This is a genomic window from Serratia sp. M24T3, from assembly GCF_000257645.1.
Taxonomy (GTDB): Bacteria; Pseudomonadota; Gammaproteobacteria; order Enterobacterales; family Enterobacteriaceae; genus Rouxiella.
Genome location: NZ_AJHJ01000011.1, coordinates 1 through 57,671, shown reverse-complemented (window position 1 = coordinate 57,671; position 57,671 = coordinate 1). Strand labels below are relative to the sequence as shown.

Annotated in this window: 51 protein-coding genes, 1 tRNA gene and 1 other RNA gene (1 of these 53 running past the window's edge); 34 read left to right on the top strand and 19 right to left on the bottom strand. The window is 51.5% G+C overall.

The window, feature by feature from the left end:
• The 6 genes from asnB to SPM24T3_RS25470 all read right to left on the bottom strand — a co-directional run.
• Window positions 1-134: the 5' end (the start) of an asparagine synthase B gene (asnB, locus tag SPM24T3_RS11230; RefSeq protein ID WP_009636873.1), read on the bottom strand. Its footprint begins 1,531 nt before the window's first position; only the first 134 of its 1,665 coding nucleotides appear in the window; the start codon lies at window positions 132-134; its stop codon lies off the left edge, out of view.
• A gap of 351 nt (window positions 135-485) precedes the next feature.
• Complete coding sequence (locus tag SPM24T3_RS11225; protein WP_009636872.1) at window positions 486-1,238, bottom strand: HAD-IIA family hydrolase; 753 nt, start codon at window positions 1,236-1,238, stop codon at window positions 486-488.
• Window positions 1,239-1,320: 82 nt separating this feature from the next.
• On the bottom strand, window positions 1,321-2,550 hold the full coding sequence (locus tag SPM24T3_RS11220; protein WP_009636871.1) for an N-acetylglucosamine repressor: 1,230 nt from the start codon (window positions 2,548-2,550) through the stop codon (window positions 1,321-1,323).
• 16 nt (window positions 2,551-2,566) lie between these two features.
• Complete coding sequence (gene nagA, locus SPM24T3_RS11215) at window positions 2,567-3,706, bottom strand: N-acetylglucosamine-6-phosphate deacetylase (protein WP_009636870.1); 1,140 nt, start codon at window positions 3,704-3,706, stop codon at window positions 2,567-2,569.
• A gap of 66 nt (window positions 3,707-3,772) precedes the next feature.
• The gene (gene nagB / locus SPM24T3_RS11210) at window positions 3,773-4,573 is read right to left on the bottom strand and encodes a glucosamine-6-phosphate deaminase (RefSeq protein WP_009636869.1); all 801 of its coding nucleotides are present in this window, start codon (window positions 4,571-4,573) and stop codon (window positions 3,773-3,775) included.
• Complete coding sequence (locus SPM24T3_RS25470) at window positions 4,551-4,760, bottom strand: hypothetical protein (RefSeq protein WP_157135290.1); 210 nt, start codon at window positions 4,758-4,760, stop codon at window positions 4,551-4,553. The genes nagB and SPM24T3_RS25470 overlap by 23 nt, the downstream gene beginning before the upstream one ends.
• A gap of 210 nt (window positions 4,761-4,970) precedes the next feature.
• Between SPM24T3_RS25470 and nagE the strand changes: the two genes are divergently transcribed.
• Both nagE and glnS read left to right on the top strand, forming a co-directional pair.
• Window positions 4,971-6,926, top strand: a complete 1,956-nt coding sequence (gene nagE / locus SPM24T3_RS11205) for a PTS N-acetyl glucosamine transporter subunit IIABC (protein ID WP_009636868.1) — start codon at window positions 4,971-4,973, stop codon at window positions 6,924-6,926.
• A gap of 203 nt (window positions 6,927-7,129) precedes the next feature.
• Window positions 7,130-8,800 carry a glutamine--tRNA ligase gene (gene glnS, locus SPM24T3_RS11200; RefSeq protein ID WP_009636867.1) on the top strand — a complete coding sequence of 557 codons (1,671 nt, stop codon included), beginning with the start codon at window positions 7,130-7,132 and terminating at the stop codon, window positions 8,798-8,800.
• Between the two features lie 156 nt (window positions 8,801-8,956).
• Here glnS and fur read toward each other — a convergent pair whose 3' ends face one another.
• The 4 genes from fur to ybfF form a co-directional block, all read right to left on the bottom strand.
• A complete protein-coding gene (fur, locus tag SPM24T3_RS11195) occupies window positions 8,957-9,403 on the bottom strand; it encodes a ferric iron uptake transcriptional regulator (protein ID WP_009636866.1) in 447 nt (148 codons plus the stop codon).
• Between the two features lie 258 nt (window positions 9,404-9,661).
• The gene (gene fldA / locus SPM24T3_RS11190; protein WP_009636865.1) at window positions 9,662-10,189 is read right to left on the bottom strand and encodes a flavodoxin FldA; all 528 of its coding nucleotides are present in this window, start codon (window positions 10,187-10,189) and stop codon (window positions 9,662-9,664) included.
• Window positions 10,190-10,430: 241 nt separating this feature from the next.
• Window positions 10,431-10,712 carry a LexA regulated protein gene (gene ybfE, locus SPM24T3_RS11185; protein ID WP_009636864.1) on the bottom strand — a complete coding sequence of 94 codons (282 nt, stop codon included), beginning with the start codon at window positions 10,710-10,712 and terminating at the stop codon, window positions 10,431-10,433.
• Window positions 10,713-11,006: 294 nt separating this feature from the next.
• The gene (gene ybfF, locus SPM24T3_RS11180; protein ID WP_009636863.1) at window positions 11,007-11,777 is read right to left on the bottom strand and encodes an esterase; all 771 of its coding nucleotides are present in this window, start codon (window positions 11,775-11,777) and stop codon (window positions 11,007-11,009) included.
• A 236-nt stretch (window positions 11,778-12,013) separates the two neighbouring features.
• Between ybfF and seqA the strand changes: the two genes are divergently transcribed.
• On the top strand, window positions 12,014-12,559 hold the full coding sequence (gene seqA, locus SPM24T3_RS11175; protein WP_009636862.1) for a replication initiation negative regulator SeqA: 546 nt from the start codon (window positions 12,014-12,016) through the stop codon (window positions 12,557-12,559).
• Between the two features lie 23 nt (window positions 12,560-12,582).
• A complete protein-coding gene (gene pgm, locus SPM24T3_RS11170; RefSeq protein ID WP_009636861.1) occupies window positions 12,583-14,226 on the top strand; it encodes a phosphoglucomutase (alpha-D-glucose-1,6-bisphosphate-dependent) in 1,644 nt (547 codons plus the stop codon).
• 147 nt (window positions 14,227-14,373) lie between these two features.
• On the opposite strand, the gene kdpE is transcribed toward pgm, so the two are convergent.
• Genes kdpE through SPM24T3_RS25465 form a run of 6 tightly spaced genes read right to left on the bottom strand, consistent with a single transcriptional unit; the run spans window position 14,374 to window position 22,336 of the window.
• Window positions 14,374-15,063, bottom strand: coding sequence for a two-component system response regulator KdpE (gene kdpE / locus SPM24T3_RS11165; protein ID WP_009636860.1), 690 nt, complete (start codon window positions 15,061-15,063; stop codon window positions 14,374-14,376).
• Complete coding sequence (kdpD, locus tag SPM24T3_RS11160) at window positions 15,064-17,802, bottom strand: two-component system sensor histidine kinase KdpD (protein WP_009636859.1); 2,739 nt, start codon at window positions 17,800-17,802, stop codon at window positions 15,064-15,066.
• 11 nt (window positions 17,803-17,813) lie between these two features.
• Entirely contained in the window at window positions 17,814-18,407 is a 594-nt protein-coding gene (gene kdpC / locus SPM24T3_RS11155) for a potassium-transporting ATPase subunit KdpC (protein ID WP_009636858.1), read from the bottom strand.
• A gap of 43 nt (window positions 18,408-18,450) precedes the next feature.
• Complete coding sequence (gene kdpB, locus SPM24T3_RS11150; protein ID WP_009636857.1) at window positions 18,451-20,517, bottom strand: potassium-transporting ATPase subunit KdpB; 2,067 nt, start codon at window positions 20,515-20,517, stop codon at window positions 18,451-18,453.
• Window positions 20,518-20,557: 40 nt separating this feature from the next.
• Window positions 20,558-22,246 carry a potassium-transporting ATPase subunit KdpA gene (gene kdpA / locus SPM24T3_RS11145; RefSeq protein WP_009636856.1) on the bottom strand — a complete coding sequence of 563 codons (1,689 nt, stop codon included), beginning with the start codon at window positions 22,244-22,246 and terminating at the stop codon, window positions 20,558-20,560.
• Window positions 22,247-22,336, bottom strand: coding sequence for a K(+)-transporting ATPase subunit F (locus SPM24T3_RS25465; protein ID WP_071988425.1), 90 nt, complete (start codon window positions 22,334-22,336; stop codon window positions 22,247-22,249).
• 387 nt (window positions 22,337-22,723) lie between these two features.
• Between SPM24T3_RS25465 and SPM24T3_RS11140 the strand changes: the two genes are divergently transcribed.
• From SPM24T3_RS11140 to SPM24T3_RS11120, 5 genes are all read left to right on the top strand, one after another.
• Window positions 22,724-22,930: a YbfA family protein gene (locus SPM24T3_RS11140; RefSeq protein ID WP_009636855.1), complete on the top strand. Its 207-nt coding sequence runs from the start codon at window positions 22,724-22,726 to the stop codon at window positions 22,928-22,930.
• Between the two features lie 191 nt (window positions 22,931-23,121).
• Window positions 23,122-24,075, top strand: coding sequence for a DUF523 and DUF1722 domain-containing protein (locus SPM24T3_RS11135; RefSeq protein WP_009636854.1), 954 nt, complete (start codon window positions 23,122-23,124; stop codon window positions 24,073-24,075).
• A gap of 33 nt (window positions 24,076-24,108) precedes the next feature.
• Entirely contained in the window at window positions 24,109-25,548 is a 1,440-nt protein-coding gene (gene phrB, locus SPM24T3_RS11130) for a deoxyribodipyrimidine photo-lyase (RefSeq protein ID WP_009636853.1), read from the top strand.
• Between the two features lie 44 nt (window positions 25,549-25,592).
• Complete coding sequence (locus SPM24T3_RS11125) at window positions 25,593-26,633, top strand: MBL fold metallo-hydrolase (protein WP_009636852.1); 1,041 nt, start codon at window positions 25,593-25,595, stop codon at window positions 26,631-26,633.
• Window positions 26,634-26,676: 43 nt separating this feature from the next.
• Complete coding sequence (locus tag SPM24T3_RS11120) at window positions 26,677-27,420, top strand: type 2 GTP cyclohydrolase I (RefSeq protein ID WP_009636851.1); 744 nt, start codon at window positions 26,677-26,679, stop codon at window positions 27,418-27,420.
• Window positions 27,421-27,422: 2 nt separating this feature from the next.
• Here SPM24T3_RS11120 and SPM24T3_RS11115 read toward each other — a convergent pair whose 3' ends face one another.
• Window positions 27,423-28,898 carry an MFS transporter gene (locus tag SPM24T3_RS11115; RefSeq protein ID WP_009636850.1) on the bottom strand — a complete coding sequence of 492 codons (1,476 nt, stop codon included), beginning with the start codon at window positions 28,896-28,898 and terminating at the stop codon, window positions 27,423-27,425.
• A gap of 242 nt (window positions 28,899-29,140) precedes the next feature.
• On the opposite strand from SPM24T3_RS11115, the gene pxpB reads away from it, so the two are divergent.
• From pxpB to nei, 5 genes are all read left to right on the top strand, one after another.
• On the top strand, window positions 29,141-29,797 hold the full coding sequence (pxpB, locus tag SPM24T3_RS11110) for a 5-oxoprolinase subunit PxpB (protein ID WP_009636849.1): 657 nt from the start codon (window positions 29,141-29,143) through the stop codon (window positions 29,795-29,797).
• Window positions 29,791-30,720, top strand: a complete 930-nt coding sequence (gene pxpC / locus SPM24T3_RS11105) for a 5-oxoprolinase subunit PxpC (protein ID WP_009636848.1) — start codon at window positions 29,791-29,793, stop codon at window positions 30,718-30,720. Before pxpB ends, pxpC begins: the two co-directional genes overlap by 7 nt.
• Window positions 30,710-31,447 carry a 5-oxoprolinase subunit PxpA gene (gene pxpA, locus SPM24T3_RS11100; RefSeq protein WP_009636847.1) on the top strand — a complete coding sequence of 246 codons (738 nt, stop codon included), beginning with the start codon at window positions 30,710-30,712 and terminating at the stop codon, window positions 31,445-31,447. Before pxpC ends, pxpA begins: the two co-directional genes overlap by 11 nt.
• A gap of 115 nt (window positions 31,448-31,562) precedes the next feature.
• On the top strand, window positions 31,563-32,213 hold the full coding sequence (gene pcp, locus SPM24T3_RS11095; protein WP_009636846.1) for a pyroglutamyl-peptidase I: 651 nt from the start codon (window positions 31,563-31,565) through the stop codon (window positions 32,211-32,213).
• A complete protein-coding gene (gene nei / locus SPM24T3_RS11090) occupies window positions 32,213-33,007 on the top strand; it encodes an endonuclease VIII (RefSeq protein WP_009636845.1) in 795 nt (264 codons plus the stop codon). Before pcp ends, nei begins: the two co-directional genes overlap by 1 nt.
• A 55-nt stretch (window positions 33,008-33,062) precedes the next feature.
• Here nei and SPM24T3_RS11085 read toward each other — a convergent pair whose 3' ends face one another.
• Complete coding sequence (locus SPM24T3_RS11085) at window positions 33,063-35,120, bottom strand: deubiquitinase SseL (protein ID WP_009636844.1); 2,058 nt, start codon at window positions 35,118-35,120, stop codon at window positions 33,063-33,065.
• A gap of 179 nt (window positions 35,121-35,299) precedes the next feature.
• The gene (locus SPM24T3_RS11080; RefSeq protein ID WP_009636843.1) at window positions 35,300-36,583 is read right to left on the bottom strand and encodes a citrate synthase; all 1,284 of its coding nucleotides are present in this window, start codon (window positions 36,581-36,583) and stop codon (window positions 35,300-35,302) included.
• 806 nt (window positions 36,584-37,389) lie between these two features.
• On the opposite strand from SPM24T3_RS11080, the gene sdhC reads away from it, so the two are divergent.
• The 20 genes from sdhC to SPM24T3_RS24655 all read left to right on the top strand — a co-directional run bounded on the left by sdhC (window position 37,390) and on the right by SPM24T3_RS24655 (window position 57,618).
• Window positions 37,390-37,779: a succinate dehydrogenase cytochrome b556 subunit gene (gene sdhC, locus SPM24T3_RS11075; RefSeq protein WP_009636842.1), complete on the top strand. Its 390-nt coding sequence runs from the start codon at window positions 37,390-37,392 to the stop codon at window positions 37,777-37,779.
• Window positions 37,780-37,786: 7 nt separating this feature from the next.
• Window positions 37,787-38,134 (top strand): succinate dehydrogenase membrane anchor subunit, encoded by a 348-nt coding sequence (gene sdhD, locus SPM24T3_RS11070; RefSeq protein WP_009636841.1) that lies wholly within the window; start codon window positions 37,787-37,789, stop codon window positions 38,132-38,134.
• Window positions 38,135-38,137: 3 nt separating this feature from the next.
• Window positions 38,138-39,904 (top strand): succinate dehydrogenase flavoprotein subunit, encoded by a 1,767-nt coding sequence (gene sdhA, locus SPM24T3_RS11065; protein ID WP_009636840.1) that lies wholly within the window; start codon window positions 38,138-38,140, stop codon window positions 39,902-39,904.
• 22 nt (window positions 39,905-39,926) lie between these two features.
• Window positions 39,927-40,643 (top strand): succinate dehydrogenase iron-sulfur subunit, encoded by a 717-nt coding sequence (locus SPM24T3_RS11060; RefSeq protein WP_009636839.1) that lies wholly within the window; start codon window positions 39,927-39,929, stop codon window positions 40,641-40,643.
• A 376-nt stretch (window positions 40,644-41,019) separates the two neighbouring features.
• On the top strand, window positions 41,020-43,827 hold the full coding sequence (gene sucA / locus SPM24T3_RS11055) for a 2-oxoglutarate dehydrogenase E1 component (protein ID WP_009636838.1): 2,808 nt from the start codon (window positions 41,020-41,022) through the stop codon (window positions 43,825-43,827).
• 97 nt (window positions 43,828-43,924) lie between these two features.
• Window positions 43,925-45,157: a 2-oxoglutarate dehydrogenase complex dihydrolipoyllysine-residue succinyltransferase gene (odhB, locus tag SPM24T3_RS11050; RefSeq protein ID WP_009636837.1), complete on the top strand. Its 1,233-nt coding sequence runs from the start codon at window positions 43,925-43,927 to the stop codon at window positions 45,155-45,157.
• Window positions 45,158-45,250: 93 nt separating this feature from the next.
• Window positions 45,251-46,417 (top strand): ADP-forming succinate--CoA ligase subunit beta, encoded by a 1,167-nt coding sequence (gene sucC / locus SPM24T3_RS11045; RefSeq protein ID WP_009636836.1) that lies wholly within the window; start codon window positions 45,251-45,253, stop codon window positions 46,415-46,417.
• The gene (sucD, locus tag SPM24T3_RS11040) at window positions 46,417-47,289 is read left to right on the top strand and encodes a succinate--CoA ligase subunit alpha (protein WP_009636835.1); all 873 of its coding nucleotides are present in this window, start codon (window positions 46,417-46,419) and stop codon (window positions 47,287-47,289) included. The genes sucC and sucD overlap by 1 nt, the downstream gene beginning before the upstream one ends.
• An 853-nt stretch (window positions 47,290-48,142) precedes the next feature.
• Window positions 48,143-49,711 carry a cytochrome ubiquinol oxidase subunit I gene (gene cydA, locus SPM24T3_RS11035; protein WP_009636834.1) on the top strand — a complete coding sequence of 523 codons (1,569 nt, stop codon included), beginning with the start codon at window positions 48,143-48,145 and terminating at the stop codon, window positions 49,709-49,711.
• 14 nt (window positions 49,712-49,725) lie between these two features.
• Window positions 49,726-50,865 carry a cytochrome d ubiquinol oxidase subunit II gene (cydB, locus tag SPM24T3_RS11030; RefSeq protein ID WP_009636833.1) on the top strand — a complete coding sequence of 380 codons (1,140 nt, stop codon included), beginning with the start codon at window positions 49,726-49,728 and terminating at the stop codon, window positions 50,863-50,865.
• A 27-nt stretch (window positions 50,866-50,892) separates the two neighbouring features.
• The gene (cydX, locus tag SPM24T3_RS24660; protein WP_009636832.1) at window positions 50,893-51,006 is read left to right on the top strand and encodes a cytochrome bd-I oxidase subunit CydX; all 114 of its coding nucleotides are present in this window, start codon (window positions 50,893-50,895) and stop codon (window positions 51,004-51,006) included.
• 234 nt (window positions 51,007-51,240) lie between these two features.
• Window positions 51,241-51,645: a tol-pal system-associated acyl-CoA thioesterase gene (gene ybgC / locus SPM24T3_RS11025; RefSeq protein WP_009636831.1), complete on the top strand. Its 405-nt coding sequence runs from the start codon at window positions 51,241-51,243 to the stop codon at window positions 51,643-51,645.
• Window positions 51,642-52,328, top strand: coding sequence for a Tol-Pal system protein TolQ (gene tolQ / locus SPM24T3_RS11020; RefSeq protein WP_009636830.1), 687 nt, complete (start codon window positions 51,642-51,644; stop codon window positions 52,326-52,328). Before ybgC ends, tolQ begins: the two co-directional genes overlap by 4 nt.
• A gap of 11 nt (window positions 52,329-52,339) precedes the next feature.
• A complete protein-coding gene (tolR, locus tag SPM24T3_RS11015) occupies window positions 52,340-52,768 on the top strand; it encodes a colicin uptake protein TolR (protein ID WP_009636829.1) in 429 nt (142 codons plus the stop codon).
• A gap of 141 nt (window positions 52,769-52,909) precedes the next feature.
• Complete coding sequence (gene tolA, locus SPM24T3_RS11010; RefSeq protein ID WP_009636828.1) at window positions 52,910-54,259, top strand: cell envelope integrity protein TolA; 1,350 nt, start codon at window positions 52,910-52,912, stop codon at window positions 54,257-54,259.
• Window positions 54,260-54,568: 309 nt separating this feature from the next.
• Window positions 54,569-55,861 carry a Tol-Pal system beta propeller repeat protein TolB gene (tolB, locus tag SPM24T3_RS11005; RefSeq protein ID WP_009636827.1) on the top strand — a complete coding sequence of 431 codons (1,293 nt, stop codon included), beginning with the start codon at window positions 54,569-54,571 and terminating at the stop codon, window positions 55,859-55,861.
• Between the two features lie 46 nt (window positions 55,862-55,907).
• Window positions 55,908-56,420, top strand: a complete 513-nt coding sequence (gene pal / locus SPM24T3_RS11000) for a peptidoglycan-associated lipoprotein Pal (RefSeq protein ID WP_009636826.1) — start codon at window positions 55,908-55,910, stop codon at window positions 56,418-56,420.
• Window positions 56,421-56,429: 9 nt separating this feature from the next.
• Window positions 56,430-57,215 (top strand): cell division protein CpoB, encoded by a 786-nt coding sequence (gene cpoB / locus SPM24T3_RS10995; protein WP_009636825.1) that lies wholly within the window; start codon window positions 56,430-56,432, stop codon window positions 57,213-57,215.
• A 186-nt stretch (window positions 57,216-57,401) separates the two neighbouring features.
• Window positions 57,402-57,477, top strand: a tRNA-Lys gene (locus SPM24T3_RS10990).
• Window positions 57,478-57,492: 15 nt separating this feature from the next.
• A non-coding RNA gene (locus SPM24T3_RS24655) (RtT sRNA) lies at window positions 57,493-57,618 on the top strand.
• Window positions 57,619-57,671: the final 53 nt, after the last annotated feature.

Genomic DNA, 57,671 nt, shown 5'->3' with positions numbered 1-57,671 from the left:
ATCGCTTTGTCGCTGGCATAAACGCCAGACCAGTCCGGACCACGGTGACGCATCAAGCGTGACAGCTCCAGCGCCTTTTTGCGCAGCTCGACGGAATCAGTCTTGATATCAAGCACACCAAATATAGAACACATATTACTCTCCCTAACGGCTTTTTCTCAGGCGGTGATGTTGTTTTGCATAACCAGTGTTTGTTTGTGCGGCGTTGCCGAATTCACATTATTTATCGGACTTCGCTGCGTCTCTGATAATGAAAATGCGTAAAAGCGCGATCCTTTGCAAGTAATTTAGTGATTGTTTGAAAAATAGTTGGTTGACCCTCTGCGTTTATTGACGGATTACCAGTTTATAGGGGTTAAAATTATTGAATCGTCAAAAAACGGCACTGCGCGAGGGGCTGCACTCAAAAGATGCAGCTAATTATTATGGAAAGAAAAAATGCCCGTTTTTGAGGCGGGCATTTTTCTCAAAGCACAAGGTTGAGATTAGATTACGTCGATATCGGCAACGGAAGGGTAAATCCAGGTCGGGCGGAACGGCATATTTTCTACGTCGTTTAACGTCGAAACCCCGGTCAACACCAGAATGGTTTCCAGTCCGGCCTGAAATCCGGCCAGAATATCGGTACGCAGGTTATCTCCGACGATCACTGTATCTTCGGAATGTGCCTGCATTTTGTTGAGCGCTGAGCGGATAATCCACGGGCTTGGCTTGCCGACCACGAATGGCTTGCGGCCAGTTATTTTTTCAATCGGTGCGCAGAGCGCGCCACAGGCGGGCACAAAACCGTGCCCGTGATAGTCGGGATTAGTGGCAATAAAGCGAGCGCCGTTGGCGACAAAATAGGCCGCTTTATGCATCATATCCCAGTTATATGACCGTGTTTCGCCGACGATCACGAAGTCAGGATTGATATCGGTAATGGTAAAACCGGCATTGTACAGTTCATGAATGAGTGCCCCCTCGCCGATCACATAGGCTTTTTTACCTTCCTGACGCTTGAGGAAATCTGCCGTGGCCATTGCCGAGGTAAAGAAAGCGCTTTCCGGCACCTCCAATCCTGCTGCCGCAAAGCGATTTGAGAGATCTTGAGCCGTTTGGGAAGGGTAGTTGGTAAGGATAACCAGCGGCATTTTCTGTTCCTGAATGCGGGCCAGAAACAGGTCCGCGCCCGGCACTGGCGTATTGTCATGCAGGAGTACGCCGTCGATATCGCAAATTACATTTTTAATAGCCATGATGATTTATCCGTCCTTGCATCGTTAATGCAATAGGCTAAACCCCGCTATCTGGCAGATGGCGGGGTAGCGAAGAGGTTGATTATTGGGCCGAATTTTCCAACAGGCGCTGTAGCAAGACGCCATTGAGCATGGCGCGTTTGACCAGCGCAAAAGCCCCAATGGCCGAGCGATGATTCAGCTCCGAGGTCACAATGGGCAGGTTACGGCGGAAATCTTTCAGTACCTGAGCATTGATGCAGCTTTGCAGCGCGGGCAACAGGATTTTATCTGCCTCGGTTATCTCGCCCGCAATCACGACTTTCTGTGGGTTAAACAGGTTAATAGCGATGGCGATGCTTTTACCCAGATGACGGCCCACAAATTCAATAACCTCGCAGGCCAGCTGATCGCCGCGATTGGCGGCCTTGCAAATGCTGCCGATGGTGCAGTCATCCAGCGTCAGCTTACTCGGATAGCCCTGTGTTAACAGGTTACGCACCCGATTTTCAATCGCCGAATTGGCCGCGATAGTTTCGAGACAGCCAAAGTTGCCGCAGTGGCAGCGTTCACCGAGGGGATCGACTTGAATATGGCCGATTTCACCGACGTTACCGTTGCTGCCGAGGAAAATCTGCCCGTTTACCAGAATACCGGCACCGGTTCCACGATGCAGACGAACCAAAATAGAGTCTTGGCAATCGCGTGTCGCACCAAAGTAGTGCTCTGCCAGCGCCAGACTGCGAATATCGTGGCCCACAAAGCTAGTCACCGCGAATTTAGCTTCGAGAATATCCACCAGTTTCCAGTTATGCACGCTGATATGCGGCATATAACGCACAATACCTTTAACCGGATCAACTAATCCTGGCAGGATCACCGAGATAGCAATCAGTTCACGGATCTTGCGCTGAGTTAATTCCATAAAATGGGTGATCGCGGCGATCAGCGCATTTTCCAACGTTTCCTGGGTGCGCTCCGGCAGAGGGTAATGCTGCTCGGACAGAACTTTGGCGCTCAAATCGTACAGCGTTAGCGTGGCGTCGTTACGGCCGAGGCGAACGGCCACGGTCTGGAAAGGGCGAGTTTCGGTAATGATTGAGATAGCGCGCCTGCCGCCGGTCGAGGCCTGTTGATCGACTTCTTTGATCAGGCCTCGCTCAAGCAGCTGGCGAGAGATTTTGGTTACGCTGGCGGGGGCTAGCTGGCTCAGTTCCGCGATTTGTATCCGTGAAATGGGGCCTTGCTGGTCAATTAGGCGATAAACGGCAGCGCCGTTTAACTGCTTAACCAGATCAACGTTACCGATTTGTGCCTGCCCGCCTGTGTTCATCCATTGCTCTCTGCTGTTACACCTCGTCACCGTTGACGAGCGTTTTTGTTATTTTGAAGTCGTGGGTAAAGGCTGTCAGATTAGCCACTTTACCTGCTTCAATGCTGCCCAGTGTGCTTTCTACACCGATTGCGCGAGCCGGATAAAGTGCCGCCATGCGCAGCGCTTCGTCTAACGGTATCCCTACATGTTCAACGCTGTTTTGCACGGCCTGGATCATCGTCAACGCAGAACCGCTCAGCGTGCCATTTTCATCCACACAAAGACCATCTCGATAGTATATTGTTTTACCAGCAAAAATGAACTCTTCAATGTCGGCACCTGCCGGCGCAGTGGCGTCGGTCACAAGAACCAGTTTTTCGCCCTTGAGTTTCTTGGCGTTGCGTATGCTAGGCCAGGCTACGTGAAGCCCATCGACAATAATGCCGGTGTAAACTTCCGGGGTATCGAAAATGGCCCCCATCAGGCCCGGCTGACGTCCTGAAATCGGTGGCATGGCATTATATAAGTGGGTGGCAAAGCTGATACCGGCAGCAAAACCGTCACGCGCCTGCTCATAGCTCGAGTTGGAGTGCCCCGCCGAAACAATAATTCCAGCCTCGGTGAGCTGACGAATAAAGTGGGCATCTACTTGTTCCGGGGCCAGCGTGATTTTGGTGATCACGTCTGCGTTGGCACAAATGTAATCGATCATCGCGGCGTCTGGTTTACGAATAAATGCCGGATTATGCGTGCCTTTTTTCTCGACGCTCAGATAAGGCCCTTCGAGATGCAGTCCCAGCGCCTGATGAGGATATTTCGCCAGATACTCGCGCATCACCTTGATGCCGTGCTTCATGTAGTCATCGCTACAGGTGATAAGCGTCGGTAAATAACTGGTACAGCCGGATTTTTCGTTGGCAGCCTGCATGATTTCCAGCGTTTTAACGGAAATCGCCTTGAGGGAATCATTAAACTGCACACCGCCGCAGCCATTAAGCTGAAGGTCAATAAAGCCGGGAGCCAAAATCGCACCTTGCAGGCTGCGGGTTTCGATGCCAGCAGGCAATTCTTCAATGGGGCAAACAGAGTGGATCAGCCCGTCGGCAATTACCACGGCGTGGTTATCGAGAATATCATGGCCGGTATAGATCCGACCCTCTACCAATGCAAACATCACTCCCTCCTTTTCCCTTGATTCTTGGCACTACAACTGCGTATTTATTTGTTCGGCATTGTTTAATTACAGGCCTTTCATGTTTTCCGTTTCTAGCTCGCGGAAATATTTAACCGTTTTTATTTTCAATTCCATGGTGGCGGGTTCGTCGCAAACGATGACCGCTTTGGCATGCAATTGCAGGCAGCTGATGGTCCACATGTGGTTAACATTGCCTTGCACGGCGGCTTCCAGCGCCTGCGCCTTGGCATGACCCGTCACTAGAATCATTACTTCTTCGGCATCCAGCAGCGTGCCTACGCCAACGGTCAGGGCAAATTTAGGAACCTGAGAAACGTCGTTATCAAAGAAACGTGAGTTAGCGATACGAGTATCGTGGGTCAGCGTTTTGATGCGCGTGCGAGAGGCCAGGGATGAAGCCGGTTCGTTGAAAGCAATGTGCCCGTCGTTGCCAACACCGCCCATGAACAGGTTGATTTTACCGTAAGACTTTATTTTTGCTTCGTATTGACGGCACTCTTCATCGACATCGGCGGCGTTGCCGTTTAACAGATTAATGTTTTCCTGCTTAATATCAACGTGATCGAAGAAATTTCGATACATGAATGTGTGGTAGCTCTCTGGGTGTTCTTGCGGCAACCCGACATATTCATCCATGTTAAAGGTTACCACGTTTTCAAAGCTGACTTGGCCTGCTTTATGCATAGCAACAAGATGTTTATACGCTTCCAGCGGCGTGCCACCTGTCGGCAAACCTAATACAAACGGACGTTCGGCGGTGGGCTTGAACGCATTGATACGTTGAACAATATGACGCGCCGCCCATTTACCAACTTCAGTGGGATTATTCAGGGGAATTAGTCTCATCACGCACCTCTAAGTTAAAATTGTTTGTATATTGTGAGTATCCACCGCTGCGGGCGCTGGATAAAGAATCAGTTGCTTCTGGCGTAATCGGTTGTGACTTTACACTTGCCTGATTAACACCGATGATCGGCATCACGCCGTCTGGATATTTTTTATAATAAAATAAGTTTCGGGTAATGACTAGCATTATGGCTTGTTAAGAGCCAATTTTGGTGATAATAATCACAAATAACGTGCTTTTAATTTGCGATACGAATTAATTTTTTTACACTGCGCGGTATGACTTTGCCGAGTCAGGTATCGAGCAGTTTTTAAGACAGGCAGTTTTTACGACAGGTAGTACAACATTCTAATTAAACTACTTTGGTGATTCGTCTACAGGCGAATAGGGGGATAAGTGAATATTCTTGGCTTCTTTCAACGTTTAGGCAGAGCGCTTCAGCTGCCGATAGCTGTACTACCCGTTGCAGCGCTGTTGCTGCGTTTTGGTCAACCTGACCTCCTCAATATGCCTTTTATCGCGCAGGCCGGTGGCGGGATTTTTGATAATCTGGCACTGATTTTCGCCATTGGCGTGGCTTCCAGCTGGTCTAAAGACAGCGCAGGGGCTGCGGCACTGGCAGGCGGCATTGGTTATTTCATTCTGACTAAAGCAATGATTACCATCAACCCGGCAATCAACATGGGCGTGCTGGCGGGGATTATCAGCGGGTTGGTCGGCGGGATGGTGTATAACCGTTGGTCCGATATCAAATTGCCGGACTTCCTGAGCTTCTTCGGCGGTAAACGCTTTGTTCCTATCGCGACCGGTTTTTTCTGTCTTATTTTGGCAGCAATTTTTGGTTACGTCTGGCCTCCGGTGCAGGACGCCATCCGCGCGGGCGGTGAGTGGATTGTCGGCGCTGGCGCATTTGGTGCCGGTATATTTGGTTTCGTTAACCGACTGCTGATCCCAACCGGTTTGCATCAGGTGCTCAATACCATTGCCTGGTTCCAGATTGGTGATTATACCAACGCAGCGGGAGCGGTATTCCACGGTGACATCAATCGCTTCTACGCGGGTGACGGCACGGCGGGCATGTTTATGTCCGGCTTCTTCCCGATCATGATGTTTGGTCTGCCGGGCGCGGCCTTCGCAATGTACTTTGCAGCGCCGAAAGAGCGTCGTCCGGTAGTCGGCGGTATGCTGCTGTCGGTGGCCCTTACCGCGTTCCTGACCGGCGTGACCGAGCCGCTGGAATTCCTGTTCATGTTCCTGGCACCGTTGCTGTATCTGGTTCACGCCATTTTGACCGGCATCAGCCTGTATATCGCCACGGCTCTTGGCATTCATGCCGGCTTCTCCTTCTCTGCGGGCGCGATTGACTACGCGTTGATGTACAACCTGCCTGCGGCCAGCAAAAATGTCTGGATGCTGCTGGTGCTCGGCGTGATCTTCTTCATTGTCTACTTTGTGCTGTTCAGCGTAATTATTCGCGCGTTCAATCTGAAAACCCCGGGGCGTGAAGATAACCTTGCCGATCAGGGTATTCAGGAAAGTAACAGCAATACTGAAGAGGGAATGAACCAACTCGCGTTGAATTACATTGGCGCATTGGGCGGTTCTGACAACCTTAAAGGTATCGACGCTTGTATTACCCGCCTGCGTCTTAACGTTAAAGACTCGTCGCTAGTCAACGATTCTTTGGCCAAGCGGCTTGGCGCGTCGGGCGTAATTCGTTTGAACAAGCAAACTGTGCAGGTGATTGTCGGTACTCGCGCAGAAAGTATTGCCGGAGCCATGCGCACCGTGCTGACTTCAGGACCGATTGCTGCAACGGCCACTCAGGCGCCAACGTCGGCAACAGTCACTGATTTTAAACCTCAGGCAGTGCCAAATGGCCCGAAAGTGACTCTGGAAACACTGATTTCTCCAATTACCGGTGAAGTCATTGTCTTGTCTGAAGTCCCGGATGAAGCCTTTGCCAGCGGCGCGGTGGGTGAGGGTCTGGCGATCCGTCCTACGGGTAAAACGGTGGTAGCTCCGGCTAACGGCGTAGTGGTGAAGATCTTCAACACTAATCACGCTTTCTGTCTGGAAACCGAAGCGGGTGCAGAAGTGGTGGTCCATATTGGTCTTGATACTGTCGCGCTCAACGGTCAGGGCTTTACTCGCCTGGTTGAAGAGGGCGCAACAGTCAGCGCAGGCCAGCCAGTTCTTGAGCTGGATCTGGACTATCTCAACGGCAATGCCCGTTCGATGATAAGCCCGGTCGTGGTCAGCAATATGGAAGACTTCTCTGGGTTGGCTCAGCTAGCGGGTGGCTCGGTAGTCGCGGGCGAAAGCAAACTGTTCGAGATCCAAACCAAATAAGCTGCCCCTTTTAGCGGGCCAAAAAGGCGGGAAGAGAGCGATCTCTTCCCGTTTTTATTTTTTTGCCGCTGTACTGGCTGATTTACGCTAAAAATAATTTTAATAAATCCAATTTTAACACTTAAGGGTTGTTTCCCGGCGTGGCTTGTTGGAACATATGCGGTTAGTCTTTCGAGCTTTCGTTCGCGTAGAGGAATTGAACAATGAGTGAGGCTGAAGCCCGCCCAACAAATTTTATCCGTCAGATTATTGATGAAGATCTGGCATCGGGAAAACACGCGACTATCGTGACCCGTTTCCCGCCTGAGCCAAATGGTTATCTGCACATTGGCCACGCAAAATCGATCTGCCTGAACTTTGGCATCGCACAAGACTATCAGGGCCAATGCAACCTGCGTTTTGATGACACCAATCCGGTAAAAGAAGATATCGAATTTGTAGAGTCGATCAAAAAAGACGTGCAATGGCTTGGCTTCGAGTGGAGCGGCGAGGTTCATTACTCTTCCGACTACTTCGACCAACTGCATCATTACGCGGTTGAACTGATCCAGAAAGGTCTGGCTTACGTTGACGAACTGTCTCCTGAGCAGATCCGTGAGTATCGCGGCAATCTGACTGCGCCGGGCAAAAATAGTCCGTATCGCGATCGCACCGTGGAAGAGAACCTCGAGCTGTTCGCCAAAATGCGCAACGGTGATTTTGCCGAAGGCACCGCCTGCCTGCGTGCGAAAATCGACATGGCTTCGCCGTTCTTCGTGATGCGTGATCCGGTGCTGTATCGCATTAAGTTTGCCGATCACCACCAAACCGGTACCAAGTGGTGCATCTATCCGATGTACGATTTCACCCATTGCATTTCCGATGCGCTGGAAGGGATCACCCACTCGCTGTGTACTCTGGAATTCCAGGACAACCGCCGTCTGTATGATTGGGTGCTCGATAACATCACTATTCCCTGTCATCCGCGTCAGTACGAATTTTCGCGCCTGAATCTCGAATACGCCATTATGTCCAAGCGCAAGCTGAGTCTGCTTGTGACCGAGAAGATTGTCGAAGGTTGGGATGACCCGCGTATGCCAACGGTTTCTGGCCTGCGCCGTCGTGGTTACACTTCAGCGTCAATTCGTGAGTTCTGCCGTCGTATTGGCGTGACCAAGCAGGATAACAACGTGGAAATGGCCGCGCTGGAATCTTGTATCCGTGACGATCTCAACGAAAACGCTCCGCGCGCGATGGCGGTGATCAATCCGGTTAAAGTGATCATTGAGAACTTTAGCGGCGATGCGGTTCAGTGGGTAAAAATGCCTAATCACCCGAACAAGCCAGAAATGGGTTCTCGTGAAGTGCCGTTTACCGCTGAAATCTTTATCGATCAGGCGGATTTCCGTGAGGAAGCCAACAAGCAATACAAACGCCTGGTGCTGGGCAAAGAAGTTCGCCTGCGCAACGCGTATGTCATTAAAGCCGAGCGTATCGAGAAAGATGCCGAAGGCAACGTGACGACGATTTTCTGTAGCTACGACATTGATACTCTGAGCAAAGATCCTGCCGATGGCCGTAAAGTCAAAGGTGTGATCCACTGGGTTTCTGCCAGTGAAGGAAAACCTGCCGAGTTCCGCCTGTACGATCGTCTGTTCAGCGTGGCTAACCCGGCACAGGCTGAAGACTTCCTGACCACCATTAACCCGGAATCTCTGGTTATCGCCAACGGTTTTGTAGAACCAAGCCTGGCGAATGCCGAAGCCGGTGTAAGCCTGCAGTTTGAGCGCGAAGGTTACTTCTGCGCCGACAGCACTTACTCCAGCGCCGAGCATTTGGTGTTTAACCGCACTGTTGGTCTGCGTGACAACTGGGAAAGCAAGCCAGTCGCTTGATAACTCGGTATCTCAAAAATAAATAACGCAGCTCATTGTGGCTGCGTTTTTTTATGGCACCCGTTGCCAAATTTCAGCCATAAAAAAACCGCCTTTCAGCGGTCATTTTATTTACGGGCTTTTCTATTATCCCTTAAAGAAAAGTCCGGGCTGGTATCAGCCTTTACCGTGCAGCGTTTCATCTTCTACGCAGTTGCCGTTTTCGCAATGTCCGTAAAGATAAAGGCTGTGGTTGGTCAATTTAATACCATGAGCTTTGGCAATATCACGCTGACGAGCTTCGATGTATTCATCACGGAATTCGATGACGCGTCCACAATCGAGGCAGATTAAATGATCATGGTGATGCTGCTGAGTCAGCTCAAATACTGACTTGCCACCTTCGAAATTGTGACGGGTAACAATGCCGGCGTCGTCAAATTGGTTCAGAACACGGTAAACCGTGGCAAGACCAATCTCTTCGCCCATATCAATCAGTTCTTTGTACAAATCTTCCGCACTGACGTGATGGCCTGCCGGAGCTTGCAACACTTCCAGAATTTTCAGGCGTGGAAGCGTGACTTTTAAGCCGGCTTTCTTCAGTGCGGTGTTGTTGTCAGTCATGCGGATTTAGTCCTGTCACTATGCTATTCACGTTAATGAAAACGGTGGGCTGTTCACAAACATCGTCCCAACCCAAAATGTTTATAACCAAAGAGGTCGACGCCCAAAAGAGGCGGAACGATAAAAACAGATGTAATAAGTGTACCTTGATCAGGCTGAAAGTTACAATTTTGTAGAAGTTAAATTGTTAATTTCAGTGATAGTTTGGCCCTTTCACGAATAACCTCAACGTTTCAGGGCCTTAGCCTTTGTGTGGGATTAACCGATAATCTCAGCGAGGCTTAATTCTTCAGAAATTTGCTTAACCCAGGCATCAACACGTTCGTTGGTCAGCTCTGGTTGACGGTCTTCGTCGATTGCCAGCCCGATAAAGTGCGTGTCATCAGCCATACCTTTCGAGGCTTCATAACCGTAACCTTCGGTTGGCCAGTGGCCGACAATTACCGCACCGCGAGGTTCGATGATATCGCGCACAGTACCCATCGCATCACAGAAGTATTCTGCGTAATCTTCCTGGTCGCCACAGCCGAACAGAGCAACCAGTTTGCCTTCAAAATCTATCTCTTCCAGCGTCGGGAAAAAGTCGTCCCAGTCACACTGTGCTTCACCGTAGTACCAGGTCGGGATGCCGAGCAGCAGAATATCGTATTTTTCCAGATCTTCTTTGCTGCTTTTGGCGATGTCCTGCACGTCAGCAACATCTTTACCCAACTGCTTCTGGATCATTTTTGCGATGTTTTCGGTGTTTCCGGTGTCGGAACCAAAGAAGATACCTACAACTGCCATAAGCTTATCTAACCTCTTGTTCTGCAATGGACTCTTTGAGTCTGCTTGTTCGTGGGCGTCGCGCGAGTCATTTGAATTTGGCCTATAGTTTATCGGGCAATTCTGGCAAGCGTTATCGCCTTTGTGTGTTCTGTTGCGGGTTTGGGTATAAATGCGGACTGACCGAAAACGTTTCAAGCGGATGGTGCAAGATGAACAACAGCAACGGCGGGCAACCCTTAAAGTTACCCGCCCGAATCGGTCAGCTTTCCTGATTGTTCAAATGAGACAGCAGCATCTGTTCAATCAGTTCGCTACGACTGATATTTTGTTGTTCCGCCAGCTTATTAAGCGCATCTACAGCTTCGGCATTAATTTTCAGCTCTACGCGACGTAAACCGTTGTTTTTGTCACGGCGAAGCTGATTACGCTTGTTAATCCTAAGCTGTTCATCGCGAGAAAGCGGATTTGTTTTTGGACGTCCCGGACGGCGATCGTCTGCGAACAGATCAAGCGTCGTGCGATCCAGTTGTTCTTTTGCCATAGGTAGCGGTACAACTAGGGAAGTTACATCGAAAAGCGACTCATGCCCTTTTCAGATGAAGTGGTTACACATTTCGGGTTAATAAACCCTAACCCAATTTACCTCCAGCGCCCGAGAATAACCAACTCGACGCAGGGGCAAAATTACAGCGCGCAATCATACCCTAGCGTATATCCCTCCACAACGCCTAACTGCCCCGAATAGAGGCTAAGTTATTATGATTAGCCCTTTTTTTGAACAGTTGAGTGTGCTTCGGCAAGAAATTTCCGCGCTTGCGCACTCATTGTTCATTAATCACGGCACATCAATGAAGCGATGAATTGCGCGCAACACCGCTTCGGGTTTTTCAGCGTGTACCCAATGACCACTTCCGGCGACCACATAGGCGCGCGCCTGAGGGAATTGACTGGCAATGGCGCTGCGATAGCTATCCTGCACGTAAGGGGATTCTCCGCCGCGAATAAACAGTGCCGGATGTGGCCAGGACGGCACGTTTTGCCAGCCAATGATGTTAGCGTATTCTGCCAGCAACACCGGGACGTTAAAGCGCCATTCACCCTGCGAAAAAGACTTCAACAGAAACTGAATCACGCCGTCTTCTGATATGTATTGCTGCATCAGTTGTGTCGCGCCCGCGCGGTCTTTAATACCGGCTTCGGTCACCGCATTCAGCGCGGCGAAAATCTCGTCATGACGACGAGTCTGATAATCAACGGGTGCCATATCGATGGCGATGAGCTTATCGATACGCTCTGGAGCCACGGCAGTCAGCGCCATTGCGGCCTTGGCGCCCATCGAGTGACCGATGACGATCACCTTGTCGAAGCTGACGTCATCCAGCGTTTCGAGCAAATCTTCAGCCATTTTTTGATAAGTCATTTCATCCGAGCGTTCTGAAAGCCCGTGATTACGCAAATCTACCTGTAGCACACTATGCTGTTGTTTCAGGTCGCGCGCCAACACGCCGAGATTATCCAGCGTGCCAAACAGGCCATGGACTAACAGTACCGGCAGGGCGGTAGAAGTGGAAGATTCAGCTTGTTGCATTCGATAATGTAATTTCATGACAAGGTCCGTGCAGACATTTATTACAGGTAAGGATCTCATTAGGTTATCATGAGTCGCGGAAGAATTTCTGTCAGAACCCTGTGCGTGATAAAGCAAAGCGCACGCTGAGGTTAACCAGGATATAAGGTTTTGTCTGCTTTTTGAATAATTGGGCGATTTCGCCTTTTTGTTCGCGCAGTTTAATTTGTATAATCCTTTGAATAAATTAAGTAGAAAAACAGTACTGGATAAAGATGAAAACGATTGAGGTTGATGAAGAGCTTTACCGCTATATCGCGAGCCACACGCAGCATATCGGTGAAAGTGCATCAGACATTATACGGCGGATGCTGAAATTTACTGCCGGCCAGGAAGTGCAGACTGCTGCAAAAACCAATGCCAGCGCAGCATCGGCAGAGAAACCAGCAGCGGTCGTTGCCAACACGCCTGCCAATCGCGTGCGTGCGGTGCGTGAACTCTTGCTGTCAGACGAATATGCAGAACAGACCAGAGCGGTTAACCGTTTTATGCTGATCCTCACCACGCTTTATACGCTTAATCCGAAAGAATTTGCGGTTGCGACCGAGTCTTTACATGGCCGTACACGGACTTATTTTGCCGGCGACCAACAAACGTTGCTGCAAAACGGAATCCATACCAAGCCAAAGCACGTTCCTGGAACCCCTTACTGGGTTATCACCAATACCAACACCGGTCGTAAACGCAGCATGATCGAACACATCATGCAATTGATGCAGTTCCCAGCCGAACTGACCGATAAAGTTTGCGGCACCCTTTAATACAGCATTAGGGAGAAATGCCAGTGGCTAACAACCCCCGTGCAGGGCAACCTGCTCAGCAAAGCGATTTGATTAACGTTGCACAACTTACGTCACAGTATTACGTGCTGCAACCCGATCCGGCCAACACTGCCCATGCAGTTAAATTTGGTACTTCTGGACATCGCGGTAGCGCCGGGCGTCACAGCTTCAACGAATCACACATTTTGGCGATTGCTCAGGCTATCGCGGAAGTGCGCAAGGAGCAGGGGACTACCGGTCCATGCTACGTAGGTAAAGACACCCACGCGTTGTCTGAGCCGGCATTTATTTCCGTGCTGGAAGTTCTGACTGCCAATGGCGTCGACGTTATTGTTCAGGAAAACAATGGCTTCACTCCTACGCCTGCGGTATCTCATGCCATTCTGACCCACAATAAAAAGGGCGGCGTGAAAGCTGACGGCATCGTTATTACTCCGTCGCACAATCCACCTGAAGACGGTGGCATTAAATATAACCCGACCAACGGCGGTCCGGCTGATACCGATCTGACCTCTGTCATTGAAAAACGCGCTAACGTGCTGATTGCCGACGGCCTGAAAGGCGTCAAGCGCCAGTCGCTGGATAAAGCCTGGCAGGGCGCTCATCTGAAAGAGCAAGATCTGGTGCAGGGTTATGTTGAAGATCTGGTCAACATTATCGATTTCCCGGCGATTCAGAAAGCCGGCCTGAAACTCGGTGTTGATCCGCTGGGTGGCTCAGGTATCGAATATTGGAAACGCATCGCCGAACATTACAAGCTGGATCTGACGCTGGTTAACGATTCTGTCGATCAGACTTTCCGCTTTATGCATCTCGACCACGACGGTGTGATCCGCATGGACTGCTCGTCTGAATTCGCGATGGGCGGCCTGCTGGCATTGAAAGACAAGTTTGACCTGGCCTTTGCCAATGACCCGGATTATGACCGCCACGGCATCGTTACGCCGAAAGGCCTGATGAATCCGAACCATTATCTGGCCGTTGCAATTAACTATCTGTTCCAGCATCGTCCACAGTGGGGCGCTGATGTTGCCGTGGGTAAAACGCTGGTTTCCAGCGCAATGATCGACCGCGTGGTGGCTGACCTTGGCCGTAAACTGGTTGAAGTTCCTGTTGGCTTCAAATGGTTCGTTGATGGTCTGTTTGACGGCAGCTTTGGTTTCGGCGGTGAAGAAAGCGCGGGGGCGTCGTTCCTGCGTTTCGACGGAACTCCGTGGTCAACCGATAAAGACGGCATCATCCTGTGCCTGCTGGCAGCCGAAATCACCGCCGTGACCGGCAAGAATCCGCAGCAGCACTACGATGAACTGGCCGCGCGCTTCGGTGCTCCGAGCTACAACCGTATTCAGGCTCCTGCGACTCACGCGCAGAAAGCTGCGTTATCCAAGCTTTCTCCTGAGCAGGTCAAAGCCGATACTTTGGCGGGTGACCCAATCACCGATCGTCTGACCAAGGCTCCGGGCAACGGCGCTTCTATTGGTGGACTGAAAGTGATGACCAAAAACGGTTGGTTTGCCGCACGTCCGTCAGGCACAGAAGAAGCTTACAAGATTTATTGTGAAAGCTTCCTGGGTGCCGAGCACCGTGAACAAATCGAAAAAGAAGCCGTGGAAATTGTCAGCAAAGTATTAGCCGACGCCAAATAAACCCTGCGGTTTGTTGAACTCTAAATAAGGCGCTGTTTATACAGCGCTTTTTTTATGACCTTTTTTGCCATTCTCCAGACTGCAAAAAAGGAATATCTAAATGCAAGAACGCTGGCAATTGAACGTAAACCCGCGGAACACTAAAGCTCAGGGCATAAAGCGATAACCGACTCCGGTTTCAGTGAGTAAATGGCGAGGGCGAGCGGCATCCAGCTCGAGCTTCTGCCGCAAATGGCCCATATAAATACGTAAATAATGGCTGTGCTCAACGTAGTTTGGACCCCAGACATGACTGAGTAACTGCCGCTGAGTAATGACTTTGCCGCTGTTTGCCAGCAATTCGGCCAGTAAACGGAATTCAATCGGCGTGAGGTGCAGATCTTCTCCGTTACGCTGCACGCGCCGGTTAATCAAATCAACGGTAACATCGGCAAAACAGACCTGCGGGCTTTCCTGCAGACCGCCTGCATGGCGGCGCAGAGAAACACGGACTCTGGCCAGCAGTTCACCGACGCCAAAAGGTTTAGTGAGAAAATCGTCTGCTCCGGCGTCGAGCGCGGCAATTTTGTCCTCTTCGCCGGTGCGGGCAGACAGGACAATAATCGGGATACTGCTCCAGTGACGCAAATCGCGGATGTAGTCCAACCCATCACCGTCCGGCAGGCCAAGATCGAGAATGACCAGATCTGGCTTACGGGTTCCGGCTTCAATCAGCCCACGCTGCAGCGTTTCGCTCTCGAAAACTTTCATGCCTTCCCCCTCCAGCGCGGTGCGAACAAAGCGACGGATCTCTTTCTCATCTTCGACAATCAGAATATTTACCGGGGTCAGGCTCATCTATGGGATGTCTTTTGGTGTGGGTTCTATGGATTCCAGTTCCATTGATTCCAGAACTGGCAGCTTCTCCAGCGGTAGCGTAAAGCAGAATTTCGCGCCGCCTTCCGGGTTATTTTCGGCCCAGATACGCCCGTCGTGTACCTCTATAATGGCATGACAAATTGCTAATCCCAAGCCAACACCGGGGATCGCCGATTCTTTATTACCGCGTGAAAATTTCTCGAATATTTGCCGCTCGCCACCGGCAATAATACCCGGACCGTTGTCTGCAACCGTGATTTCCAATACATCTTCGCTGGCTCGCGCCTTGACTGTGATCAGCGCCCGCACTCCGGCGTATTTATGCGCATTCTCCAGCAGATTGATAAAAACGCGTTCAATCAGGCTGGCATCACAGTTGACCAGTAACATCTCATCGGGCAGATCGACAATTATCTGGTGCGTGCTGAGCAGCAGCTCGAGCATGCGCAGTGCGCTGCCGATTATCTCCTCAACCGACTGCCATTCTTTGCGTAAATTAAATCCGCCGGACTGAATGCGCGCCATATCCAACAGGTTGTTGACCAGTCGGGTGGTGCTCAACACCTGCTGACGTATCTGATTGGCCTGTGGCGCGTAGGCGGAACCCTCGCTGGCCAAGTCCAGTGTCAAAATCTCTGCCTGACCGAAAAGCACGGTCAGCGGTGTGCGCAAATCGTGTGACAGCGCCGCCAGCAAGGAGTTTCGAAGCTGCTCGCGTTCGGTTTCCAGACGCGCGCTTTCGGCGCTGGCCGCCAGCTGCAAACGCTCCAGCGCATTGGCAATCAGTACGGTAAAGGTTTGCAGCAGGCGCTGTTGCTCCGGTACCAGCAACTGCCGCACGTTGGCCGGTTCTACTGCCAGCAGGCCCAGGGTTTTTCCCGAGGCGACCAGTGGCAGCAGCTGATAAGGCACGCCGGGCAGGGTATCGGTACCCGCTCCGGCGGGAGATTGTTTGTCAAAGCTCCAGCGGGCGATGGCCTGATCGACTGCAATCGCCTGACCAGAGGCTACCTCGCTTTGCTCAAGATCCAGCGTGCCTTCTTCGACCGCGTCGGGCCGCGGCAGCAAAACTGCCGTTTTGGCCTTCAGAGTCGTAGAAATAAAGTGACGGCTGGTCTGTGCTATCGCCTCCGGCGTCATTGCCTGACTCAATCCTTTGGACATTTCATAAAGATGCTGTGCACGTTTTTCGCGATGGCGGGCAATGCGCGCCTGATAGCGCACTCCGGCAGTCAAATTACCAATCAGCACTCCAACTGTCAGCATTACTGCGAAGGTCAGCAGATATTGCGCGTCGGTCACCGCAAACGAGCCGCGTGGCTGCACCAGAAACAGGTCAAAACTGGCGACATTAATCACTGCCGCGAATACCGACGGCCAACGCCCGTAGAACAGAGCAACAATCACTACGCCGAGCAAATAAACCATGATCAGGTTGGCGGGGTCAAAAAACGGCACCAGAAACTGCGAGATAAAAGTGATCAGCGCACACATTAATACCGCCACGGCGCAGCCCTGAAGCTGACGGCGAAATCGTTCACTGAAGGTTCGTGCATCGGACTCTTTGCGCAGACTTGCCGGGGCAGTTTCCTCGAGACTGACGATCAGCAGGTCAAGCTCGGGACCGATTTTCGCCAGCCGGTCAATCAATGTCGTGCGCCATTTAAAACGACGCTCTTTGCGACGACCAAGCACAATTTTGCCGAGATAATGTTCGCGGGCATAGCGCAGAATCGCCTGCTCTTCCTGCGGTTCGGATAGCGTAGCCGTTTCGGCTCCCAGCTCCTGCGCCAATTTCAGCGCACGCAAAATGGCCCGCCGCTGGCCTTCAGGCAGGCGATGCAGCCGCGGGGTTTCGACGTAAACCGCATGCCACGCGCAGCCCAGCCGCGCAGCCAGTCTGGCCGCCACGCGCACCAGTTTTTCACTGCCGCTGTCGTGGCCGATACACAGCAGCAGCGCGTCACGGGTGTGCCAAATACGCTCGCGTCCCTGTGTGTCGCGGAACTCGCGCATCTGCTCATCGACGCGATCGGCGGTGCGGCGCAGGGAAAGCTCACGCAGGGCGATAAGATTGCCCTTGCGGAAGAAGTGTTCAATCGCCCGTTCAGCCTGGCCGGGAATATAGACTTTGCCCTCTTTCAGGCGCTGGCGCAGATCGTCGGGGGGAAGGTCAACCAGTACCACTTCATCGGCCTGATCGAAAATATGGTCCGGCACAGTTTCACGGATAATGATGCCGGTCACGCCGCTAACCACGTCATTGAGGCTTTCAAGATGCTGAACGTTAACGGTGGTGAAAACGTCAATCCCTGCGTCGAGCAGCTCTTCAATGTCCTGCCAGCGTTTGGGATGGCGCGAACCGGTGGCGTTGCTGTGCGCCAATTCGTCCATCAGGATAAGGGCGGGATGGCGCGCCAGCGCGGCGTCGAGATCGAACTCAAGCAGCTGGCGGCCACGGTGGGGAATGCGCTTGGGGGGAAGCAAGTCGAGGCCGGGCAACATTGCCTGTGTTTCTTTGCGGCCGTGGGTTTCGACTACCCCGACCACCACGTCTAATCCGGTGGCGCGCAGTCGTTGCGCCTCCTGTAGCATGGCGTAGGTTTTCCCTACGCCAGCACAGGCGCCAAAGAAGATTTTCAACTGGCCGCGCGGCTTTTCATTGGCCAGGGCCAACAGGCTGTCAGGGTTGGGCCGCTGCGTCTCTTCGTCTACCATACTGTCTCTTCTTATTGAGTAGTTAACGCATCCAAAGCCAGATTCAACTGCAGCACATTTACTACCGATTGTCCGGTAAATGCCGCCAGCGGTGTTGAAGTATTTGCTGCAATAAGTTGTACCACTTGGTCGCGAGTCAGATTTCTGGCCGTTGCCACGCGCTGTGCCTGCCAAAGTGCGGCATCAACAGAAATATGCGGGTCAAGTCCGCTGGCTGAGGCCGTCACCAAATCAACGGGCACCTGCGGCGAGCTGGCTGGGTTGGCCTTACGCAGTGCCGCCACGCGATCGGCCACTGCTTTATCAAGCGCCGGATTGCTGACCGCAAGATTGCTCCCCGAGGATGCCATCGCATTATAGGCGCTATCCGAGGTGGCGGAAGGTCGCCCCCAAAAATAATCCATGCGGGTAAACGATTGACCAATCAGGGCTGAACCCACCGGCTTGCCGGCAGTGTAAATCAGTGAACCCTGTGCCGGTGCGCGAAACAGCAGCGCCGACAAACCGGTGGTCAATAGCGGATACGCCACACCGGTTATCAGTGTAAACAGCACCAGCAATACCAGCGAAGGGCGGAAATAATGGTGACGAATAGCGATACTCATTGATGTATTCCTTTCTTCCAACTACTCATAAATGATGCGGCAATCAGGCCAGATGCAGCACGGTAAGGATCAGGTCAATAGCCTTGATGCCCACGAAAGGCACCAGCAGCCCGCCGACCCCATAAATCCACAGATTACGACGCAGCAGTGCGGCGGCGCTCATGGGTTTGTAGCTCACCCCGCGCAGCGCCAGCGGGATCAGAAACACGATCACCAACGCGTTAAAAATAACCGCCGACATAATGGCCGACGACGGCGAATGCAGATGCATCACGTTCAGCGCGTTGAGTTGCGGATAGGTCGCCGCAAACGCTGCCGGAATGATGGCAAAGTACTTCGCCACGTCATTGGCAATACTGAAAGTGGTCAGCGAACCTCGCGTCATCAGCATCTGTTTCCCGATGTGAACGACTTCAATCAGCTTGGTCGGGTTAGAGTCCAAATCGACCATGTTCCCGGCTTCTTTAGCGGCCTGGGTTCCCGAATTCATCGCCACCGCCACGTCAGCCTGTGCCAGTGCCGGAGCATCGTTGGTGCCATCACCGGTCATTGCGACCAGACGCCCTTCGGACTGATACTGGCGAATCAAGGCCAGTTTGGCTTCCGGTGTCGCTTCTGCCAGAAAGTCATCAACGCCCGCTTCGGCGGCAATCGCGGCGGCGGTCAAACGGTTATCCCCGGTGATCATCACCGTTTTGATGCCCATCTTGCGCAGCTCGGAGAAGCGTTCTTTAATGCCCCCTTTAACGATGTCTTTCAGTTCAACTACGCCAAGCACGCGCGCGCCTTCAGCAACTACCAGCGGAGTACCGCCTTTTCGAGCGACGGTTTCAACCAGGCCTTCTACCGCCGGCGGGAAGTGCCCCTGATTGGTTTCTACGTGACGGCGAATCGCATCCACAGCACCTTTTCGAATAATCCGCTCGCCAATGTTGACGCCACTCATACGCGTTTGCGCCGAGAAGGCGATAAAAGTGGCGTTCAGCGATTTGATGTCGCGTTCGCGCAGGTTAAAGCGTTGTTTTGCCAATACTACGATGCTGCGTCCTTCCGGCGTTTCATCGGCCAGTGAGGACAGCTGTGCCGCATCGGCAAGTTCTTGCTCACTGACCCCGGGAGCCGGTAAAAACTGTGCCGCCTGGCGGTTACCCAGCGTGATGGTGCCGGTTTTATCCAGCAGCAAGACATCGACGTCGCCAGCCGCTTCGACCGCGCGGCCGCTGGTGGCGATCACGTTGGCCTCTAACATACGGCTCATTCCCGCCACGCCGATGGCCGATAACAGGCCGCCGATGGTGGTCGGGATCAGGCACACCAGCAGTGCGACCAGCACGGTCACGGTGACTGGCGTTCCGGCATGGCTGGCGTCAACGCTGAACAGCGAGAACGGATACAGCGTGGCGGTGGCGAGCACAAACACCAGCGTCAGAGCGACCAGCAAGATAGTCAGCGCCACCTCGTTTGGTGTTTTGCGGCGTTTCGCGCCTTCTACCATGGCGATCATTCTGTCGAGGAAAGTTTCACCAGGGTTGACGGTACATTCAACGATCAGCCAGTCGGACAGTACGCGGGTCCCGCCGGTAACTGATGAAAAGTCACCGCCCGATTCACGGATAACCGGAGCAGATTCGCCGGTTATGGCGCTTTCATCTACCGAGGCTCCGCCTTCCAGCACCTCACCGTCGCAAGGCACAGTGTCACCCGCTTCGATCAGCACAAAGTCACCCTTGCGCAGGCTGTCTGCCGCAACTTTGATAGGCGGTGATTCGTAGCGCGCCTCATAAAGTTTTTTCGCCCAGCTCGTTTTCTGTACGCCTTTCAGGCTCTCGGCCTGTGCCTTGCTGCGACCCTCTGCCAATGCCTCGGCAAAGTTGGCAAACAGCACGGTAAACCACAGCCACAGGGAAACGCTGCCGGTGAATCCGGCGCTGCCCTCGGTTTTACCCAGCAAAATCGCCAGCCAGATAAGCGTGGTGAGAATACTGCCTAGATACACCACGAACATCACCGGATTTCGCCACTGAACGCGCGGACTCAGCTTTTTCACCGCGTCGAAAATGGCGGTGCGAATTAACCGGGGTTCAAACAAGGCACGTGTTTTGCGAGTCATCGTCTTCTCTCTTTACCATCTGTTGTGCAAGGTGCCTGGGTTACTTCGCCAGCCACACCTGTAAATGTTCAGCCACTGGACCCAGCGCCAGCGCCGGAATAAAGGTCAGCGCGCCGACCAGCAGGATGGTGCCGATCAGCAGGCCGATAAACAGCGGTCCTGAGGTCGGTAACGTCCCGTTGCCTGCGGGTTGGCGTTTTTTCGCTACCAGCGAACCGCAGATAGCCAATACCGGCAAAATCACGCCGAAGCGGCCGAAGAACATGGTGACCGCCAGCGTCAGGTTATAGAAAGGCGTGTTAACGCTCAGTCCGGCAAAGGCGCTCCCGTTGTTATTCGCCGCTGATGAGTAGGCATACAGCACCTCGGTGAATCCGTGTGCGCCGGGATTGGCAATCCCTGTTAATCCGGCCGGGCTGATAAGGGCCAGCGCAGTGCCGAGAAGAACCAGCGTCGGCGTAACCAGGATCGCCAGCGCGGTCATTTTCATATCGAAGACGTCGATTTTTTTACCGAGATATTCCGGCGTGCGGCCAATCATCAACCCGGCAATAAACACTGTCAGTAATACAAACAGCAGCATGCCGTAAAGGCCTGAGCCGACGCCGCCGAATATCACTTCGCCAATCTGCATCAGCCACAGTGGGATCATGCCACCCAGCGGGGTAAATGAGTCGAGCATCGCGTTGACCGCACCGCATGAGGCGGCGGTGGTGATCACGCTGAACATGCTGGATGCCAGGATGCCGAAGCGCGCCTCTTTGCCTTCCATATTAATGTTGCTGGCAGCACCCAGGGCTGACAGGTGCGGGTTGCCCTGTAGTTCGGCGGCCATCACGATCACCACACAAACCACAAAGATCAATGACATGGTCCACAGCAGCGCATGACCCTGACGGCTGTCGCCCACCACGCGGCCAAACGAGAAGCACAGCGCGCAGGGGATAAGGAAGATTGCCAGCATCTGCACCATATTGGTCATCGCAGTCGGGTTCTCGAACGGATGCGCCGAGTTGACCCCAAAGAAACCGCCGCCGTTGGTGCCGAGCATCTTGATCGCCTCCTGAGATGCGACCGGTCCCATCGGCAGGATTTGCTGCGCGCCTTCCAGCGTAGTGACGTGCTGGTAGGCTTCCATATTTTGCAGCACGCCCTGACTGACGAAATACAATGCCAGTAGCAGAGAGAGCGGCAGCAGCAGATACAGCGTGATGCGAATTAAATCGGTCCAGGCATTGCCCAGCGTTTTCCCCGACGGACGGGCAAACGCGCGGATCATCGCGAAGGCCACGGCAATCCCGGTGGCGGCCGACAGGAAGTTCTGCACGGTCAGCCCAACCATTTGACTGAAATAGCTTAAGGTGCTTTCGCCGCTGTAGGCCTGCCAGTTGGTGTTGGTCACAAAGCTTACGGCGGTGTTGAATGCCAGATCCCACGACATATTTTGCATATGTTGTGGATTCCACGGCAATAGACCTTGCAGCATCAGGATAGCCATCAAAAAGATGATGCCCAGCAGGTTGAAGCTGAAGATGGCTATCGCGAACTGTTTCCAGTCCATCTCCCCATCAGAGCTGCCCGCAAGGCCTAAGACCCGGCGTTCAAAACCGGCAATAGCCACGCCGACTTCTCCCTCAATCAACCGGGCAATAAATTTACCCAGCGGATGAGCAAGCAGCAGCAAGACCAGCATAAAGCTGGCGATCAGTAAAAAAGCGGAAGCGGCCATTTAAAACTCCTCCGCATTGAGCAAGGCATAAACGAGATAGCCGAGCAGTAAAAGCACCAGCAGTGCGCCGCAGATAACACCTGTGTTCACAAACCACCCCTTGAATTGATTCCCCGTCCTCCTTGCTGCTAAGGCAAAGATCACGGGGAGATATAATGACGTTCACCCTTATTGATAAAACGAGTGTAAAGATCGGCTTCTAAAGAACCTGAAAAGATGCGGGGCGGTGGTGTAAAAAAAGTATAAAAATGGCGAGAAATAGATTAATTAACCAGCGATAAGTAGGTTTTTAACAAGAATGTAACTTTATTACAGTGCAAGGGCCGAATTGTGCTTTTATTCGCCAATAAGTGGTCTGATCAGTAGTAAAGTTACAGCCTTTGCGATAATATTTGTTCATTAAACAACCTATGAGTCATCCCGGTCTCGGTCCATTATCGCGTTAGGGCCTCAGGCTGGCCGTTTTGGAGAACTCCCATGTCTGATTACACCCCGTATTCCTTGTCTCGCCTGTTATTGCGTCGCACCGCCGTGGTCCTGATCGGTATCTTTGCGCTACCGGTAATGCTGTTTCGCTCAGATCGCGCACGTTTTTACAGTTCGCTTTACCGCGCGTGGGCGCAAACCAGCGACAAACCGCTGTGGCTGGCGCAGGTAGAAATGGCCGGACAATATTTTTACTAATCCCTTCATCGCGATGGGCTAAGCTTGTTTGAGATGGCATAAAAACAACATAAACCAGCCAGATAATCGGCTGGTTTTTTTGTCTCTGCTTTGCGAGTAAACTTGTACAATTGATTTTTTTTGTATAGGTTTAATCAGGGCGCTGCAGGATTTTGCTGCGCCATGGAATGCAAAACCGCCAGGAGTCGCAAATGAGTGAACAAATTCCGATTGGGATCAGCGCCTGCCTGCTGGGAGAAAAGGTTCGTTTTGACGGTGGGCATAAACGGCTGGCCTTTGCCGTTGAGCAGTTAGCTCCTTATGTTCGCTTCGAACCTGTCTGCCCGGAAATGGCGATTGGCTTACCCACTCCTCGCCCCGCACTGCGACTGGTACAAACGAGTGATAGCATCCGCATGCAGTTCAGCAATGATGCCGACGTCGATATTACCGATAAAATGCAACAGTATTCCGAGCAGCGGGTAGCCGCGCTCGAACACCTCTGCGGTTATATTCTTTGCGCCAAGTCCCCAAGCTGCGGCATGGAGCGGGTGCGTGTTTATCGCGAAAACAGCAAAGACAACAGTAAAAGCGGGGTGGGGATTTATACCGCCGAGCTGCAAAAACAACTGCCGTGGTTGCCGATTGAAGAAGACGGACGCCTTAACGATCCTGTGCTGCGTGAGAATTTTGTCGAGCGAGTTTTTGCGCTTTATGAGCTTAAGATGCTTCGCCAGTCCGGTTTGACGCGCGGAAAACTGATGGCATTTCATAGCCGTTACAAGCTTTCTTTGCTGGCGCATTCCCAACCTGAATATCGCGACCTCGGGCGCTTTGTGGCATCAATGGATAAATGGTCTTCACTGGAAGAATATTTTATCGAATATCGCAATCGGTTGATGACCCTGATGACTCACAAGGCAACACGGCGCAACCACACCAACGTGTTGATGCACGTCCAGGGCTATTTCCGCAAACAGCTGACCAGCGGGCAGCGACAGGAATTGGCACAGTTGATCGACCATTATCGGCAGGGGATGCAACCGCTGCTGGCACCGATCACACTGCTAAAACATTACATGCATGAATATCCCGATGCCTATTTACAGCAGCAGCGCTATTTCGAACCTTATCCCGAGGCCCTACGCCTGCGCTATGGGCATTGAGATTGTGATTAAAAGTATAAGGATTATTTTGTTATGACCACCCACCTGGTCTGGTTTCGTAACGATTTACGCGTCACTGATAACCGCGCGCTGTCCGCCGCCTGCGAAGATGTAGACGCCAAAGTGATTGCCGTTTTCATTGCCACTCCCAAGCAGTGGCACCGCCATGATATGGCCCCTCGTCAGGCCACGTTTATCTATCAGCATCTGCTGGCTTTGCAGGAGATGCTCAAAGAGCGCGGCATCCCACTGTATTACCATCAGTGCGACCTGTTTTCCGACAGCATAAACTGGCTAAAAAAATTCACTGAAGAACAGCAGGTTGACACCCTTTATTATAATAATCAGGTGGAGATTAACGAGGTCGAGCGTGACGCCGAGGTCGATAAATCCCTGTCTGCCAAACTGCAAATTCAGCGTTTTGACGACAGTCTGTTGTTGCCACCCGGTTCGGTGACCACCGGCAGCGGTGAAATGTATAAGGTTTACACGCCGTTTCGCCGTGCTTTTCTGCAACGCCTGAACGAATCAGACAGCCGCTCCTTGCCAGCTCCGCACGCGCGCAAAAAAGCGCATAAAGCCCACGACGACAAGATAGAACCTTTTGACTATCCTCAGCAGGATATTGGCGATGATTTTCCGATTGGCGAAGAGGCCGCTCGTGATCGTTTGCGACGATTTTGCCGCGAAAATGTTGAAGATTACATCGAACAGCGAGATTTACCCGCGATTGACGGCACCAGCACGCTGTCTCCCTATCTGGCGATTGGCGTCATCTCACCGCGACAGTGTTTCAATCGCCTGCGTACCGAACATCCTCATCTTTTAGAGAAAACAGACGGGGGTGCTTTTGGTTGGTTAAACGAACTGGTTTGGCGCGAATTCTACCGCCATCTGCTGGCGACCTGGCCATCATTGTGCAAGCATCAGCCGTTTGTTGAATGGACAAAGGGTGTGCGCTGGCGTGATGCACCCGATGATTTGAAGGCCTGGCAGCAGGGTAAAACGGGCTATCCGATCGTTGATGCAGCGATGCGTCAGCTAAATGCCACCGGCTGGATGCATAATCGTCTGCGAATGATCGTCTCCAGTTTTCTGGTAAAAGATCTGCTGATCGACTGGCGTCACGGCGAACGCTATTTTATGTCGCAGTTGCTGGATGGCGATCTGGCGGCCAATAATGGCGGCTGGCAGTGGAGTGCGTCTACCGGTACTGATTCCGCACCTTATTTTCGCATTTTTAATCCCACCACGCAGGGCGAGCGATTCGACAAGCAAGGCAAGTTTATCAAGGCCTGGGTGCCGGAGCTTGCCGAGGTGCCGGAGAAAGATATTCACCAGCCACATCGATGGGCCGAGAAGCACCGGCGCGTGATAGACTATCCTCATCCGATTATCGATCACGCCCGAGCGCGCAAGGATACGCTGGCAGCCTTCGAGGCAGCCAAGAGTCGTGCTCAGGCAGAGGATTAAGGCTCCCGCCTTGATTGCCTTTCAGCACTGCATGGAGCGATGTGATGACGCAAAAATCCCGGAATACGGCCCCTTTTTTAGCAAATCGATACTTAAGGGCAGGCGTTTTAGCTGTCGGATTAGGCTGGGCCAGTAGCGCCAGCGCTGGTTTTCAAGTCGTCGCCCTGGGAGTTCACGGCGGCGTCGAGGAGGGCAATCTCACCTCTTATCTTCTGCGCGACGAATCGCAGAAGCAATTTCTGGCGCTGGATGCCGGTTCTGTTTTACCCGGCATCAGCAAGGCGTTGGAGAAAGGCAGCTTTCCTCAAGTCAACGCAGCCAACTCCGCGCCGCTCACGCCACAGGGCGCGGTTTTCCGTAATCTAATCAGCGGTTATTTTATCAGCCATGGCCACCTTGACCATCTCGCTGGCTTAATCATCTCCTCGCCGCAGGACAGTAAAAAACCCATTTACGGCTCGACCGAGACCATTAATACCCTGCGCCAATACTATTTTAACTGGAAAGTATGGCCGAATTTCAGCGACTCCGGCAGCGGCCAGCGTCTGGGGACTTATCGTCTCAATGCACAGCGGTTCGGTCAGCGTTTTTCATTGGCCAACGTTGGGCTGAACGGCGTGATATATCCGCTCAGTCACGGTGGCGTGGGTTCGTCGATGCTGCTTGTCAGCACCGCAGCCACCGCGCAACAGCAGGAATCTTTTGCCTTCTTTGGTGATACCGGGGCCGATAAGCTGGAGAAATCCCAAGACTTGAATGCTATCTGGCGCGTGCTCGGTGAAGAGGTTAAACAGCACCGGCTGAAAGGCATTATTATTGAAACTTCTTACCCCAATGGTATTCCCGATAAGCAGCTGTTCGGGCATCTGACCCCGACATTGCTGCTCGGCGAGCTGGCGCATCTGCAGCAGTACGCGGGTGGAGAAGGTTCTTTGAAAGGCCTGAAAGTGGTGATCAGCCATATCAAACCGAGCCTGACCGCCGGTGCAGACCCTCGAGCCGACATTATCCGCCAGCTTGAACAGGGTAATCAGCTCGGCGTAAACTTTATCTTTATGCAGCAGGGCGATAGCCAAACGTTTTAATCGTCTGGCGCGAGTTTTCCGCCTGACAAATTGGAAGAAAGTGATGAACAATATTGAACTAGAAAAATTAATCGACCTGAAGCTGGCCGTGGACACCTTCAAGGATTATGCGCCGAATGGCCTACAGGTTGAAGGCGGCACGGAGGTTAAGCGAATTGTAACCGGCGTTACCGCAAGCCAGAAACTGCTGGACGCAGCCGTTCAACACGGTGCGGACACTATTATCGTTCACCATGGCTATTTCTGGAAAAATGAACCGGCGGCGGTGCGTGGCATGAAACGCAACCGTTTGAAAACCCTGCTGCTAAACGATATTAATTTGTATGGTTACCACCTGCCGTTAGACGCTCACCCCGAGTTAGGTAACAATGCGCAGCTAGCCCGCCTGTTGGGGATCAACGTGCTGGGTGAAATCATGCCGTTGGTCCCTTACGGGGAACTGCCGGCTGCCGTGCCCGCCGAAGCTTTCCACCAGAAAATCGAGCAACAGCTTGGTCGCAAGGTTTTGCACAGTTCCGAGGGTGGGCCGCGAGAAATTCGTCGGGTGGCATGGTGTACCGGAGGCGGCCAGGGCTTTATTCAACAGGCTGCCGATTTTGGCGTTGATGCGTTTATCACCGGGGAAGTGTCTGAACAGACGATTCATATTGCTCGTGAAATGGGGCTGCACTTTTTTGCTGCCGGTCATCACGCCAGCGAACGCTACGGCGTGAAAGCTCTGGGCGAATGGCTCGCCGCAGAGCATGGTTTAGATGTTACCTTTATTGATGTTGATAACCCGGCCTAAACTTATCGACCCTGCTGTGCGACTTTGGGTGGCACAGCATCTGCCTCGTCTTCTTCTTGCTCCAGCGGCTGTTGGGTCGGCGGAAACTCACTGTCTTCAAGCAGGATAAACGCCCGCTGCAAGCCGGTATCTGCATCAGGATCTGCGCCCTGTGGGCGAGTTTCCAACTCGTTTTCCGCTTCAGTCTCAGGCTCGCTTTGCTCGGCAGTTTCCGGCGCTGGCATCTGATCCTGGATCATCTGCTCGTCAATATTGGGATTTAGCGCAGGCGACAGCGGGGAACTGCTCAGGCTGTCGGGCATAGCGATGTGCGGCACGGGTGCATCTTCCGCCATCTGCGTCAGCTGTTCCGTCGCCGAGCTGCGACTCAGGGCAACGATTGCCGCACCGCAGAGAGCGAAAAAGGCATAAAGAATATTGCCACCCAGCGGCTCAATCAGCGCGCCAACTGCCAGTGGCCCGATACAGGCCCCGACGCCGAAAGCCATCAACAAACACGCGGACAGTGAAACCCGGCGCTCGGGTTCAATCATGTCATTGGCCAGCGCGACAATCAGCGGATAAAGCGTAAATTGCATCAGGCTAACCATAAAACCGACGGTGAGCAGCAACGGGAACGAAATGTGAGTGAAGATAGCCAGCGGCAGGGCTGCAACCGCCAGCAGCAGGGCGTTGATGCGCATCAGCAGATTACGGTTATAGCGGTCGGACAACCAGCTCAGCGGAAACTGTGCCACCAGACCGGCAAATATCGCCAGCGCCATAAACAGGCCCGTCTGTTGAGTAGTCAGACCCTGCTGGTTTGCGTATAGCGGAGCCATGCCGTAGAACGAGCCAACGATCATGCCAATTACCAGCGTAATCGCCAGCACCTTGGGGATCGCGCCTATAAAATACTTGAGCTCCATCGGCGCAGGCGACATGTGGCCGACCTTGGTGCGGGTAGTCAGCGCAATCGGTACTAAACAGAGTGCGAAACACAGGGCAATCACCAACAGTGTGCTCATCCCCAGATCGGTTTGCAGCATCAAAACAACCTGGCCAAGAGCCATGCCGAGATACGACGCCGCCATATAAAAGCCGAACACCACGCCGCGCTGGCTGGAGTCCGACTGATCGTTGAGCCAGCTTTCCAGCACCATATATTGGCACATCATGCACAGGCCGATAATTAATCGCAGCACGACCCAAACGGGGATGATTTCGGTCAGTCCATGGCCTATCACGGCGGCGGTGATGATCCCCGAGCAGGAGACATAGGCGCGGATATGCCCGACGCGGGCAATCAAAAAGTGGCCAACCTTGCCGCCGATCACCAGACCAATATAGTTGGCAGCAATAATCGCACCAATCATCGCGCCGCTAACGTGAATGGCGCTTAGGCGAAGAGAGACGTAGGTGGTGAGAAGCCCTGAACCAAGCAGCATCAGTAATGTGGTGGTATAGAGCGGAAAAAAAACGCCAAAGGTCTTTTTCACTGTTTCTTCCTTTCATTGAGGCAACACACTGCTTTTCAACGCCTTCCGGGCAGGCAGGGTTTTGCAGAAACATAAGACACACAGGCGGTCTTTGCCATACAGCCTAGCAGTTCAGCCCCTGACCATCGAGAAGTTAAGTTTTTCAGGTGGCACGTAGGGTCTGTAACTGTTGTATAAATAACGTTATCTTTAACTGTATCATCATTCTAATTCTATTAATTCTGTGGCTTAGGAGTTATCAAGTGCAACCAGCACGATGTTACTTGTTAGGGGAACGCGCGGTCGTTCTCGAACTGGAGCCTCCGGTGTCATTGGCGAACCAGCAGCGAATCTGGGGACTGGCTCAACGCGTGGTGGACTTCCCCGGCGTTAAAGAAGTCATTCCAGGTATGAATAATTTAACCGTCTTACTGACTGAACCACAGACTTACGCCGCACAGGCCGTTGAGCGCCTGCAAAGCTGGTGGCACGACAGCAACTCTTTTGAGCCGGAATCGCGACTCATTGAAATTCCGGTGGTTTATGGTGGAAAAGGCGGCCCCGATCTCTCCGGCGTCGCCAGCCATACCGGCATGACCCCAAGTCAGGTAGTCGAATGCCACAGCGGCGCGGAGTACATCGTCTATTTTCTCGGTTTTCAGCCCGGATTCCCTTACCTCGGCGGCATGCCCGACGTGCTGGCCACCCCACGCCATTCTGAACCTCGTTTGAGCGTACCTGCAGGAACAGTGGGTATCGGTGGCGGCCAAACCGGCATCTACCCGTTGATTACCCCCGGTGGTTGGCAGCTTATCGGCCATACGCCGCTGTCGATGTTTGATCCCGACAGCCGCTTACCGACTCTATTACGCCCCGGGGATCGGGTACGCTTTGTGCCTCAGAAGGAGGGCGTATGTTAAAGATTTTACGTGCCGGGATGCTAACCTCGGTACAGGATTTGGGGCGCGATGGCTATCGCCAGCTCGGCGTCAGCCAATCAGGGGCCTTTGATGCACCTGCGCTGCGTATCGGCAATCTGCTGGTGGGCAACGAAGAAAACGCCGCGGGTATTGAAATTACCTTGGGTCAGTTCAGCGTTGAGTTCACTAAAAAAGGCTGGATTGCCCTGACTGGTGCGGGCAGCCATGCCACCCTCGACGGTGAATCTGTGTGGACCGGTTGGTGCTATCCGGTAAAACCAGGGCAGGTATTGAGCCTGAAAACGCCCATTCGTGGGATGCGCAGCTATCTGGCGGTAGCGGGAGGAATTAACGTACCCGTGGTACTCGATTCACGCAGTACCGATCTTAAGGCCGGGTTTGGTGGTTTTGAAGGCCGAGCCTTGAAAGACGGCGATGTTTTAACCGCCGGGAAAACTAAAAATCTGCCGAAAAAATCCATTGGCGTTAAACAGCTGCTGTTTGGTAACCGTATTCGTGCCATTCCAGGACCTGAATACGATGAATTCAGCGACGATGCGCGTGATTCTTTTTGGCGCACAGCTTGGCAGTTAAGCCCGCAAAGTAACCGTATGGGCTATCGTTTGCACGGCCATGAACTTAAACGTAACACTCATCGAGAAATGCTGTCGCACGGTTTGGTGCCTGGTGTAGTGCAGGTTCCCCACGGTGGCCAGCCTATCGTGTTAATGGCCGATGCACAGACTACCGGCGGTTATCCGCGTATCGCGTGCGTGATCGAAGCCGATCTTTATAATCTGGCGCAGATCCGTCTCGGCATGCCGGTTCATTTTGTGAAATGCTCGCTGGAGGAAGCGTTGTTTGCCAACAAAGAGCAAAATCGCTTCATTGAACAAATTAAGTGGGGATTGCATGAACGTTGATTTAAATGCAGATTTGGGCGAAGGCTGCGAAAACGACGAAGCTCTGTTGCAGCTGGTCAGTTCCGCCAATATCGCCTGCGGTTTCCACGCTGGCGATGCTGAAACCATGCGCCAATCTGTGCGCTGGGCAGTTCAATACGGCGTGGCAATTGGCGCGCATCCCAGCTTCCCGGATCGGGAAAACTTTGGCCGCACGGCGATGCAGCTGCCGCCGGAAACCGTGTACGCGCAGGTGGTTTATCAGCTTGGCGCTCTGGCGGCAATTGCCCGCGCCGAGGGTGGCAAAATGGTTCACGTCAAGCCGCACGGTATGCTCTACAACCAGGCAGCGACTGACCCGGCTTTGTCTGACGCGATTGCCAGAGCGGTACGTGATGTCGATGCTTCTCTAAAATTGGTCGGGCTGGCGGGCAGTGAACTCATCCGCGCCGGTGAGCGACTGGGACTGCAAACGCGTCAGGAAGTTTTCGCCGATCGTCGCTATCAAAGTAATGGCAATCTGGTTCCGCGCAGTCAGCCTGATGCGATGATTGAAACTGATGAGCTGGCCCTTGAGCAAACGTTGAGCATGATTCTCGACCAACAGGTCGTCAGCCGAGACGGCGTTAAAGTCCCGGTTCAGGCCGATACTGTTTGCCTGCACGGCGACGGCGCACACGCGTTAGCCTTTGCTCGCAGCCTGCGCGCGGCTTTCACCGAGAAAAATATCCAGGTAAACGCGGGTTAATCGCAGTTGCCAAGACCATAAACACCGAAACTGAGCCACGCGGCTTTAAGATATTGAGTCGTCGTGGCAGTTAAAACACTTCGCGCATCTCCATCTCTGCGCCTGAGGAATATTAATGCGTAAAGTTCTAGTAACCGGTTTCGAGCCCTTTGGTGGCGAACGCGTCAACCCTTCCTGGGAAGTGGTCAGTAAATTGAAAGATCTGCAAATATCAGGCGTAAGCCTTGCCGTACGTCAGTTGCCGTGTGTATTTGGTAAGGCAATCAAAGCGTTGAACAAGGCGATCGATGAGGTTGATCCGCTGATGGTGATTTGTGTAGGGCAGGCCGGTGGCCGCACCGATTTCAGCATTGAACGTATTGGGATAAACGTTGACGATGCGCGCATTCCCGATAATGACGGTCAACAGCCGATAGACCAGCCGATTGTCGCTGATGGACCGGCAGCCTATTTCTCACGCCTGCCGATCAAGGCGCTGGTCAACGGGCTGCGCGAAGCGGGAATACCGGCTTCTGTATCGCAAACGGCGGGTACCTATGTTTGCAATCACGTAATGTACGGCCTGCTGCATCGTATGGCACAAGTTGACAGCAAGATAGAAAAGGGCGGTTTTATCCACGTGCCTTATTTACCCGAGCAGGCGGCGTTGCATCCCGGCAGCGCCAGTATGTCGGAAAAAACATTGCTGGAAGCTCTTGAATTGACAATAGCAATCACTTTACATACTGAACAAGATTTAGCAGTAGCGGAAGGAGCAACACATTAATGCCTGAAGGTCCAGAAATCCGCCGGGCAGCGGATCAGCTTGAACAAGCCGTCGTGGATAAGCCACTTACCGATGTCTGGTTTGCATTTCCAAAGCTGCAGCCTTATCAGCCAGCCTTGATTGGTCAGCGGGTCAAGGCCATTGAAACCCGTGGCAAAGCTTTATTGACCCATTTTAGTAACGACCTGACGTTGTATAGCCACAACCAGCTGTACGGTATCTGGCGGGTATTTAACCCCGGTGACGTGATTGATCACGGCAAGCGATCCCTTCGGGTAAAAATTGCCACACCGGACAGCGCAATTTTGCTGTACAGCGCCTCGGATATTGAAATTTGGCCCACGGAGGAAGTTTATCAGCATCCTTTCTTGCAGCGTATCGGACCCGATGTGCTGGACGAGAAGCTTACCCCCGAGCAGGTAAAATCACGCCTGATGTCTAAGCGTTTTTGTAATCGCCAGTTGGGCGGTATGCTGCTCGATCAGGCTTTTCTTGCTGGACTGGGCAACTATTTGCGTGCAGAAATCCTCTGGCTGGCGGAGCTGTTGCCGTCGCACAGGCCGTCAGATCTGAGCGAAAGCCAACTGGACTCGCTTGCCGATGCTTGCTTGTCGATTGCTCGCCATTCCTACGCCATGCGCGGCACTATGGACGAAAACGTGCATCACGGCGCCATGTTCCGCTTCAAGGTCTTTGCTCGAGAAGGCAAGTCCTGCGAACGTTGTGGTGAAACGATTGTGAAAACCAGCGTTTCTACACGGCCGTTCTTTTATTGTCCTGGATGTCAGGGGTGAAATACCCCTGTTACCTTGCAACATACAGGTTCGACAATTGCCGTTTGTTTCAAACTCAATTTAACTGCTGTACCAGTGCGTCTCCAAGAGTATTGATAAGTTCGGCTCTTCCCTGGCGGTTAAATAACTGCTGATACTCTTCTGATTCCAACTCAAATGCGCGAGTCCAGTTCCTTAAAGTCAGGGCGTATTTATCGTTATTTGCTGCAGCCAGATTTTCCATCGCTTTAGCGACGAATAACCCGCAACCGTTAGGGACATTGCCTTGTAGTTCCTCGCTAATAGGCGGCATATCCCCTATGACTCCACACTCTTCTGCGAGCTTATCAAAATAACCTTTTGTTTGTTCACTGTTAACTTTGGCTTGGCTGTCAAATATCAAGGCTGATTTAATTCCATTTTGGTCATAGTAAGTGCCAAACAGATACCAGTGGTCGTTTAAAAGAATCGGGGCGAAGTTAGCTGTGAAATCTCTAGCCGAATTATTGATGAAACTGCGTGTTAGTAAATTATCAAAAATTGGCTCATTTATTCCATTGGAATTGGTTATTTTAATTTCACGTGCTTCGTGGAATTTTATGTTGGGATTCGGATAGTCGGCATTTAGCTTTTTCGAAAAGGCATCTAATTCCGCTGCATGGATATATCGATTGGTTAAAAATAGCTCCTTGTCGGCAATATTCGCGGCGTTCTCTGCTCTAGCTTCGGAGGCGTTATCACCTGCCAGTGGGGCAACAGTTTCTGCATTACTTTCAAAGATGGCGTTAAAAGCGATGTTTTGATTTAATTTTTTAGAAACATTGGGGCGATGGTCCTCGTCTCCATAGGGTGATTTAAATCCGGCGATAATAAGTAATTTAGTAGGGATAACCCAATATTCCGCAATGTTGTCACCGTGAAGTCTATTTTGTTCTTCAACAAGCTCGAATAAATCTAAGCTTTTATCTTCCAATGTTTTCTGCATCTCAAGCTGGTTCGCACAGAATTTTTTCCCTGTAAATAAATTGAAAAGGAAAGATTCGGCTCGTTTAGCATTCTTGTCATTTATATTTGTATTTTCAACTTCATTGATATGTAAACCGCCGCAAGCATAGGTAAAGAGCATATCAATGGCATCATTTGATGATGGATCGTTGCTTACAGCACGCCATTCTAGGTCGGGTAGTTTTAGATTCGAAACTGATGAACTTTCTTGTCGTGCAACGTGCCGCTGATAAGAGTTGAGATTTGATACGGTATTTGTAAGCGGCAGACTCACTGCAGGATTGGCAACATCCGGCTGCTCGTCATAGTCAGGAAGTGGCTCTGTGTCTGGTATGCTCTGCTCATTAAAAGGCCGTGCCAAGATCTCGGGGCCTTCATCAAAGACTGATCCCTCAGGAGCTTCAAAAGACATCAAACTCAGAGCGTCTTCATAAACAGGAGGTTCATCAACGTTTAACGTCTCATGTTCATTAGAAGACTCCGCCAAGCCGGCAATTTCCTCGTAAACATTATCAGGCGCCAGTGGGTCGAATGCGTCATTTTCATTAACATTCTGCGATGATCTCATCGCCTCTTCATAAGAAGGAGGAGGGGAAGCGTTAGGTATTTCATAATCATCAGCATTCCCTGACAAATTCTCGTTTGGAGAATCACTAAAAGGATCAATTACTGCCGAAAGTTCATTTTCATTAGAAGAGTCAAATAAGCTTTCAATTTCGCTATTAATTGGCGCTCTCCTTAAATGCAAACTTTCATTTTCATTTATGGAGCTGGGCAAGCTACCCAACGCGGAGTCAATCGATTCATCCAGTGAGGTATTACTTGGGAATTCAGTTGGCGTTTCTCTAAAAAAATTGCTATTTGGTAATCTTGAGTTAACTTCTGGATTACTCACCACGACTTGTTGAATATTTTCCCTTAAATTATTCGTCGGCTCAGGCGTTATAGTCCTGATGTTACCAGCATTAATAGGCCGTGTGGTGGCCGTGGAGTTTGAGTTTGGTGTTTTATTTGAAGAATTTACGCCGCAGAGAGAATTATATTTTTCTATCCGTTGCCTGGTGAGTTCACGCTTGGCTGACTGTTCTACTTCGTGTAATTTTTGCGCATGTGCATAGCTGATTTTCATTACTAAAACCCTGGATGATGGAATGCCCTAGTATGACGGCTTCTCTCTTTTCACAGGTAGCAAATATCGCTGATTTATCCTTGTCGGTTAATAAAATACTTCTTTAAATTTTCCATAAAAAAAGCCCTGTTACTTGCCAAAAATCCAGCTTTCACAGGGCTTGTGCAATCAAAAATTAATTATTTTTTAACTTCAGATTTAAATTCACGCCTAGCATAGCCGGTATACAGCTGACGTGGACGGGCAATTTTAATGCCATCGTCGTGCATTTCGTTCCAGTGGGCAATCCAGCCAACGGTACGCGCCATCGCGAAGATAACCGTAAACATGGAAGAAGGAATTCCCATGGCTTTCAGAATGATGCCAGAATAGAAATCGACATTTGGATAAAGTTTGCGTTCAATGAAGTACGGGTCGTTGAGCGCGATGTGCTCCAACTGCATAGCGACTTCTAGCAGGTCATCCTTCATATTCAGTTCTTCAAGCACGGCGTGGCAGGTTTCACGCATTACTGTTGCACGCGGATCGTAGTTTTTATACACGCGATGGCCAAAGCCCATCAGGCGGAAGGAATCGTTTTTATCCTTCGCGCGGCGTACAAATTCAGGAATGTGGTCAACAGTGCTGATCTCTTCAAGCATTTTCAGGCAGGCTTCGTTGGCACCACCGTGTGCCGGTCCCCAAAGCGAAGCAATACCCGCCGCAATACAGGCAAATGGGTTGGCACCAGAAGAACCAGCAGTACGCACGGTAGAGGTTGAGGCGTTTTGCTCGTGATCTGCATGCAGAATGAGGATGCGGTCCATGGCTTTTTCAAGCACAGGATTTACCACGTATTCTTCGCACGGTGTTGCAAACATCATGTGCAGGAAGTTACCGGCATACGACAGATCATTCTTCGGATAAACAAACGGTTGCCCAATGGAATATTTGTAGCACATTGCAGCAACGGTCGGCATTTTTGACAGCAGACGGAAAGCGGCAATCTCGCGATGGCGCTCGTTTTCGACGTCAATAGAGTCATGATAAAACGCGGCCAGCGCGCCGGTCACGCCACAAAGAACTGCCATTGGGTGCGAGTCGCGGCGAAAACCGTGGAACAGACGGGTGATCTGTTCGTGGATCATGCTGTGGCGCGTAACGGTAGTTTTGAATTCCTCGTACTGTTTCTGCGTTGGTGGCTCACCGTGCAACAGCAGATAACACACTTCCAGATAGTTTGATTCCGTTGCCAACTGGTCAATCGGGAATCCACGGTGAAGCAAGATGCCTTCGTCGCCGTCAATGAAAGTGATTTTGGATTCGCAGGATGCGGTAGAGGTAAAGCCTGGGTCAAAGGTGAAAAAACCTTTGGAACCTAGCGGGCGTATATCAATCTCGTCTTGACCCAGCGTGCCGGATAGCACATCAAGTTCAATAGGATCATGACCTTGTAGGGTAAGTGTCGCTTTCTTATCAGCCATTTACAGTCTCCTTAGCGCCTTATTTTAATAATCTCTAACAACTCTGTCCTTGGTCTGGTTGCAGAACCCGGTACTGCGTGTGGATCATTACTCCGCCGTTATAATTTGTGACTGTTACCCCGCTTACTCGTTGCAAAAAGCCTACTAAGCTTAGGGTAAAGCCGTTTTACTGCCACTGCGCAGCTTCTGGCGGACAGGCGGCGTTTCATCGTTGTTATTGATTCGATATCTTTGCTCAATACCTACGACAAGTATGAGGGCATACAGATGCTACACTTTTGCACAAGTCAGCGTCGCAGGGAAGTGTATGTGTTGATCTGAGGTGAGTCATAGGAGTGAACCATGAACTATTTGTAATAGAAATGTTAGCACAGTGTCAAACAAGATAATTTATTTTGTGTATAATATGAGAAATGCGACACAAATCACTGTTTCGCAGAAAAGTGACCAAACATTTTGTAGGGGAATTGTAATAGGAATGTGATCATCCTATACTCCTCCAAGGTCTCCGGAACACCCTGTAGTAGGAGCACCCAGCGTTAAATAGAACGCGCCGTTTAAGCACAGTGGATGTCGATGTTTGAGCGCGTGACGTGAAGGGCCCTTGGCTCTTAACGCTGTCTGATTTCCGCCCAGGCCGGAGGATGGAAAATAATAAGCGCCATTCAAGATGTACTGCGCTCGGTCCGCTGTGTTAAAACAAGCACAAAATGCCCCTTTACTGAGTCAATGTGTAAACCGGCTTTGCCGCTTTTTTTGCTTTGCTGTACCCCGCAGGATGTTTATGAACAGGCTCTAAGGGCTGTGTGGGCAAAACCGTGAAAAAACAAAGACCTGTCAATCTGGATCTGCAAACGATCCGGTTTCCCGTTACTGCGATAGCGTCCATCTTACACCGCGTCTCCGGCGTAATAACCTTCGTTGCAGTTGGTATCCTCCTTTGGTTGCTTGGTACGTCTCTTTCCTCCCCGGAAGGATTCGCGCACGCTGCCGCAATTATGAACAGCTTCTTCGTCAAGTTCATATTCTGGGGAATACTCACCGCCTTGGCCTATCACGTATGCGGCGGTATTCGCCACCTGCTGATGGACTTTGGTGTCATCGAAGAGAGTTTGGCTGTCGGTAAACTGTCGGCATACATCGCCATCGGTATTACCGTGCTGTTGTCAATTCTTGCTGCCGTCTTCGTAGGGTAAATAAAGTATGGTTAACAATGTTTCTGCATTGGGACGTAATGGCGTTCATGACTGGCTGCTGGTGCGTGCTTCAGCTATCGTTATCACTCTCTACATCATCTATATATTGGGCTTTGTAATTATGGCCCGAGACATTAATTTCGAAGTCTGGCACGGCTTCTTTGCCTCTTCCATTACTAAAGTATTCACCTTGCTGACATTACTGTCGATTCTGGTTCACGCCTGGATCGGGATGTGGCAGGTGTTAACTGACTATGTCAAAAACCTGGCAGTACGTCTGGTGCTTCAACTCGCCATCGTCGTCACGCTGGTGGTTTATCTACTTTATGGAACAATAGTTGTGTGGGGAGCGTAGTAAATGAATCTGCCAGTCAGAGAGTTTGATGCTGTCGTTATTGGCGCAGGTGGTGCCGGTATGCGAGCTGCATTGCAAATTTCACAGTTAGGCATGTCTTGTGCACTGATTTCCAAAGTGTTCCCAACTCGTTCCCATACGGTTTCTGCGCAGGGCGGTATTACCGTTGCTCTGGGCAATACCCATGATGATGACTGGGAATGGCACATGTATGACACCGTTAAGGGTTCCGACTATATCGGCGACCAGGATGCCATCGAATATATGTGTAACACCGGGCCGGAAGCAATTCTTGAGCTTGAACACATGGGTCTGCCTTTCTCCCGTTTAGACAACGGCAAAATTTATCAGCGTCCGTTTGGCGGCCAGTCGAAAAACTTCGGCGGCGAGCAGGCGGCACGTACAGCAGCAGCGGCAGACCGAACGGGTCACGCGTTGCTGCACACCCTTTATCAGCAAAACCTGAAAAATCATACCACCATCTTCTCGGAGTGGTACTCGCTGGATCTGGTGAAAAACCAGGACGGTGCGGTTGTCGGCTGTACTGCTATCTGTATCGAAACCGGTGAAGTGGTTTACTTCAAGGCGAAAGCCACCGTGCTGGCTACCGGCGGCGCGGGCCGTATTTATCAGTCAACGACCAATGCCCACATTAATACCGGCGACGGCGTAGGCATGGCACTGCGCGCAGGCGTTCCAGTTCAGGATATGGAAATGTGGCAGTTCCACCCTACCGGCATTGCCGGCGCGGGTGTGCTGGTTACTGAAGGCTGCCGTGGTGAAGGTGGTTACCTGCTTAACAAAGACGGCGAGCGCTTTATGGAGCGTTACGCGCCAAATGCCAAAGATCTGGCGGGCCGTGATGTGGTTGCACGTTCCATCATGATCGAAATCCGTGAAGGTCGCGGCTGCGACGGTCCATTAGGGCCACACGTCAAGTTGAAACTTGATCACCTGGGTAAAGAAGTTCTGGAATCTCGCCTGCCGGGTATTCTAGAACTGTCTCGTACCTTTGCTCACGTTGACCCAATTAAAGAGCCGATTCCGGTTATCCCTACCTGCCATTACATGATGGGCGGTATTCCGACCAAGGTAACTGGCCAGGCGATTCGTGTGAACGAGAAGGGCGAAGACGTGGTGATTCCTGGCCTGTTCGCGGTGGGTGAAATAGCCTGCGTATCGGTTCACGGCGCTAACCGTCTGGGCGGTAATTCACTGCTCGACCTGGTGGTCTTTGGCCGTGCGGCGGGCGTGCATCTGCAAGAGTCGCTGCAAGAGCAGGGTGAAAGCCGTGATGCCAGCCAGTCAGATATCGACTTCTCTCTGGAACGCCTGAATCGTTGGAACAACACTCGTTCTGGTGAAGATCCGGTACAGATTCGTAAAGATCTGCAAGCCTGTATGCAGAACAACTTCTCGGTCTTCCGTGAAGGTGATGCGATGGCCAAAGGGCTGGAAGATCTGAAACACATCCGTGAGCGTCTGCAACACGCCCGTCTGGACGACACGTCTACCGAGTTCAATACTCAGCGTATCGAATGTCTGGAACTGGACAACCTGATGGAAGTAGCACTATCTACGGCGGTATCGGCCAACTATCGTACCGAGAGCCGCGGTGCGCACAGTCGCTTCGATTTCCCGGATCGTGATGACGCACAGTGGCTTTGCCATACGCTGTACCAACCGGAAACTGAAAGCATGACTCGCCGTGAGGTGAACATGCAGCCTAAGCTGCGCGCGGCATTCCCGCCGAAAGCACGTACCTACTAGGCCGGCGATCAGGAGCATATAAATGAAACTCGAATTTTCGCTTTATCGCTATAACCCGGACGTAGACGACGTTCCTTACATGAAAGACTATGTGCTGGAAGTCGGCGAAGGCCATGACATGATGCTGCTCGACGCACTGATCCTGCTGAAAGAGCAAGACCCGACTCTGTCGTTTCGTCGCTCCTGCCGTGAGGGCGTTTGCGGCTCTGACGGTGTAAACATGAACGGTAAAAACGGCCTGGCCTGTATCACGCCGGTTTCTGCCTTGCGTAACGGCAAGAAGAAAATTGTTATCCGTCCTCTGCCTGGTCTGCCTGTAGTGCGTGACCTGGTGGTCGATATGGGGCAGTTCTACAAGCAGTATGAAAAGATTAAACCTTATCTGATCAATGACGGTAAAAATCCTCCTGCGCGTGAGCATTTGCAGCAGCCGGAAGAACGTGAAAAGCTGGATGGCCTGTACGAGTGCATTCTTTGTGCCTGCTGCTCAACTTCTTGCCCGTCATTCTGGTGGAATCCTGACAAATTTGTCGGCCCTGCGGGACTGCTGGCGGCTTATCGTTTCCTTATTGATAGCCGTGACACAGAAACGCAATCACGCCTTGATAATCTTGATGATGCTTTCAGCGTATTCCGCTGCCACAGCATTATGAACTGTGTCAGCGTATGTCCTAAAGGACTAAACCCGACCAAAGCGATTGGGCATATTAAGTCGATGCTGCTACAGCGCGGCGCCTAAAAGCAAAATGCAAAATAGCGGGAACTCAGGTTCCCGCTAATATTAAGTGATTAGGGTGTAACATTTACGCAACAAAATGAATGATTTATGCAGGTTTAACCTGATGAAATTTCAGGATAAAGAACGATAATTTTTTCATGTTAGCAGGCATAATTAGTAACATCGCAGGGAAACGCCAAAAGCCGGAGCCAAGCAGCAACGCGCAGGCTTTTGGAGGTTCCTTGACCCGATGACAGGGCATTGCCACTGTCCGTTAAGTGAACTGTTGTATGGAAAACCGTCTTACTTGGATGTTCGACATTTAGCATCTAAAAGTACCACGGTGATTTTATTAACCACGGCGAAAACTAAAGCTTTCAAAGCTTAAGGGATCACGATGCAGAACGGCGCAATGAAGGCCTGGCTGGATTCCTCCTATCTGGCAGGCGCGAACCAGTCTTACATAGAGCAGCTCTATGAAGATTATTTAACAGATCCTGGTTCCGTTGACGATAGCTGGCGTTCAATTTTCAAACAGCTACCGACAGTCGGTGTCAAACCAGAACAACTCCATTCACAAACTCGAGACTACTTCCGCCGTCTGGCGAAGGACGCCTCGCGTTATAACTCCGCTATCAGCGACCCACAAACCGATGCGAAACAGGTTAAGGTGCTGCAGCTTATCAACGCCTTCCGTTTCCGTGGTCACCAGAATGCCAACCTCGATCCGCTGGGTTTGTGGCAACAGGAAACTGTGGCTGATCTGGATCCGGCCTACCATAATCTGTCGGAAGCTGATTTCCAGGAGACCTTCAACGTGGGTTCATTTGCCATTGGCAAAGAAACCATGCAGTTGGGTGAACTTTACGCGGCGTTGAAGCAGACTTACTGCGGTTCGATTGGTGCCGAGTATATGCACATCACTAATACCGATGAAAAACGCTGGATTCAGCAGCGCATCGAATCAGTGGTTGGCCGTGCGAAGTTTTCCGAGAAAGAGAAGAAAACCTTCCTTAAAGAACTGACCGCAGCCGAAGGCCTCGAGCGCTATCTGGGGGCTAAATTCCCTGGCGCTAAACGCTTCTCGCTGGAAGGTGGGGATGCACTGGTTCCTATGCTCAAGGACATGATCCGCCATGCCGGTAAAAACGGTACGCGTGAAGTGGTTCTGGGCATGGCGCACCGCGGTCGTCTGAATGTATTGATCAACGTGCTGGGTAAAAAACCCCAAGACCTGTTTGATGAATTCTCAGGTAAGCATAAAGAGCATCTGGGTACCGGTGATGTGAAATATCACATGGGCTACTCGTCTGACGTCGAAACCGAAGGCGGTATGGTTCACCTGGCGCTGGCGTTTAACCCGTCGCACCTTGAAATCGTCAGCCCGGTTGTTATCGGTTCGGTTCGTGCGCGTCGCGACCGTCTCGACGAAGCGCGTAGCAACATGGTATTGCCGATCACTATTCACGGTGATGCGGCAATTACCGGTCAGGGCGTAGTTCAGGAAACTCTGAACATGTCACTGGCTCGCGGTTATGAAGTTGGCGGTACCGTGCGTATCGTGATCAACAACCAGGTTGGTTTCACCACTTCCAACCCGAAAGATGCGCGCTCTACCGAATACTGTACCGATATCGCGAAAATGGTGCAGGCGCCGATTTTCCACGTAAATGCCGATGACCCTGAGGCGGTAGCTTTCGTTACCCGTCTGGCATTGGATTACCGTAACACCTTTAAACGTGACGTAATGATCGACCTGGTTTGCTACCGTCGTCATGGCCATAACGAGGCCGACGAACCTAGTGCAACCCAGCCTCTGATGTATCAGAAGATCAAGAAACACCCAACGCCACGCAAGCTGTATGCAGATATCTTGACCGAGCAAGGGGTTGCCAGCCTTGAAGATGCGACGGAAATGGTCAATCTTTACCGTGATGCCCTGGATGCCGGTGAATGTGTGGTGGACGAATGGCGTCCAAACGACATGCACACCTTTACCTGGTCACCGTATCTGAACCACGAGTGGGACGAAGCCTATCCTGCGACCGTCGAGCCAAAACGTCTGCAAGAGTTGGCGCGTCGCGTTTCCAGCGTTCCTGAAGCCATCGAAATGCAGTCTCGCGTTGCCAAGATTTACGGCGACCGTCAAGACATGGCCGAAGGCAAGAAAATGTTCGACTGGGGCGGTGCCGAGAACCTGGCTTACGCCACGTTGGTTGATGAAGGTATCCCAATCCGTCTTTCCGGTGAAGATACCGGTCGCGGCACCTTCTTCCACCGTCACGCGGTGATCCACAACCAGAAAAACGGCTCCGTGTATGTGCCGCTTTCCAACATTCACAACAGTCAGGGCGTGTTCAACGTCTGGGACTCAGTGCTGTCGGAAGAGGCTGTTCTGGCCTTCGAATACGGTTATGCCACCGCAGAGCCACGCACCCTGACCATCTGGGAAGCGCAGTTCGGTGATTTCGCCAACGGTGCGCAGGTCGTCATCGATCAGTTCATCAGCTCCGGCGAGCAGAAATGGGGCCGCATGTGTGGTCTGGTCATGCTGCTGCCGCACGGTTATGAAGGGCAGGGGCCGGAGCACTCATCCGCGCGCCTTGAGCGTTATTTGCAACTTTGCGCCGAGCAAAATATGCAGGTTTGTATCCCTTCAACGCCAGCGCAGGTTTACCACATGATCCGTCGTCAGGCGCTGCGCGGAATGCGTCGCCCACTGATTGTCATGTCGCCAAAATCACTGCTGCGTCATCCGCTGGCCGTGTCCTCCCTCGATGAACTGGCCAATGGCAGCTTCCTGCCGGCGATCGGTGAGGTCGACGAGCTGGACTCGAAAGGCGTCAAGCGCGTCGTGATGTGTTCCGGCAAGGTCTATTATGATCTGCTTGAACAACGCCGTAAGAATGAACAAACAGACGTTGCTATCATTCGTATCGAGCAGCTTTATCCGTTCCCGCACAAGGCGGTACAGGGCGTGATTGAGCAGTATGCGCATGTTAAAGATTTCGTCTGGTGTCAGGAAGAGCCGCTCAACCAGGGCGCATGGTATTGCAGTCAGCACAATTTCCGTGAAGTTGTTCCTTACGGTGCTTCTTTACGCTACGCGGGACGTCCGGCATCTGCCTCTCCTGCCGTAGGCTATATGTCAGTTCACCAGAAGCAGCAGCAAGATCTGGTTAACGACGCGCTGAACCTTAAATAGTCGTTTAATTTTGTAATTTACCCGAGCTGATTGTAGTGACAGCCAAAGCTAACGCCGATGCCACTACAATCACCAAGGGACAAATAAGGATAGATTAATGAGTAGCGTAGATATTCTGGTCCCTGACCTTCCTGAATCCGTTGCGGATGCGACGGTTGCGACCTGGCATAAAAAACCTGGTGACAGCGTTGAGCGTGATGAAGTTCTGGTTGAAATCGAAACTGACAAAGTGGTGCTGGAAGTTCCGGCAAGTGAAGCTGGCATTCTGGACAGCATTCTGGAAGAAGAAGGCGCGACCGTGCTTTCCAAACAGCTTCTGGCTCGCCTGCGTCCGGGCGACAGCTCTGGCAAACCAAGCCAGGAAAAAAGTGCAACGAAGGAGTCTACGCCTTCTGATCGTCACACCGCAGCACTGGATGATGAAAGCAACGACGCGCTCAGCCCGGCCATTCGCCGCCTGATTGCCGAGCATTCTCTGGATGCCAGCGCCATTAAAGGCACCGGTGTTGGCGGTCGTCTGACTCGTGAAGATATCGATCAGCACATCGCCAAAAAAGGCAATGACAAACCGGCTGCTGCACCGGCCCAGGCCAAGCCAGCCGAAGCTGCACCTGCACCTTCAATTGGCGCTCGCAGTGAAAAACGCGTGCCGATGTCTCGTCTGCGTAAACGCGTCGCCGAGCGTCTGCTGGAAGCGAAAAACAGCACCGCCATGTTGACCACGTTTAACGAAATCAACATGAAGCCGATTATGGATCTGCGCAAGCAGTACGGCGAAGGCTTCGAGAAGCGCCACGGCGTGCGTCTGGGCTTTATGTCGTTCTACCTGAAAGCCGTGGTAGAAGCGCTGAAGCGTTTCCCGGAAGTGAATGCTTCAATCGATGGCGATGACGTGGTTTACCACAACTATTTCGATGTGAGCATTGCAGTATCTACGCCACGTGGACTGGTAACGCCGGTTCTGCACGATGTCGACACATTGGGCATGGCTGATATTGAGAAGAAAATCAAAGAGCTGGCTATCAAAGGCCGCGATGGCAAATTGACCGTTCAAGAGATGACCGGCGGTAACTTCACCGTGACCAACGGCGGTGTGTTCGGCTCTCTGATGTCAACGCCTATCATCAATCCACCACAGAGTGCGATTCTAGGTATGCACGCGATCAAAGACCGTCCGATGGCGGTTAATGGTCAGGTTGTTATCCTGCCAATGATGTATCTGGCGCTGTCTTACGATCATCGTCTGGTTGATGGACGTGAATCTGTAGGCTTCCTGGTGACCATCAAAGAAATGCTGGAAGATCCATCTCGTCTGCTGTTGGACGTCTAGGATTTAACACCTCTTTATTGAAGGCGTGGTAAATATAAGTGCAGGGCAGGAATTTCTGCTCTGCAACCTACTGAAATCAATGGATAGAACATCATGAATTTACACGAGTACCAAGCGAAACAGCTGTTTCTGCGCTATGGCCTTCCTGCCCCTACAGGCTTTGCTTGCTCCACCCCGCGTGAAGCGGAAGAGGCCGCATCGAAAATCGGTGCCGGTCCGTGGGTAGTAAAATGTCAGGTTCATGCTGGCGGCCGTGGTAAAGCTGGCGGCGTGAAAGTCGTTAAAAGCAAAGAAGAAATTCGCGCTTTTGCAGAGCACTGGCTGGGTAAACGTCTGGTGACCTATCAGACTGATGCGCAGGGCCAACCGGTTAACCAGATCCTGGTCGAGGCCGCAACTGACATCGACAAAGAGCTGTATCTTGGCGCAGTTGTTGACCGTAGCTCACGCCGCGTAGTGTTCATGGCTTCCACCGAAGGCGGCGTGGAAATCGAGAAAGTGGCTGAAGAAACTCCACACCTGATCCACAAAGTTGCGCTGGATCCACTGGCAGGTCCACAGCCTTATCAAGGCCGTGAGCTGGCGTTCAAACTGGGTCTTAGCGGCAAGCAGGTTGCACAATTCACCAAGATCTTCATGGGTCTGGCGAATATCTTCCTGGAGCGCGACCTGGCGCTGATTGAAATCAATCCGCTGGTTGTGACCAAAGAAGGTGATTTGATTTGCCTCGACGGCAAGCTGGGTGCAGATGCCAACGCCCTGTTCCGTCAACCGGAACTGCGTGAAATGCGTGACCACAGCCAGGAAGATGCTCGTGAATCTCAGGCTGCACAGTGGGAACTGAACTACGTAGCGCTGGACGGTAACATCGGTTGTATGGTTAACGGTGCGGGCCTGGCAATGGGTACCATGGACATCGTTAAACTGCACGGCGGCGAACCCGCTAACTTCCTGGACGTTGGCGGCGGCGCAACCAAAGAGCGCGTGACCGAGGCATTCAAAATCATCTTGTCTGACGACAAAGTGAAAGCTGTATTCGTTAACATCTTCGGCGGTATCGTGCGCTGTGACCTGATTGCCGACGGCATCATTGGTGCAGTGGCTGAAGTGGGCGTCAACGTACCGGTTGTGGTGCGTCTCGAAGGGAACAATGCTGAACTGGGTGCCAAAAAACTGGCAGACAGCGGTTTGAACATCATTGCAGCGACCAGCCTGACTGACGGCGCAGAGCAAGTTGTTGCTGCAGTGGAGGGTAAATAATGTCGATTTTAATCAATAAGAACACCAAAGTTATCTGCCAGGGTTTCACCGGTAGCCAAGGGACTTTCCACTCCGAGCAGGCGATTGCCTACGGAACCAAGATGGTTGGCGGCGTGACTCCAGGTAAAGGCGGCACTCAGCATCTGGGTCTGCCAGTGTTCAACACAGTGCGTGAAGCCGTTGAAACGACCGGCGCAACCGCATCTGTTATCTACGTTCCAGCTCCTTTCTGTAAAGATTCGATTCTTGAAGCTATCGATGCAGGCATCCAGCTTATTATCTGTATCACCGAAGGCATCCCGACTCTGGATATGCTGGTGGTGAAAGTTAAGCTTGAGCAAACTGGCGTGCGCATGATTGGACCTAACTGCCCAGGCGTTATCACTCCGGGCGAATGCAAAATCGGCATCCAGCCTGGTCATATTCACAAGCCAGGCAAAGTGGGTATCGTTTCCCGCTCAGGTACTCTGACTTATGAAGCCGTTAAGCAGACGACCGATTACGGCTTTGGCCAGTCTACCTGCGTCGGTATCGGCGGTGACCCGATCCCGGGTTCAAGCTTTATCGATATTCTGAAGCTGTTCCAGGAAGATCCACAGACTGAAGCAATCGTGATGATCGGTGAGATCGGCGGTAATGCGGAAGAAGAAGCGGCTGCTTACATCAAAGAGCACGTAACTAAACCGGTTATCGGCTATATCGCGGGTGTGACTGCGCCAAAAGGCAAACGTATGGGCCATGCCGGTGCGATCATTGCTGGCGGTAAAGGCACTGCCGACGACAAATTTGCAGCGCTGGAAGCAGCCGGTGTTAAAACCGTACGCAGCCTGGCTGACATCGGCAACGCCGTGAAATCTGTACTGCCACACTAAGCCTGAACGCGTTAATCTCGTTCTTGTGACGATGCCGCCCACCGAGGCGGCATTTTTTTAGCTAAAACTCCTCCTACCCAAATTCGTTCTTTCCCCTAAATCACTAACAATCTAATTGTTCTCAAACTATTAATTTATCTTTATTAACAATAAAGGTCTATTTTACACTTGGATTACTTTACATTTAATTAAATGAAATATTGATCTGGATCATGGTTTTATTTAATTAAAATAAATGGCGGAATATAAATAAAATATAAATATTTATTGTGATACCTGATATTCACATCTATTTAACAGCAATGACTACATGATAATACAAATAATCGTTAAATTAACATTTGGCGAAATAGTTCGTTAAATATTTTCCTATTGATCTGGAAATAAATACCAGAAGAGATTAAATTGCTGTAGATCAATATCTGGCATTGTTTAGGGAAATGATACGAATTGATCTACATTCCAAAAATAAGCTATAGCGCACGAAAAGACCTATTTATTGTGAGGGAATAGTGGCGTAATATTATCGTGAATCAGTAATACCCTTAAAGCAGAGCTCCATGGGCCAGAACCCCCCGCATTCTGTGCCTCATGGTGCCAAGCGGCAGCGTGCGTGCCAAGCACGGCTGTGCCTGCAAAGGTAGGATTAAATAGAATTCTGATGACCCTCTATTTAATTAAAAACTTAACAAGTAAAGATTCGCTTAAGTAAATCGATAATGATTTAACTCATTAATGAATTGAAGCAGTGTTGATAACCGCACGTTAAATACTGGTAGTTGTGAGGCGTATTACCTTTTATACGTCAGAGAGTCGCAATTTGGAGTCTTCCTCCGAGGAGCTAGGGGCTAGAATGTTTGATATCGTAGAGCTGTCGCGTTTGCAGTTTGCTTTAACGGCCATGTACCATTTCTTATTTGTTCCGCTAACGCTGGGTATGGCGTTTCTGCTGGCAATAATGGAAACGATTTATGTTCTTTCAGGCAAACAAATTTATAAGGACATGACCAAATTCTGGGGCAAGTTATTTGCTATTAACTTTGCCTTGGGTGTGGCCACAGGATTGACCATGGAATTCCAGTTCGGAACCAACTGGTCATATTTCTCACATTATGTCGGAGACATATTTGGCGCGCCGCTGGCTATCGAAGGCCTGATGGCGTTTTTCCTGGAGTCAACGCTGGTCGGGCTGTTCTTCTTCGGCTGGGATCGCCTGTCAAAAGTGCAGCATATGACGGTAACCTGGTTTGTTGCACTGGGCTCAAACCTTTCTGCGCTGTGGATCCTGGTTGCCAACGGGTGGATGCAAAACCCGGTGGCATCAGCATTTAACTATGAAACCATGCGCATGGAGATGGTCAGTTTCTCTGAACTGGTGCTGAATCCGGTTGCCCAGGTCAAATTCGTGCATACTGTGGCAGCAGGCTACGTGACCGGCGCGATGTTCATGTTGGCAATCAGCTCCTGGTATCTGCTGAAAGGACGCGATACGGCCTTTGCCAAACGTTCGTTTGCGATAGCGGCCAGCTTTGGTCTAGCGGCGGTTCTGTCCGTAATCGTACTCGGCGACGAGTCCGGCTACGAAATGGGCGACGTGCAGAAAACCAAGCTGGCAGCTATCGAAGCCGAATGGGAAACCCAGCCAGCACCCGCCAACTTTACGCTGATCGGGCTGCCTAATCAGGACAAGATGGAGAACCAATACTCCATTCAAATCCCTTATTTACTGGGTTTGATTGCAACTCGTTCAATCGACAAACCGGTAACTGGCCTCAAAGAACTGATGGCGCAGCATGAAGTTCGTATCCGCAATGGCATGAAAGCTTATGCGCTGCTTGAAGAACTTCGCTCGGGAAATAACAGCCCTGAAGTACGCAGTGAATTCGAGAAAGCCAAAGTTGATCTCGGCTATGGTCTGTTGCTGAAGCGCTACACGCCAAAAGTTAGCGATGCTACCGAGACGCAGATCCAACAGGCGACCAAAGATTCTATTCCTCGCGTTCTACCGCTGTATTTTGCCTTCCGTATTATGGTGGCGGGTGGATTCTTGATTCTGCTGATTATCGGCCTGTCATTCCTGACTGTGCTGCGCGGCCAGATTGGCAAGCGTCGCTGGCTGCATCGCCTGGCATTGTATGGTTTGCCGCTGCCGTGGATTGCTATCGAAGCCGGTTGGTTCGTGGCCGAGTATGGCCGTCAACCGTGGGCTATCGGCGAGATTCTACCCACTGCCGTGGCGAACTCTTCTCTAACCGCTGGCGACGTACTGACATCCATGATCCTCATTTGTGGCTTGTACACGCTGTTCCTGGTCGCCGAAATGTTCCTGATGTTCAAATTTGCCCGTCTTGGACCAAGCAGTCTGAAAACCGGCCGCTACCATTTTGAACAAACTGCCGCTCACCCTCAGCGCGTACAATAAATAGGAGACCACATATGTTTGACTATGAAGTATTGAGGTTTATCTGGTGGGTGCTGATTGGTGTTCTGTTTATCGGCTTCGCGGTAACCGACGGCTTTGACATGGGCGTGGGCATTCTGGTGAGGATTATCGGCAAGACTGATACCGATCGCCGGGTAATGATTAACGCAATTGCCCCACACTGGGACGGTAACCAGGTCTGGCTGATCACCGCAGGCGGCGCGCTGTTTGCCGCCTGGCCGATGGTTTATGCCGCGGCGTTCTCTGGCTTTTACGCAGCAATGATACTGGTGCTGTGCGCATTATTCTTCCGTCCACTGGGTTTTGACTATCGCGCCAAGGTAGACGATCGCCGCTGGCGTAACATGTGGGATTGGGGCATTTTTATCGGCAGCTTTGTGCCTGCGCTGGTGTTTGGCGTGGCGTTCGGCAATCTGCTGCTGGGTGTTCCGTTCCACGTCGATGAGTATCTGCGCCTTTATTACACGGGCAATTTGTTCCAGCTGCTTAATCCGTTTGGGCTGCTGGCGGGTATTGTCAGCCTGACCATGCTAATTACTCAGGGCGCAACTTATCTGCAAATGCGCACTACCGGTGAGCTGCATCTGCGGACTCGCACCGCCTCGCAAATTTCTGCGCTGGTGATGATGGTGTGCTTCCTGATTGCCGGCATCTGGCTAATAAAAGGCATCGACGGCTACGTAGTGACCTCGGCTATCAACACGGCTGCCGAATCCAATCCGTTACGCAAAACGGTCGCGCATCAGGCCGGTGCCTGGCTGCTCAACTTTAATCGCATGCCGATACTTTGGATAATCCCGGCGCTGGGTGTGATTTTACCTTTATTTACTATTCTGCTTTCCAGATTGAATAAAGGTGCCTGCGCGTTTGTGTCTTCATCGTTGACGATTGCCTGTGTGATCCTTACGGCGGGTGTGACTATGTTCCCGTTCGTGATGCCATCAAGCACCATGCCGAATGCCAGTCTAACCATGTGGGATGCCACTTCCAGCCCGTTGACTCTGAAAGTCATGACCGTTGTGGCGTGTATTTTTGTGCCGATCATCCTTATTTATACCAGCTGGGCTTACTACAAAATGTTTGGTCGTCTCGATAAAAACTTCATCGAAAACAACAAACATTCACTGTACTAATCTCATCGGAAAGGGGAGTTAAACACTATGTGGTATTTTGCCTGGATACTGGGAACACTGCTGGCTTGCTCGGCGGGAATTATTACCGCGCTGGCGTTGGAGCATGTCGAAGAAACCAAAGCAGTGAATGACCCAGAATAACTCATCATGCGGTGAATGATTTTATTGCCGCCACTGCCAAAGGTCCCAGCCGGGGCCTTTCCTTTCACCCCTCGCGTGGCTTGATTTTTTTTACATGATTTACAAAGCACTGACACTGCCATTTCAATCAACCATCACGGTTCATAATTATTTTCATTCCAGACTTGCAACCCATTCCCAAGCTGAAATCAGTTGCGTATAGTAGGGCCGTCAAATTGCAATACGGGATGTAGAGTGAGTAATTCGTTGTTCCGATGGCCTGTCCGTGTCTACTACGAAGACACCGATGCAGGCGGCGTGGTTTATCACGCCCGTTACGTCGCCTTTTTTGAAAGGGCTCGCACTGAAATGTTGCGCGATCGCAACTTTCACCAGCACCAAATGCTGGAAGATCATATCGCTTTTGCAGTTCGCCGAATGACGGTTGATTATCTGGCTCCGGCACGCCTTGACGATTTGCTGGATGTCCAGAGTGAGATCACCGAAATCCGGGGGGCTTCACTTACCTTTGCACAACGAATTCTTGATTCGCATGGCAACCTTCTGTGTAGTGCAGAAGTACTTATTGCATGCATCGATCCACATCAAATGAAGCCACGAGCGCTTCCTAAGTCTATTGTCGCGGAGTTCAAGCAGTGACTGACATGAACATTATTGATTTATTTTTAAAGGCCAGCATCCTGGTTAAGCTGATCATGCTTATCCTGATCTGTTTTTCCATTGCCTCCTGGGCAATCATCATTCAGCGCACCAAAGTGCTGAATGCGGCAACCCGCGAAGCTGAAGCGTTTGAAGATAAATTCTGGTCTGGTATTGAGCTTTCCCGTCTTTATCAGGAAAGCCAGGGTCGCCGCGACACTTTGACCGGTGCGGAGCAGATTTTCCATTCGGGTTTCAAAGAGTTTGCCCGTTTGCATCGCGCAAACAGTCACGTGCCCGAGTCGGTTATCGAAGGTTCTTCTCGCGCTATGCGCATTTCCTTCAACCGCGAACTGGAAGCGCTGGAAACTCACATTCCTTTCCTGGGCTCGGTTGGTTCTATCAGCCCGTACATCGGCCTTTTCGGAACGGTATGGGGGATCATGAACGCCTTTATCGGTTTGGGCTCGGTTAAACAGGCTACGCTGCAGATGGTTGCTCCAGGTATCTCTGAAGCACTGATCGCTACTGCTCTCGGTTTGTTTGCTGCCATTCCTGCTGTTATGGCCTACAACCGTCTTAGCCAGCGCGTGAATAAACTCGAACAAAATTACGATAACTTCATCGAAGAATTCACGGCTATCCTGCACCGTCAGGCTTTCTCTCGCGAGAGCAGTAATTAAGGGAGGGGAGTATGGCTCGAGTACGAGGTCGTAAGCGCCGTGAACTGAAGTCGGAAATCAATATCGTTCCACTGCTCGACGTGTTGCTGGTGCTGTTGCTCGTTTTTATGGCAACAGCTCCCATCATCACCCAGAGCGTTGAGGTGGACTTGCCTGATGCGACCGACTCTAAAACAGTTTCTACCGATGATAACCCTCCGGTTATTGTCGAAGTTTCTGGCGTAGGCCAATACACCATTGTTATTGACCATCAGAGAATGGAACAGCTGCCCGAGCAGCAGGTTATTGCCGAGGCGTCGCAACGCATTCAGGCAAATCCTAAAACCGTTTTCCTGATCGGTGGAGCAAAAACAGTACCTTACGATGAAATCATCAAGGCGCTCAACTTGCTGCATCAGGCGGGTGTTAAATCGGTCGGTTTAATGACACAGCCAATCTGATCCATGGCTAATGGGTAACATTTATTTTAAACCTGGTGGCGGTACCTTGACCATTAGGCCTTGCTCAAGCGCGAATCTGGCGGGGCAGGGTGCTAGTGAGTACACACCAGGCTTTAGCAATTCTGTGTTGGGAAATCTATTTTGGTAAAGGCAACTGCAACTGAACAAAACGATAAGCTCAAACGCGCCGTTATTGTTTCGGTCGTTCTGCATATCATATTGATAGCCTTGTTGATCTGGAGTTCTTTCGACAAGGACACCAACATGAGCGGCGGCGGTGGCGGCAGTGATATTTCGGCAGTAATGGTCGATTCCGGTGCCGTGGTCGATCAATACAATCGTGAGCAGCAGCAACAGGCTGATGCAAATAGCGCGCAGCAATCGCATCAGAAAAAATCTGAGCAGCAGGCTGAAGAGGCCAAAGAGGCAGCTGAACAGGCTAAGCAGGAAAAAGCTGAACAAGTCAAAGAAGCTGCCGAATCAGCCAGGCAAGCCGCTCAGCAGCAGAAGGCCGAGCAGGCGAAAGAGGCAGCTCAAGCCGCGCAGGAACAAAAACAGGCTGCTGCAGAGCAGGCCAGGCAAGCCGCCGAGCAACAGAAACAGGCTGCTGCCGAACAGGCTAAAGAAGCTGCCGAAGATGCTAAACAGGCTGCCGCGGATGCCAAAGCCGCAGCCGTGAAAGAACAGCAAAAGCAGGCTGCAGATGCAGCCGCGAAAGCCAAGGCTGAGGCAGATAAAGTCGCCAAGGCGCAGGCCGATGCGCAGAAGAAAGCTGAAGCTGAAGCCAGGAAGCAGGCTGAGGCAGATACTGCCGCCGCCGCTGCTGCAGCGAAAAAACAGGCTCAGGCAGAAGCTAAGAAAGAAGCCGCAGCAGAAGCCAAAAAAGCGGCTGCTGAAGAGGCGAAACAGGCAGCTGCCGATGCTAAAGCCGCAGAGGCGAAAGAAGCCGCCGCAGCCAAAGCTACCGCAGCGAAAGAGGCTGCCGAGGCTAAAGCGACCGAGGCAAAAGAAGCCAAGGCCGCAGCAGCCAAAGAGGCCGCCGCCGAGAAAGCAGCAGCCAAATCAGCCGCGGATGCCAAGAAAAAGGCGGCCGCTGCCGCAGCGAAACAGTCAGAAGATGTTAACGACCTGTTTGGTGGGTTAGCATCTTCTAAAAATGCCCCTAAAGGCGGTGGTGGCGCACCTGCTGGCGTGGGAAAAAATAAATCGGCCGGTGCTTCTGGAGCAGACCTTGCCAACTATGGCAGTAAAATTCAGGCAGCAATCCAGCAACGTTTCTATGATTATCAGTCATACATCGGCAAGACCTGTAACCTTAAGGTCAAGATGGCGTCTAACGGCACGCTGCTGGATATCCAGTCCGAGGGCGGCGATCCGGCCCTGTGTCAGGCGGCTATTGCTGCAGCGCGTCAGGCGAAATTCCCGCCTCCGCCTTCGCAGGCCGTGTATGAAGCATTTAAGGACGCAGGATTAGACTTTAAGCCTCGTTAAGAGACTTAAGTCACGGCGTTGTGAGTCGGCAGTCGAAAATATTTATCTTTAAGATATTTACGATGGCTTATCTGGTGTTTGTGTAGTTTTGTGTGTATTGGTTTGTTAAAATTCTGCTAGTTTATCGCGGAAAGAATAAGCCGGTCAGACTTCATGGCTCGCAGGCTTCAGGGCAGTTTAAAACAGTGGAAACCGCGCATTCCCCGACATGGAAACGGGGAGTTTATGCGCGGGCTTCTGCTGTTTGTTATGGAGCCCTGCGAGGCGTAAGATTTCTTTCGGGCTCTGAGTCCAGATAAGGGAGATACAATGAAACAGGCAATTCGAGTAGCGTTCGGCCTATTAATGATGTGGGCAACGGTATCTCAGGCGGAAGTTCGCATCGAGATAACCCAGGGTGTAGATACCGCCCGTCCTATCGCAGTAGTACCTTTTAAATGGGCTGGCCCAGGTACTCCTCCGCAGGATATCGGTAGCATTGTTGGTGCCGACCTGCGTAACAGCGGCAAATTCAATCCTATCGACAATGCACGTATGCCACAGCAGCCGACTACCGCAGCGGAAGTTACCCCTGCTGCCTGGAGCGCGTTGGGTATTAACGACGTTGTGGTGGGTCAAATTCAGCCTGGTGGCGACGGCAGCTATGTCGTTTCTTATCAGTTGGTAGATACTTCTGGTAGCAGCCCGACTGTATTGGCTCAGAACCAGTACAAAATTACCAAAGAATGGCTGCGTTACGCGGCTCATACTGCAAGTGACGAAGTCTTCCAGAAACTGACCGGCGTCAAAGGGGCTTTCCGCACCCGTATCGCTTATATCGTGCAGACCAACGGTGGAAAATTCCCGTATGAACTGCGCGTCGCGGATTATGACGGCTACAATCAGTTTGTCGTGCATCGTTCGCCAGAGCCTTTGATGTCTCCGGCCTGGTCTCCGGACGGCAGCAAACTGGCTTATGTCACCTTCGAGAGCGGACGTTCTGCTCTGGTCGTTCAGACGTTGGCCAATGGCGCTATCCGTCAGATCGCTGACTTCCCGCGTCACAACGGAGCACCAGCGTTTTCGCCAGATGGTACCAAACTGGCAATGGCCCTGTCTAAATCAGGTAGCCTCAACTTATATGTAATGAATTTAGCTTCTGGCCAACTAAGCCAGGTTACTGATGGACGTAGCAACAGCACTGAACCTGCATGGTATCCGGACAGCCAAAATCTGGCGTTTACCTCGGATCAGGGCGGTCGTCCACAGTTGTATAAAGTAAATATTAATGGCGGTGCGCCACAACGTCTGACGTGGGAAGGTTCTCAGAACCAAGACTCAGATGTTAGCTCCGATGGAAAATTCCTTGTAATGGTTAGCTCCAACAACGGTAGCCAACACATCGCCAAACAAGATCTGGAAACGGGAGCCGTTCAAGTATTAACGGACACGTTCCTGGATGAAACGCCTAGTATCGCGCCGAACGGCACCATGATTATCTACAGCTCCTCACAGGGACTGGGCAAGGTGTTACAGTTGGTCTCGACTGATGGGCGTTTCAAAGCGCGTCTTCCGGCTACCGATGGACAGGTCTCATTTCCTGCCTGGTCGCCGTACCTGTGATGCATGTTTAGATATGTATGGCAAATTATAAAAAAGGATCAACGAGATGCAACTTAACAAAGTGCTGAAAGGCCTGCTGCTGGCAGTACCTGTAATGGCAATCGCGGCGTGTTCTTCACACAAAACCGCAGACAATGGCCAAGCTGGATACGGCGCTGGTGCTAACGGTGCTAGCACTGAAAATGGCAACATGTCTTCAGAAGAACAAGCTCGTCTGCAGATGCAAGAACTGCAGAAAAACAACATCGTTTACTTCGGTCTGGACAAGTACGATGTTTCTTCTGACTACGCTCAGATGCTGGATGCACACGCAGCTTTCCTGCGTAGCAACCCGTCTTACAAAGTGACTGTTGAAGGTAACGCCGACGAACGTGGCACGCCTGAATACAACATCGCTCTGGGTGAGCGTCGTGCTACTGCAGTTAAAATGTACCTGCAAGGCAAAGGCGTTTCTGCTGACCAAATCTCTATCGTTTCTTACGGTAAAGAAAAACCAGCTGTACTGGGTCATGACGAAGCGGCTTACGCTAAAAACCGTCGTGCCGTACTGGTATACTAAGAGAATCGCATGAGCAGTAACTTCAAACATCACCTGTTGAGTTTGTCGTTACTGGTTGGCGTAGCGGCCCCCTGGGCCGCTACTGCCTCGGCGCCAATCAGTAATGTCGGCTCAGGCTCGATAGAAGATCGAGTCACCACCCTTGAGCGTATTTCTAACGGTCAAGGCCAGCTATTAACTCAACTGCAGCAGCAAGTTTCTGATAATCAGAACGATATTGCCAATCTTCGTGGTCAAATACAGGATAACCAGTATCAGCTGAAGCAAGTCACCGACCGTCAAAATCAAATCCTGCAACAGATTGCTGCGATGCAAAGCTCTGGTGGCGCTCCTGCGGCCTCAGCGGGTGCTGCAGCCGGTGCAGCAGCTTCTGATGGCGGTTCAGCTCAAGCACCTGCCAGTAGTGCGCCAGCGGCCACCGGTAACCCTGACACCGACTACAATGCTGCCGTGTCGTTAGTGCTGGATAAGAAACAGCCGGATCAGGCGATTAGTGCCTTCCAGGCTTTTATCAAGCAATACCCGGATTCTACTTACCAGCCTAATGCCAATTATTGGCTTGGCCAGTTGTATTACAACAAGGGTAAGAAAGATGATGCCGCGTACTATTTCGCGGTTGTGGTTAAAAACTATCCGAAGTCACCGAAAAGTCCAGATGCGATGTACAAGGTCGGGATCATCATGCAGGAAAAAGGCCAGAGCGATCGTGCTAAAGCCGTGTTCCAGCAAGTGGTTAAACAATACCCGAACAGTGAATCTGCAAAACAGGCTCAAAAACGTTTGGCTTCAAAATAAGTCTTCATTCAGGCCCGAAAAGTAACCATATCGGCTGTTTTTCGGGCTCGAATGTATGAAGAACAAGCAGTCAGTCAGTTATCTCGAAATTAGAGTTGCGCTGTCGAGATAAATCAGTAATATATGCCGCCGTTGCCCAGACAAACTGAAACAAGTTAATCAGGCAAGCAAATTAAGCAGATTAGTGGGTCGTTAGCTCAGTTGGTAGAGCAGTTGACTTTTAATCAATTGGTCGCAGGTTCGAATCCCGCACGACCCACCACTGTTTAATTAGAAGTAAAGTGTTAAGTCGTAAGGGCTGAGAACCTACAGCAGGTTCGAGCCGAGCGGAGCGAGACGACAACGCGTTAGCGTTGCCCGAAAGGTGAGGCCATAGGCCGAATCAATCCCGCACGACCCACCACTGTTTAATTAGAAGTAAAAGTGTTAAGTCGTTAGGTTAGCAAGCAGTTAAAC

Coding starts and splice junctions, on each gene's coding strand:
- SPM24T3_RS11080 (WP_009636843.1), bottom strand. CDS start 36,583: ATGGCTGATAAGAAAGCGACACTTACCCTACAAGGTCATGATCCTATT.
- ybfF (WP_009636863.1), bottom strand. CDS start 11,777: ATGAAATTACATTATCGAATGCAACAAGCTGAATCTTCCACTTCTACC.
- kdpB (WP_009636857.1), bottom strand. CDS start 20,517: ATGACTCGCAAAACACGTGCCTTGTTTGAACCCCGGTTAATTCGCACC.
- seqA (WP_009636862.1), top strand. CDS start 12,014: ATGAAAACGATTGAGGTTGATGAAGAGCTTTACCGCTATATCGCGAGC.
- fur (WP_009636866.1), bottom strand. CDS start 9,403: ATGACTGACAACAACACCGCACTGAAGAAAGCCGGCTTAAAAGTCACG.
- ybfE (WP_009636864.1), bottom strand. CDS start 10,712: ATGGCAAAAGAACAACTGGATCGCACGACGCTTGATCTGTTCGCAGAC.
- pcp (WP_009636846.1), top strand. CDS start 31,563: ATGCGTAAAGTTCTAGTAACCGGTTTCGAGCCCTTTGGTGGCGAACGC.
- kdpD (WP_009636859.1), bottom strand. CDS start 17,802: ATGGTAGACGAAGAGACGCAGCGGCCCAACCCTGACAGCCTGTTGGCC.
- SPM24T3_RS11060 (WP_009636839.1), top strand. CDS start 39,927: ATGAAACTCGAATTTTCGCTTTATCGCTATAACCCGGACGTAGACGAC.
- kdpC (WP_009636858.1), bottom strand. CDS start 18,407: ATGAGTATCGCTATTCGTCACCATTATTTCCGCCCTTCGCTGGTATTG.
- sucD (WP_009636835.1), top strand. CDS start 46,417: ATGTCGATTTTAATCAATAAGAACACCAAAGTTATCTGCCAGGGTTTC.
- phrB (WP_009636853.1), top strand. CDS start 24,109: ATGACCACCCACCTGGTCTGGTTTCGTAACGATTTACGCGTCACTGAT.
- fldA (WP_009636865.1), bottom strand. CDS start 10,189: ATGGCAGTTGTAGGTATCTTCTTTGGTTCCGACACCGGAAACACCGAA.
- sucA (WP_009636838.1), top strand. CDS start 41,020: ATGCAGAACGGCGCAATGAAGGCCTGGCTGGATTCCTCCTATCTGGCA.
- SPM24T3_RS11220 (WP_009636871.1), bottom strand. CDS start 2,550: ATGAACACAGGCGGGCAGGCACAAATCGGTAACGTTGATCTGGTTAAG.
- nagB (WP_009636869.1), bottom strand. CDS start 4,573: ATGAGACTAATTCCCCTGAATAATCCCACTGAAGTTGGTAAATGGGCG.
- cydA (WP_009636834.1), top strand. CDS start 48,143: ATGTTTGATATCGTAGAGCTGTCGCGTTTGCAGTTTGCTTTAACGGCC.
- nagA (WP_009636870.1), bottom strand. CDS start 3,706: ATGTTTGCATTGGTAGAGGGTCGGATCTATACCGGCCATGATATTCTC.
- SPM24T3_RS11135 (WP_009636854.1), top strand. CDS start 23,122: ATGAGTGAACAAATTCCGATTGGGATCAGCGCCTGCCTGCTGGGAGAA.
- SPM24T3_RS11125 (WP_009636852.1), top strand. CDS start 25,593: ATGACGCAAAAATCCCGGAATACGGCCCCTTTTTTAGCAAATCGATAC.
- glnS (WP_009636867.1), top strand. CDS start 7,130: ATGAGTGAGGCTGAAGCCCGCCCAACAAATTTTATCCGTCAGATTATT.
- tolB (WP_009636827.1), top strand. CDS start 54,569: ATGAAACAGGCAATTCGAGTAGCGTTCGGCCTATTAATGATGTGGGCA.
- cpoB (WP_009636825.1), top strand. CDS start 56,430: ATGAGCAGTAACTTCAAACATCACCTGTTGAGTTTGTCGTTACTGGTT.
- pal (WP_009636826.1), top strand. CDS start 55,908: ATGCAACTTAACAAAGTGCTGAAAGGCCTGCTGCTGGCAGTACCTGTA.
- odhB (WP_009636837.1), top strand. CDS start 43,925: ATGAGTAGCGTAGATATTCTGGTCCCTGACCTTCCTGAATCCGTTGCG.
- kdpA (WP_009636856.1), bottom strand. CDS start 22,246: ATGGCCGCTTCCGCTTTTTTACTGATCGCCAGCTTTATGCTGGTCTTG.
- cydB (WP_009636833.1), top strand. CDS start 49,726: ATGTTTGACTATGAAGTATTGAGGTTTATCTGGTGGGTGCTGATTGGT.
- cydX (WP_009636832.1), top strand. CDS start 50,893: ATGTGGTATTTTGCCTGGATACTGGGAACACTGCTGGCTTGCTCGGCG.
- pxpC (WP_009636848.1), top strand. CDS start 29,791: ATGTTAAAGATTTTACGTGCCGGGATGCTAACCTCGGTACAGGATTTG.
- SPM24T3_RS11120 (WP_009636851.1), top strand. CDS start 26,677: ATGAACAATATTGAACTAGAAAAATTAATCGACCTGAAGCTGGCCGTG.
- SPM24T3_RS25470 (WP_157135290.1), bottom strand. CDS start 4,760: ATGCTAGTCATTACCCGAAACTTATTTTATTATAAAAAATATCCAGAC.
- sdhA (WP_009636840.1), top strand. CDS start 38,138: ATGAATCTGCCAGTCAGAGAGTTTGATGCTGTCGTTATTGGCGCAGGT.
- tolR (WP_009636829.1), top strand. CDS start 52,340: ATGGCTCGAGTACGAGGTCGTAAGCGCCGTGAACTGAAGTCGGAAATC.
- SPM24T3_RS11225 (WP_009636872.1), bottom strand. CDS start 1,238: ATGGCTATTAAAAATGTAATTTGCGATATCGACGGCGTACTCCTGCAT.
- kdpE (WP_009636860.1), bottom strand. CDS start 15,063: ATGAGCCTGACCCCGGTAAATATTCTGATTGTCGAAGATGAGAAAGAG.
- SPM24T3_RS11140 (WP_009636855.1), top strand. CDS start 22,724: ATGTCTGATTACACCCCGTATTCCTTGTCTCGCCTGTTATTGCGTCGC.
- nei (WP_009636845.1), top strand. CDS start 32,213: ATGCCTGAAGGTCCAGAAATCCGCCGGGCAGCGGATCAGCTTGAACAA.
- pxpA (WP_009636847.1), top strand. CDS start 30,710: ATGAACGTTGATTTAAATGCAGATTTGGGCGAAGGCTGCGAAAACGAC.
- sucC (WP_009636836.1), top strand. CDS start 45,251: ATGAATTTACACGAGTACCAAGCGAAACAGCTGTTTCTGCGCTATGGC.
- SPM24T3_RS11085 (WP_009636844.1), bottom strand. CDS start 35,120: ATGAAAATCAGCTATGCACATGCGCAAAAATTACACGAAGTAGAACAG.
- sdhD (WP_009636841.1), top strand. CDS start 37,787: ATGGTTAACAATGTTTCTGCATTGGGACGTAATGGCGTTCATGACTGG.